At 59.5% G+C, this 57,033-nt stretch carries 52 protein-coding genes and 1 pseudogene (2 of these 53 only partly in view); 26 read left to right on the plus strand and 27 right to left on the minus strand.

Annotation, left to right across the window (positions count from 1 at the left end; translation table 11 throughout):
• From murG to lpxC, 7 genes are all read left to right on the plus strand, one after another.
• A protein-coding gene (murG, locus tag ABH912_RS25760) for an undecaprenyldiphospho-muramoylpentapeptide beta-N-acetylglucosaminyltransferase (RefSeq protein WP_429511926.1) crosses the window boundary here: on the plus strand, window positions 1–1,010 show its 3' portion. Its footprint begins 61 nt before the window's first position; only the last 1,010 of its 1,071 coding nucleotides appear in the window; the start codon falls outside the window, past its left edge; the stop codon is at window positions 1,008–1,010.
• Entirely contained in the window at window positions 1,003–2,463 is a 1,461-nt protein-coding gene (gene murC / locus ABH912_RS25765) for a UDP-N-acetylmuramate--L-alanine ligase (protein ID WP_046053394.1), read from the plus strand. Before murG ends, murC begins: the two co-directional genes overlap by 8 nt.
• Window positions 2,460–3,416: a D-alanine--D-alanine ligase gene (locus ABH912_RS25770; RefSeq protein WP_429511927.1), complete on the plus strand. Its 957-nt coding sequence runs from the start codon at window positions 2,460–2,462 to the stop codon at window positions 3,414–3,416. Before murC ends, ABH912_RS25770 begins: the two co-directional genes overlap by 4 nt.
• Window positions 3,417–3,420: 4 nt before the next feature.
• Entirely contained in the window at window positions 3,421–4,290 is an 870-nt protein-coding gene (locus tag ABH912_RS25775; protein ID WP_046053392.1) for a cell division protein FtsQ/DivIB, read from the plus strand.
• 14 nt (window positions 4,291–4,304) lie between these two features.
• Window positions 4,305–5,564, plus strand: coding sequence for a cell division protein FtsA (gene ftsA / locus ABH912_RS25780; RefSeq protein ID WP_128873758.1), 1,260 nt, complete (start codon window positions 4,305–4,307; stop codon window positions 5,562–5,564).
• Window positions 5,565–5,635: 71 nt separating this feature from the next.
• On the plus strand, window positions 5,636–6,829 hold the full coding sequence (gene ftsZ, locus ABH912_RS25785; protein ID WP_033061342.1) for a cell division protein FtsZ: 1,194 nt from the start codon (window positions 5,636–5,638) through the stop codon (window positions 6,827–6,829).
• Between the two features lie 112 nt (window positions 6,830–6,941).
• Window positions 6,942–7,853: a UDP-3-O-acyl-N-acetylglucosamine deacetylase gene (lpxC, locus tag ABH912_RS25790; RefSeq protein ID WP_008147525.1), complete on the plus strand. Its 912-nt coding sequence runs from the start codon at window positions 6,942–6,944 to the stop codon at window positions 7,851–7,853.
• Between the two features lie 69 nt (window positions 7,854–7,922).
• Here lpxC and ABH912_RS25795 read toward each other — a convergent pair whose 3' ends face one another.
• The 8 genes from ABH912_RS25795 to ABH912_RS25830 form a co-directional block, all read right to left on the minus strand.
• A complete protein-coding gene (locus tag ABH912_RS25795; protein ID WP_033061344.1) occupies window positions 7,923–9,419 on the minus strand; it encodes a sensor domain-containing diguanylate cyclase in 1,497 nt (498 codons plus the stop codon).
• Between the two features lie 147 nt (window positions 9,420–9,566).
• Window positions 9,567–10,886, minus strand: coding sequence for an OprD family porin (locus ABH912_RS25800; RefSeq protein ID WP_429511928.1), 1,320 nt, complete (start codon window positions 10,884–10,886; stop codon window positions 9,567–9,569).
• A gap of 195 nt (window positions 10,887–11,081) precedes the next feature.
• Entirely contained in the window at window positions 11,082–11,306 is a 225-nt protein-coding gene (locus tag ABH912_RS25805; protein WP_033061346.1) for a hypothetical protein, read from the minus strand.
• Between the two features lie 513 nt (window positions 11,307–11,819).
• Window positions 11,820–12,920, minus strand: coding sequence for an IS110 family transposase (locus ABH912_RS25810; protein ID WP_429513162.1), 1,101 nt, complete (start codon window positions 12,918–12,920; stop codon window positions 11,820–11,822).
• A 117-nt stretch (window positions 12,921–13,037) separates the two neighbouring features.
• Window positions 13,038–14,402: a heavy metal sensor histidine kinase gene (locus tag ABH912_RS25815; RefSeq protein WP_429511929.1), complete on the minus strand. Its 1,365-nt coding sequence runs from the start codon at window positions 14,400–14,402 to the stop codon at window positions 13,038–13,040.
• Window positions 14,392–15,069, minus strand: a complete 678-nt coding sequence (locus tag ABH912_RS25820; protein WP_033056445.1) for a heavy metal response regulator transcription factor — start codon at window positions 15,067–15,069, stop codon at window positions 14,392–14,394. Before ABH912_RS25820 ends, ABH912_RS25815 begins: the two co-directional genes overlap by 11 nt.
• Window positions 15,070–15,078: 9 nt before the next feature.
• Window positions 15,079–18,180, minus strand: a complete 3,102-nt coding sequence (locus ABH912_RS25825; RefSeq protein ID WP_429511930.1) for a multidrug efflux RND transporter permease subunit — start codon at window positions 18,178–18,180, stop codon at window positions 15,079–15,081.
• Window positions 18,177–19,337, minus strand: coding sequence for an efflux RND transporter periplasmic adaptor subunit (locus ABH912_RS25830; protein ID WP_429511931.1), 1,161 nt, complete (start codon window positions 19,335–19,337; stop codon window positions 18,177–18,179). The genes ABH912_RS25825 and ABH912_RS25830 overlap by 4 nt, the downstream gene beginning before the upstream one ends.
• Window positions 19,338–19,671: 334 nt before the next feature.
• On the opposite strand from ABH912_RS25830, the gene ABH912_RS25835 reads away from it, so the two are divergent.
• On the plus strand, window positions 19,672–19,929 hold the full coding sequence (locus ABH912_RS25835) for a hypothetical protein (RefSeq protein ID WP_033056441.1): 258 nt from the start codon (window positions 19,672–19,674) through the stop codon (window positions 19,927–19,929).
• Window positions 19,930–20,011: 82 nt separating this feature from the next.
• On the opposite strand, the gene ABH912_RS25840 is transcribed toward ABH912_RS25835, so the two are convergent.
• The 5 genes from ABH912_RS25840 to norR form a co-directional block, all read right to left on the minus strand.
• A complete protein-coding gene (locus ABH912_RS25840; protein WP_429511932.1) occupies window positions 20,012–20,761 on the minus strand; it encodes a YkgJ family cysteine cluster protein in 750 nt (249 codons plus the stop codon).
• 83 nt (window positions 20,762–20,844) lie between these two features.
• On the minus strand, window positions 20,845–21,171 hold the full coding sequence (locus tag ABH912_RS25845) for a hypothetical protein (protein ID WP_429511933.1): 327 nt from the start codon (window positions 21,169–21,171) through the stop codon (window positions 20,845–20,847).
• A gap of 42 nt (window positions 21,172–21,213) precedes the next feature.
• Window positions 21,214–21,672, minus strand: coding sequence for a GNAT family N-acetyltransferase (locus ABH912_RS25850; protein ID WP_429513164.1), 459 nt, complete (start codon window positions 21,670–21,672; stop codon window positions 21,214–21,216).
• Window positions 21,673–21,699: 27 nt separating this feature from the next.
• On the minus strand, window positions 21,700–22,602 hold the full coding sequence (locus ABH912_RS25855) for a chemotaxis protein CheV (RefSeq protein ID WP_033056437.1): 903 nt from the start codon (window positions 22,600–22,602) through the stop codon (window positions 21,700–21,702).
• Between the two features lie 256 nt (window positions 22,603–22,858).
• Window positions 22,859–24,409 carry a nitric oxide reductase transcriptional regulator NorR gene (gene norR / locus ABH912_RS25860; RefSeq protein ID WP_429511934.1) on the minus strand — a complete coding sequence of 517 codons (1,551 nt, stop codon included), beginning with the start codon at window positions 24,407–24,409 and terminating at the stop codon, window positions 22,859–22,861.
• Window positions 24,410–24,565: 156 nt separating this feature from the next.
• Between norR and hmpA the strand changes: the two genes are divergently transcribed.
• A complete protein-coding gene (gene hmpA / locus ABH912_RS25865; protein WP_429511935.1) occupies window positions 24,566–25,747 on the plus strand; it encodes an NO-inducible flavohemoprotein in 1,182 nt (393 codons plus the stop codon).
• Between the two features lie 87 nt (window positions 25,748–25,834).
• Here hmpA and ABH912_RS25870 read toward each other — a convergent pair whose 3' ends face one another.
• The 5 genes from ABH912_RS25870 to ABH912_RS25890 form a co-directional block, all read right to left on the minus strand.
• Entirely contained in the window at window positions 25,835–26,491 is a 657-nt protein-coding gene (locus ABH912_RS25870; protein WP_050482800.1) for a helix-turn-helix transcriptional regulator, read from the minus strand.
• Between the two features lie 92 nt (window positions 26,492–26,583).
• Entirely contained in the window at window positions 26,584–27,711 is a 1,128-nt protein-coding gene (locus tag ABH912_RS25875; RefSeq protein ID WP_429511936.1) for an NAD(P)/FAD-dependent oxidoreductase, read from the minus strand.
• 41 nt (window positions 27,712–27,752) lie between these two features.
• On the minus strand, window positions 27,753–28,700 hold the full coding sequence (locus ABH912_RS25880; RefSeq protein WP_429511937.1) for an ornithine cyclodeaminase family protein: 948 nt from the start codon (window positions 28,698–28,700) through the stop codon (window positions 27,753–27,755).
• Window positions 28,701–28,826: 126 nt separating this feature from the next.
• Entirely contained in the window at window positions 28,827–30,314 is a 1,488-nt protein-coding gene (gene rhlB, locus ABH912_RS25885; RefSeq protein ID WP_429511938.1) for an ATP-dependent RNA helicase RhlB, read from the minus strand.
• Window positions 30,315–30,412: 98 nt separating this feature from the next.
• Window positions 30,413–31,069, minus strand: a complete 657-nt coding sequence (locus tag ABH912_RS25890) for an alpha/beta hydrolase (RefSeq protein WP_033056431.1) — start codon at window positions 31,067–31,069, stop codon at window positions 30,413–30,415.
• Between the two features lie 467 nt (window positions 31,070–31,536).
• On the opposite strand from ABH912_RS25890, the gene ABH912_RS25895 reads away from it, so the two are divergent.
• The 4 genes from ABH912_RS25895 (at window position 31,537) to ABH912_RS25910 (ending at window position 35,695) form a co-directional block, all read left to right on the plus strand.
• Window positions 31,537–32,565, plus strand: a complete 1,029-nt coding sequence (locus tag ABH912_RS25895) for an amino acid ABC transporter substrate-binding protein (protein WP_033056430.1) — start codon at window positions 31,537–31,539, stop codon at window positions 32,563–32,565.
• 65 nt (window positions 32,566–32,630) lie between these two features.
• On the plus strand, window positions 32,631–33,812 hold the full coding sequence (locus ABH912_RS25900; protein ID WP_033056429.1) for an amino acid ABC transporter permease: 1,182 nt from the start codon (window positions 32,631–32,633) through the stop codon (window positions 33,810–33,812).
• A 10-nt stretch (window positions 33,813–33,822) separates the two neighbouring features.
• Window positions 33,823–34,920: an amino acid ABC transporter permease gene (locus ABH912_RS25905; RefSeq protein WP_033056428.1), complete on the plus strand. Its 1,098-nt coding sequence runs from the start codon at window positions 33,823–33,825 to the stop codon at window positions 34,918–34,920.
• Window positions 34,921–34,930: 10 nt separating this feature from the next.
• A complete protein-coding gene (locus ABH912_RS25910) occupies window positions 34,931–35,695 on the plus strand; it encodes an amino acid ABC transporter ATP-binding protein (RefSeq protein ID WP_008147575.1) in 765 nt (254 codons plus the stop codon).
• A 65-nt stretch (window positions 35,696–35,760) separates the two neighbouring features.
• Here ABH912_RS25910 and ABH912_RS25915 read toward each other — a convergent pair whose 3' ends face one another.
• Window positions 35,761–36,249: a type II toxin-antitoxin system MqsA family antitoxin gene (locus ABH912_RS25915; RefSeq protein ID WP_033056427.1), complete on the minus strand. Its 489-nt coding sequence runs from the start codon at window positions 36,247–36,249 to the stop codon at window positions 35,761–35,763.
• Window positions 36,246–36,557, minus strand: a complete 312-nt coding sequence (locus tag ABH912_RS25920) for a type II toxin-antitoxin system MqsR family toxin (protein ID WP_033056426.1) — start codon at window positions 36,555–36,557, stop codon at window positions 36,246–36,248. Before ABH912_RS25920 ends, ABH912_RS25915 begins: the two co-directional genes overlap by 4 nt.
• 167 nt (window positions 36,558–36,724) lie before the next feature.
• Here ABH912_RS25920 and ABH912_RS25925 point away from each other — a divergent pair, with 167 nt between their 5' ends.
• The 5 genes from ABH912_RS25925 (at window position 36,725) to ABH912_RS25945 (ending at window position 40,636) form a co-directional block, all read left to right on the plus strand.
• On the plus strand, window positions 36,725–37,384 hold the full coding sequence (locus ABH912_RS25925) for a FadR/GntR family transcriptional regulator (protein ID WP_033056425.1): 660 nt from the start codon (window positions 36,725–36,727) through the stop codon (window positions 37,382–37,384).
• On the plus strand, window positions 37,374–38,681 hold the full coding sequence (locus ABH912_RS25930; RefSeq protein ID WP_429511939.1) for a CynX/NimT family MFS transporter: 1,308 nt from the start codon (window positions 37,374–37,376) through the stop codon (window positions 38,679–38,681). The genes ABH912_RS25925 and ABH912_RS25930 overlap by 11 nt, the downstream gene beginning before the upstream one ends.
• A gap of 100 nt (window positions 38,682–38,781) precedes the next feature.
• Window positions 38,782–39,252, plus strand: coding sequence for a nuclear transport factor 2 family protein (locus ABH912_RS25935; protein WP_033056423.1), 471 nt, complete (start codon window positions 38,782–38,784; stop codon window positions 39,250–39,252).
• A gap of 39 nt (window positions 39,253–39,291) precedes the next feature.
• A complete protein-coding gene (locus tag ABH912_RS25940) occupies window positions 39,292–39,612 on the plus strand; it encodes a GIY-YIG nuclease family protein (RefSeq protein WP_429511940.1) in 321 nt (106 codons plus the stop codon).
• Window positions 39,613–39,700: 88 nt separating this feature from the next.
• A complete protein-coding gene (locus ABH912_RS25945) occupies window positions 39,701–40,636 on the plus strand; it encodes a glutathione S-transferase family protein (protein ID WP_429511941.1) in 936 nt (311 codons plus the stop codon).
• A 162-nt stretch (window positions 40,637–40,798) separates the two neighbouring features.
• On the opposite strand, the gene ABH912_RS25950 is transcribed toward ABH912_RS25945, so the two are convergent.
• Window positions 40,799–41,149, minus strand: a complete 351-nt coding sequence (locus tag ABH912_RS25950) for a glutaredoxin family protein (protein ID WP_201185824.1) — start codon at window positions 41,147–41,149, stop codon at window positions 40,799–40,801.
• Entirely contained in the window at window positions 41,149–42,153 is a 1,005-nt protein-coding gene (gene yejK, locus ABH912_RS25955; RefSeq protein ID WP_008147593.1) for a nucleoid-associated protein YejK, read from the minus strand. The genes ABH912_RS25950 and yejK overlap by 1 nt, the downstream gene beginning before the upstream one ends.
• A 394-nt stretch (window positions 42,154–42,547) precedes the next feature.
• On the opposite strand from yejK, the gene ABH912_RS25960 reads away from it, so the two are divergent.
• Complete coding sequence (locus tag ABH912_RS25960; protein ID WP_007905514.1) at window positions 42,548–42,829, plus strand: HU family DNA-binding protein; 282 nt, start codon at window positions 42,548–42,550, stop codon at window positions 42,827–42,829.
• Between the two features lie 103 nt (window positions 42,830–42,932).
• On the opposite strand, the gene rlmF is transcribed toward ABH912_RS25960, so the two are convergent.
• The 5 genes from rlmF to ABH912_RS25985 all read right to left on the minus strand — a co-directional run bounded on the left by rlmF (window position 42,933) and on the right by ABH912_RS25985 (window position 49,687).
• Window positions 42,933–43,955: a 23S rRNA (adenine(1618)-N(6))-methyltransferase RlmF gene (gene rlmF / locus ABH912_RS25965; protein ID WP_033056419.1), complete on the minus strand. Its 1,023-nt coding sequence runs from the start codon at window positions 43,953–43,955 to the stop codon at window positions 42,933–42,935.
• A 232-nt stretch (window positions 43,956–44,187) separates the two neighbouring features.
• On the minus strand, window positions 44,188–47,034 hold the full coding sequence (locus ABH912_RS25970; protein ID WP_429511942.1) for a valine--tRNA ligase: 2,847 nt from the start codon (window positions 47,032–47,034) through the stop codon (window positions 44,188–44,190).
• Window positions 47,035–47,300: 266 nt separating this feature from the next.
• Window positions 47,301–47,699 (minus strand): hypothetical protein, encoded by a 399-nt coding sequence (locus ABH912_RS25975; protein ID WP_033056417.1) that lies wholly within the window; start codon window positions 47,697–47,699, stop codon window positions 47,301–47,303.
• An 8-nt stretch (window positions 47,700–47,707) separates the two neighbouring features.
• Window positions 47,708–48,136, minus strand: a complete 429-nt coding sequence (locus ABH912_RS25980; RefSeq protein WP_429511943.1) for a DNA polymerase III subunit chi — start codon at window positions 48,134–48,136, stop codon at window positions 47,708–47,710.
• A 60-nt stretch (window positions 48,137–48,196) separates the two neighbouring features.
• The gene (locus ABH912_RS25985) at window positions 48,197–49,687 is read right to left on the minus strand and encodes a leucyl aminopeptidase (protein ID WP_429511944.1); all 1,491 of its coding nucleotides are present in this window, start codon (window positions 49,685–49,687) and stop codon (window positions 48,197–48,199) included.
• Between the two features lie 305 nt (window positions 49,688–49,992).
• Between ABH912_RS25985 and lptF the strand changes: the two are divergent.
• From lptF to recO, 7 genes and pseudogenes are all read left to right on the plus strand, one after another.
• A pseudogene (gene lptF, locus ABH912_RS25990) lies at window positions 49,993–51,112 on the plus strand (LPS export ABC transporter permease LptF).
• Window positions 51,105–52,166, plus strand: a complete 1,062-nt coding sequence (lptG, locus tag ABH912_RS25995) for an LPS export ABC transporter permease LptG (protein ID WP_033056413.1) — start codon at window positions 51,105–51,107, stop codon at window positions 52,164–52,166. The pseudogene lptF and the gene lptG overlap by 8 nt, the downstream one beginning before the upstream one ends.
• Before the next feature lie 171 nt (window positions 52,167–52,337).
• The gene (lepA, locus tag ABH912_RS26000) at window positions 52,338–54,137 is read left to right on the plus strand and encodes a translation elongation factor 4 (RefSeq protein WP_008151572.1); all 1,800 of its coding nucleotides are present in this window, start codon (window positions 52,338–52,340) and stop codon (window positions 54,135–54,137) included.
• A gap of 5 nt (window positions 54,138–54,142) precedes the next feature.
• Window positions 54,143–54,997, plus strand: coding sequence for a signal peptidase I (lepB, locus tag ABH912_RS26005; RefSeq protein WP_033056412.1), 855 nt, complete (start codon window positions 54,143–54,145; stop codon window positions 54,995–54,997).
• A 184-nt stretch (window positions 54,998–55,181) separates the two neighbouring features.
• Entirely contained in the window at window positions 55,182–55,871 is a 690-nt protein-coding gene (rnc, locus tag ABH912_RS26010) for a ribonuclease III (RefSeq protein WP_010463056.1), read from the plus strand.
• A complete protein-coding gene (gene era, locus ABH912_RS26015; RefSeq protein WP_008151577.1) occupies window positions 55,864–56,766 on the plus strand; it encodes a GTPase Era in 903 nt (300 codons plus the stop codon). The genes rnc and era overlap by 8 nt, the downstream gene beginning before the upstream one ends.
• Window positions 56,767–56,938: 172 nt before the next feature.
• Window positions 56,939–57,033: the 5' portion of a DNA repair protein RecO gene (recO, locus tag ABH912_RS26020; protein WP_429511945.1), read on the plus strand. It continues 595 nt past the right edge of the window; 95 of the gene's 690 nt are visible here — the first part of the coding sequence; its start codon is at window positions 56,939–56,941; its stop codon lies beyond the right edge, outside the window.

The following is a 57,033-nucleotide window of genomic DNA, read 5'->3' on the forward strand; positions in this document are numbered from 1 at the left end:
CGTGTGCTCGCGAATTCCAGGCCCGCGGTTACACCGTGCATTGGCTCGGAACGCCGCGAGGCATCGAGAACGACCTGGTGCCGATGGCCGGCATTGAACTGCATCGGATCAATGCCAGCGGATTGCGTGGCAAGGGCAAATTGTCCCTGCTCAAGGCGCCGTTCATGTTGCTCAAGTCGATCTGGCAGGCGCGGGCGATCATTCGTCAGCTGCGGCCGGTGTGTGTCGTCGGCTTTGGTGGTTATGTGACCGGTCCTGGTGGCGTTGCAGCCAAACTGGCCGGTGTGCCGGTGATCGTTCACGAACAGAACGCCGTGGCGGGTACCGCCAATCGGTTGCTGGTGCCGTTGGCCGCCCGAGTCTGTGAAGCGTTCCCCGACACCTTTACCCTGTCGGGCAGCCGTCGGACCACCGGTAACCCGGTGCGCACCGAGCTGTTCCTCGAAACACCGCGACAGGCTCTGGCCGGTCGCAAGGCGCGTTTGCTGATCCTGGGTGGAAGCCTGGGCGCAGAACCGTTGAACAAGTTGCTGCCTGAAGCCCTGTCGCAAGTCGCCCCCGACCTGCGCCCGGAAGTGTTTCATCAGGCCGGCAAAAACCACGATGAAGTGACTGCAGAGCGCTATCGCGCGGCTGGCGTCGAGGCGCAAGTGCAGCCTTTCATCAAAGACATGGCCCAAGCCTATGGCTGGGCCGACCTGGTGGTGTGCCGCGCAGGCGCGTTGACCATCAGTGAACTGGCCGCCGCCGGTCTGCCCTCGATGCTGGTGCCTTTGCCCCACGCGATCGACGATCACCAGACCCGCAACGCCGATTATTTGGCCCGTGAAGGCGCTGCCTTCCTGTTGCCGCAAAGAACGACTGGCGCAGCGGATCTTGCCGCACGCCTGACAGAGGTCCTGATGCAACCACAACGACTCACCGACATGGCTACCGCGGCACGCCGCCTGGCCAAACCCGATGCAACCCGTAACGTGGTCGATACCTGCCTGGAGGTGGCCCATGGTTGAGAATCAGAAAGCCATGCCGCAACCGGAAATGCGCCGCATCCGTCGCATCCACTTCGTCGGTATCGGCGGCGTGGGCATGTGCGGTATTGCCGAAGTGTTGTTGAACCTGGGCTATGAAGTGTCCGGTTCCGACCTGAAAGCTTCGCCGGTGACCGAGCGTCTCGAGTCCTTCGGCGCCCAGATCTTTATCGGCCACCGCGCCGAGAACGCCGCGACCGCCGATGTACTGGTCACCTCCAGTGCCGTGAACACGTCCAACCCGGAAGTCGCCACTGCCCTGGAACGCCGAATTCCGGTGGTGCCTCGCGCTGAAATGCTGGCTGAGCTGATGCGCTACCGCCACGGCATTGCCGTCGCCGGTACCCATGGCAAAACCACCACCACCAGCCTGATCGCTTCGGTGTTTGCCGCCGGTGGCCTGGACCCGACATTCGTGATCGGTGGCCGTCTGAATGCCGCGGGCACCAATGCCCAGCTTGGCACCAGCCGTTACCTGATCGCTGAAGCTGACGAAAGCGACGCCAGTTTCCTGCACTTGCAGCCGCTGGTGGCTGTGGTCACCAACATCGACGCCGACCACATGGCGACCTACGACGGTGACTTCAATAAACTGAAGAAAACCTTCGTCGAGTTCCTGCACAACCTGCCGTTCTACGGTCTGGCGGTGGTGTGCCTGGACGATCCGGTAGTGCGTGAAATCCTGCCGCAGGTGAAACGCCCGGCCGTCACTTATGGCTTCGGCGACGACTGCGACGTGCGCGCAATCAATGTGCGTCAGCAGGGCATGCAGACCTTCTTCACCGTGCTGCGTCCTGATCGCGATCCGCTGGATGTTTCGGTGAACATGCCGGGCAATCACAACGTGTTGAACGCGCTGGCCACCATCTGCATCGCCACTGACGAGGGCGTCAGCGATGAAGCCATCGTCCAGGGCCTGTCCGGGTTCCAGGGTGTCGGCCGACGCTTCCAGGTCTACGGCGAACTGCCGGTAGAAGGCGGCAACGTGATGCTGGTCGACGATTACGGTCACCACCCGACCGAAGTCGCCGCGGTGATCAAAGCCGTGCGCGGTGGCTGGCCGGAACGCCGTCTGGTGATGGTCTACCAGCCGCATCGTTACAGCCGCACCCGCGACCTGTACGACGATTTCGTCAATGTATTGGCCGACGCCAACGTCCTGCTGCTGATGGAAGTCTACCCGGCCGGTGAAGAACCGATCCCGGGCGCCGACAGCCGCAAGCTGTGCAACAGCATCCGTCAGCGCGGCCAGCTCGACCCGATCTACATCGAGCGCGGTGTTGACCTCGCGCCCATCGTCAAGCCGCTGCTGCGTGCTGGCGACATCCTGCTGTGCCAGGGCGCCGGTGACATCGGCGGTCTCGCACCGAAACTGTTGAAAAGTCCGTTGTTCGCAGGCGCCGTTGCTGCGCCGAGTGTGGGGAAGTTGAAATGACTGCTGCTTACGCCAACCTCGTCTCCACTATCGCGCCGAAAGATTTCGGCCGCGTCGCCGTGCTCTTCGGCGGCAAGAGTGCCGAGCGTGAGGTTTCCCTGAAGTCGGGTAACGCGGTTCTCGACGCGCTGCTAAGCGCCGGTGTGGACGCGTTTGGTCTCGACGTGGGCGATGATCTTTTGCAGCGTCTGCTGAACGAAAAAATCGATCGCGCCTTCATCATTCTCCACGGTCGTGGCGGTGAAGACGGCAGCATGCAGGGCCTGCTGGAATGCCTGGGTATTCCGTACACCGGCAGCGGCATTCTTGCTTCCGCGCTGGCCATGGACAAGCTGCGAACCAAACAGGTCTGGCACAGCCTCGGTATTCCGACGCCACGCCATGCCGTGCTGAGCTCCGAGGCCGATTGTATTTCGGCGGCGACGGAACTGGGCTTCCCTTTGATCGTCAAACCGGCCCATGAAGGTTCAAGTATCGGGATGGCCAAAGTGACCTCCGCGTCGGAGTTGATCGACGCGTGGAAAGCGGCCAGTACCTACGATTCGCAAGTGTTGGTCGAGCAATGGATTCAAGGTCCGGAGTTCACCATCGCCACCCTGCGTGACCAGGTGTTGCCACCAATCGCCCTGGGCACGACGCACAGTTTCTACGACTACAACGCCAAGTACGTGGCTTCCGACACCCAGTACCGGATTCCGTGTGGCCTGGACAGCAGCAAAGAAAAAGAACTGATGGACCTCACGGCGAAAGCCTGTGAGGCGCTGGGTATCGCCGGTTGGGGCAGGGCTGACGTGATGCAGGACGCCGACGGGCAGTTCTGGTTCCTGGAAGTCAATACCGCACCGGGCATGACCGATCACAGTCTGGTGCCGATGGCAGCTCGTGCTGCCGGTCTGGATTTCCAGCAACTGGTTCTGGCGATTCTGGCCGCAAGTATCGAGCCGCGAGGTTAAGACCATGCAAGGCGCACAGCTGAGACATCAGCCCTCCGCACCACCCGGCCGCAAGCCGGTACCGCGGGGTGCCAGCCGAATGGTGGCCAAAGAGCCGATGTCTGCGCGCCTGCCGAAAGCCAATTTTGGTTTTCTGAAAAGCCTGTTCTGGCCGGTGCTGTTGGTCGCACTGGGTTTCGGTACTTACGAAGGCGCACAGCGTTTGCTGCCGTACGCCGACCGGCCGATCACCAAGATCAACGTGCAGGGCGACTTGAGTTACATCAGCCAGCAAGCGGTGCAGCAGCGGATCGCCCCGTACGTGGCGTCGAGCTTCTTCACCATCGACCTGGAGAGCATGCGCACCGAGCTTGAAACGATGCCATGGATTGCCCACGCCGAAGTGCGTCGGGTGTGGCCGGATCAAGTAGTGATCCGTCTGGAAGAGCAGCTGCCGGTAGCCCGTTGGGGCGATGAGTCGCTGTTGAACAACCAGGGTCAGGCGTTCACCCCGCGAGAGCTGGCGAACTACGAACACTTGCCACAGCTGTTCGGCCCACAACGGGCCCAACAACAAGTGATGCAGCAATACCAGGTGCTGAGCCAGATGCTCAGGCCGTTGGGCTTCTCGATTGCGCGCCTGGAGTTGCGTGAACGAGGCAGCTGGTTCCTGACCACCGGCGCCGGCAGCGCAGGCCCGGGAATCGAACTGTTGCTGGGACGCGGCAACCTGCTGGAAAAGATGCGCCGCTTCATTGCCATCTATGACAAGACGCTTAAAGAACAGATTACGAACATTGCGCGCATCGATCTGCGCTATGCCAACGGCCTCGCTGTTGGCTGGCGGGAACCTGTAGCGCCCACGGCAGCCCAACCCGCTGTCGCGAAGAATTGAGAAGAGGCAGGACCATGGCAAACGTGCAAAGCGGCAAAATGATCGTCGGTCTCGATATCGGCACCTCCAAGGTGGTGGCGCTGGTCGGCGAGGTCTCGGACGACGGCACGCTGGAAATCGTCGGGATCGGTACCCATCCGTCCCGTGGCCTGAAGAAAGGCGTGGTGGTGAACATTGAGTCCACCGTGCAATCGATCCAGCGCGCGATCGAAGAGGCGCAGCTGATGGCTGGTTGCCGCATTCACTCGGCATTCGTCGGCGTGGCTGGCAATCATATCCGCAGCCTGAACTCTCACGGCATCGTGGCGATTCGTGATCGCGAAGTCAGCGCCGCCGACCTCGAGCGTGTGCTCGACGCCGCCCAGGCTGTAGCGATCCCGGCGGACCAGCGCGTGCTGCACACCCTGCCGCAGGATTACGTGATCGATAACCAGGAAGGCGTTCGCGAGCCTCTGGGCATGTCGGGCGTACGTCTGGAAGCCAAGGTTCACGTGGTCACCTGCGCCGTCAACGCCGCACAGAACATTGAAAAATGCGTGCGTCGCTGCGGCCTGGAAATCGACGACATCATTCTCGAGCAACTGGCTTCGGCCTACTCGGTCCTGACCGACGACGAGAAAGAGCTGGGCGTGTGCCTGGTGGACATCGGTGGCGGCACCACCGACATCGCGATCTTCACCGAAGGCGCGATCCGTCACACCGCAGTGATCCCGATTGCGGGCGATCAGGTGACCAACGACATCGCGATGGCGTTGCGCACTCCGACCCAGTACGCCGAAGAAATCAAGATTCGCTATGCCTGCGCCCTGGCCAAACTGGCCGGTGCCGGTGAAACCATCAAGGTCCCAAGCGTTGGCGACCGTCCACCGCGCGAGCTGTCCCGTCAGGCCCTGGCCGAAGTGGTCGAGCCGCGTTACGACGAGCTGTTCACGCTGATCCAGGCCGAACTGCGTCGCAGTGGCTACGAAGACCTGATCCCGGCCGGCATCGTGCTGACCGGTGGTACGTCGAAGATGGAAGGCGCGGTCGAACTGGCTGAAGAAATCTTCCACATGCCGGTCCGCCTGGGCGTGCCGCATGGCGTCAAGGGCCTGGACGACGTGGTCCGTAACCCGATTTATTCCACTGGCGTTGGCCTGTTGATGTACGGCCTGCAAAAGCAGTCCGACGGGATTTCGTTCTCGGGCATCAGCAGCCGCGACAGCTACAGCAATGAAGAACCGAAAGTCGCCTTGCTCGATCGCTTCAAGAGCTGGGTACAAGGCAACTTCTAAAGATTTACCGCAGCACCGTTGTAGATACAGGCAGTAGGCGAAAAAACTAGAGAATGTAAAGGAGAGGGAAAATGTTCGAACTCGTAGACAACATCCCCGCAAGCCCGGTTATTAAAGTTATCGGTGTTGGCGGAGGCGGCGGCAACGCCGTCAACCACATGGTCAAGAGCAACATTGAAGGCGTTGAATTCATCTGCGCCAACACTGATGCCCAAGCGCTGAAAAGCATCGGCGCGCGGACCATCCTGCAACTGGGCACCGGCGTGACCAAAGGTCTCGGCGCTGGCGCCAACCCTGAAGTAGGTCGTCAGGCCGCTCTCGAAGACCGTGAGCGCATTGCCGAAGTCCTGCAGGGCACTAACATGGTGTTCATCACCACTGGCATGGGCGGTGGTACCGGTACCGGTGCTGCGCCGATCATTGCTGAAGTGGCCAAGGAAATGGGGATTCTCACCGTTGCGGTGGTGACTCGTCCGTTCCCGTTCGAAGGCCGCAAGCGCATGCAGATCGCCGACGAAGGTATCCGTCTGCTGTCTGAAAGCGTCGACTCGTTGATCACCATTCCCAACGAGAAGCTGCTGACCATCCTTGGCAAGGACGCAAGCCTGCTGTCCGCATTCGCCAAGGCCGACGATGTACTGGCCGGTGCCGTTCGCGGTATCTCCGACATCATCAAGCGTCCGGGCATGATCAACGTCGACTTTGCCGACGTACGGACCGTGATGAGCGAAATGGGCATGGCGATGATGGGCACTGGCTGCGCCAGCGGTCCGAACCGTGCACGTGAGGCCACCGAAGCGGCCATTCGCAACCCGTTGCTGGAAGACGTGAACCTGCAAGGTGCACGCGGCATCCTGGTGAACATCACCGCCGGTCCTGACCTGTCCCTGGGTGAGTACTCCGACGTGGGTAGCATCATCGAAGCCTTCGCTTCCGAACACGCGATGGTCAAGGTCGGTACCGTTATCGATCCGGACATGCGCGACGAACTGCACGTGACCGTGGTTGCCACCGGTCTGGGCGCGAAAATCGAGAAGCCTGTGAAGGTTATCGACAACACCATGCACACGTCCGTGGCATCGCAGCCGCAGCAACAAGCGCCTTCGCGTCAGGAAGCGCCTGCAGTAAACTACCGTGACCTGGACCGTCCGACCGTCATGCGCAACCAGGCTCAGGCCGGTGCTGCGACTGCCGCGAAGATGAATCCGCAAGATGATCTGGATTACCTGGACATCCCGGCTTTCCTGCGTCGTCAGGCCGATTAATGGAATGTATCAGGGCTATGAAGGTGATTGGTGTTCAGCAAAGGTCTGGTCTGCTATCATCGCCAGCCTTTGTTGATACCAGTTCGCAATTTGCGCTGAAGCGGCCCAAGCCATGATTAAACAACGCACACTGAAAAATATTATCCGTGCTACAGGTGTAGGCCTGCACTCCGGGGAAAAGGTATACCTGACCCTCAAGCCCGCACCTATCGACACCGGCATTGTGTTTGTTCGTGCCGATCTCGACCCTGTGGTGCAGATTCCTGCCCGCGCGGAAAACGTTGGTGAAACCACGATGTCGACCACATTGGTCAGTGGTGACACCAAAGTGGATACGGTGGAGCACTTGCTCTCGGCCATGGCTGGCCTGGGCATCGATAACGCCTACGTCGAGCTCTCCGCGTCTGAAGTTCCGATCATGGATGGTAGCGCTGGACCTTTCGTATTCCTGATTCAATCGGCCGGCCTGGAAGAACAGGACGCACCGAAGAAGTTCATCCGGATCCTGCGGGAAGTGACAGTGGAAGACGGCGACAAGCGCGCCACTTTCGTCCCTTTCGAAGGCTTCAAGGTGAGTTTCGAGATCGATTTCGATCACCCGGTTTTCCGTAACCGCACACAAAGTGCAAGCGTGGATTTTTCCAGCACTTCGTTTGTAAAAGAAGTCAGCCGCGCCCGTACCTTTGGTTTCATGAGTGATATCGAGTACCTGCGCAAGCACAACCTCGCACTCGGCGGCAGCGTTGAAAACGCTATTGTGGTCGACGCGGATGGTGTACTGAACGAAGACGGCCTTCGCTATGAAGACGAATTCGTGAAGCACAAGATCCTCGATGCAATTGGTGACCTCTACCTGCTGGGCAATAGCCTGATTGGTGAGTTCAAGGGCTTCAAGTCCGGACATGCATTGAACAACCAGCTGCTGCGCAAGTTGATTGAGCAGACAGATGCTTGGGAAGTCGTGACTTTCGAAGACGCCAGCACTGCACCGATCTCTTACATGCGTCCAGTTGCGGCCGTGTAAGTAAAAAACCTCTCTAGTTTTTTAAAGGCTACCTTCGGGTGGCCTTTTTTTATGCCTGCGGGAAAGGCCTCAATCCGCAGCGACCACCCGATTACGCCCACTTTCCTTGGCCTGATACAGCGCCTTGTCCGCTGCAAACAATAGCTGTTCCAGACTGATCTCGGCGGAGGTGGTCCAGGTACTGATACCGATACTGACAGTAATCGGCGACTCGGCACCTGCCACCCTCGGCAATTGCTCCACTGTCGCGCGGATGCGTTCGGCAATCTGTTGCGCACCCTGGCTGTCGGTTTCCGCGAGAATCACCGAAAACTCCTCGCCGCCGTAACGGGCGACCAGATCAGCGGGTCGCCTCACATTGTCGGAGATCACCTTGGCCAGCGAGCGCAACGCATCATCGCCAGCCTGATGCCCATGACGATCGTTGAACGCCTTGAAATGGTCGGCATCAATCATCAGCAGCGACAATGGCTGGCCAGAACGTTGAGCGCGGAACCACTCATGACGCAGGACCTGATCCAGCGTTCGGCGGTTGGCCAGGCCGGTCAAGGCATCGGTGGCCGCCAGTTGCGCCAGCTCCTGTTCGGCGTTGTGGCGCAGGCGCAGTTCCCGGCTGAGTAGCCACGTCAGCCAGAGCAAGCCGATACACAGCGCCGTAGTCGCAACGCTAACCACTACCGCCGTGCGCTTCCACGAGGCAAACACTTCATCACTGGACAGTGCAACGATGACGATCAACGGCAAGTTGCCCACCTTGGAGAACGTGTACAGGCGTTTGTCCTTATAGCGGCTTGAAACACCGGTGAAGCTGCCGTTGCCTTCTTTGACGATGCGCTGGAAGTTGGGACGGTCGCTGAAGTCCTTGCCTATCAGCTCTTCGGCCAGGCGGGGTTCCTGAGCCAGAAGAATCCCGTCCGTGCTGATCAGGTTGACCGAGCTGTCACGACCGATGCTCAAGCTGTTGAACAGTTGATCGAAATAACTCAGGCGCATGGCGGCTTCGGCCACGCCGAGGAATTCGCCCTGTGAGCCGCTGACCCGGCGACTGAAGCTGATTCGCCATTCATGTTCAGCCTGTCTGGAGCGGAAGGGACGGCTGATGAGCATGCTCGGATCACGATTGGTCACGTGCGACTGAAAATACTCGCGGTCAGCATAATTGCCCTTTCTGGGCTCTACCGAGGCCGAGTCGGCGATCACGTCGCCCTTGTTGTCCAGCAACAAAATATCGCCCTTGTACGGCGCGGCAGTGGCACGGTCAAACAAGGCCAGATGGCGGATAGTCGGGGAGACGTACTTGAGGTCTTCTCGCTGCGAGGCCGCGATCAAGCCGAGCAGGGAAAGGTCATAGAGCTCGACATTGCGCAGCACGTCGGCGTCGATCAATTGCACGATATTGGTTGCTGCACGAGTGGCAGACTGTTCAGCATTGGCGCGTTCGCGAATGAGCAGGAATGCCACGATGCTCAATATCGCAATCACCAGTACCAAACTGCCGAGAACCAGAAGCCGCTCCGATCGCGTCGACCGGATCGGATGGTGAGATGTCGCGCTGCTCACACTCATGGTTCTGACTTCTGCTAATGAGGCGTTATGAAAGTGTTTTGCAAGACTCAGGCAGAATCCCGGAAGCCGTTTGCGTTTGGAGCGCCTGTATAAATCCCGGATAAAAAAAAGGCCAGCAAAACATGCTGGCCTTTTGCTTATTGAAGCTTAGAAGACATTGAGCGGGTAGTCGACGATCACCCGGTATTCATCGGTGTCCTGATCCAGCACGCCGTAGCCGTTGCCGCCACGGTTGGTCGCCCATTGCAGACGCAGCGCCAGGTCTTTGGCCTTGCCGCCCTGAACCACATACTTGAGATCAATGTCGCGTTCCCAGTGCTTGGCGTTTTTGCCGTCAGCGCTGAACCACGAGGCATAACCGGGGCTTTCCGGATCGACTTTGGTCAGGTCCAGCTCACCTCGGGAGTAAGACACCGCCGAAGTCAGGCCGGGCAGGCCGAGCCCGACAAAATCGTAGGCGTACTTGAGTTTCCATGAGCGTTCGTTCGGGCCGTTGAAGTCCGAATACTGCTGTGAATTGTCGAGGTAGACGCTGTCGCCCTGGCTGATGTAGTCGAACGGCGTGTTGCCATTGACCCGCTGATAGGCGGCGGTAACGCTGTGATTACCCACGCCGACGGTGAAATGCAGGCTGTAGGTGTTGTTGTCGATGTTGCCCAGCAGCGCATTGCCGGTGTCTTGCGTGTGATAGAAGTGCAGCCCCGGGTTGAAGCTGACCAGGTCGTTCAGCGCGTAGGTGTAGTCCAGATCGTAGTAATACTGGTTCCAGATGTCCTTGAGCTCGGAAGCATAGAGGCTGCTGGTCAGCCCCGGCAGACCGCTCCAGGCGACACCGGCCCAGTTCAGGTGCCGGCTTTCGTCACCGTCGGCCAGGCTGCCGTAGGATGTGCCGATTCGGGTGTGTCCGCTCTGGTTGTAAGGCTTGGTGAAACTCGCCTGGCCACCTTCAATCATCCAGCCGTCGAAACTGTGGTTGGTCAGGCTGACGCCGCGAAAGGTCTGGGGCAGCATGCGTGTTTCACCGCCGGCGATCACCGGGTTGGCGAGAAACAAGTCACCGGCCTTCAGTTCGGTATCGAAGACACGCATTTTCAGCGTACCGCCCGCCGTCGAGAACGAGCCCGGCGCTTTGCCGTTGCCATCGCTGATCGGCAGGATGCTCGACCCGTCGGTACCGCCACCGCCGTCGAGCTTGAGCCCGAGCATGGCGTGGGCATCAACGCCGAAACCGACGATGCCTTGGGTGTAACCCGATTCGAAGAGGCCGAGGAAACCCTGGCCCCATTCAATGTTGTCGTCCGTCTGCTGCAGGCGGTTGCGGTTCATGTAGTAGTTGCGGGCGTTGAAGTTGAGGCTTGAGCCTTCGACAAAACCTTCGGCGTTCGAGGCGTCTGCGGCGTGAGCCGCAGGCGCCACCGTTGCAGTGATTGCAATGAATAACGGGCTGAATCTAAGAGGGAAACGCACTAGCGGTAAAGCTCCTTGGGTCAACTGAGAGCCTCATTGTTTTAAGACTCCGGATGTTTCTTGTTAGGGAAGACGAACTGAAGCTGTTTAAAACCACAACGAAAAAAAGCCGCTGATAGCAGCGGCTTTGAAGACAACTATTCAAAGGGAAGAGCCGATGAAAAGTGTCGAGGGAAACAGAGCGATACTTAATAATCAGCTGTCTTTCTCAACCCGTGGCTGGGCCTGAGTGCTCGACGCTTGAGGGGTTTGCGCAGCTTCCTGAGCCTTGGCCGTCATTTCGCTCTGATACTGTTCGAATGCAGCAGCGCGTGCGGAATTGTGCGCAACGAATGACTGCGACTCTTCAGCGTTGGCGAACGGAGACAGAAACAAAGAAGACAAAACGAAAGCGCTGGCAATACCCATAGTGTTGGACATCTTTAAAACCTTCTTGCTTGGCAAGTGCTGTTTGGTGCGGCAAAGATAAGGGGGATTGGAGAGGGGAAAAAGAGCGGATTCATGAAAGGACTGTTGCGCTTAAGGCAACAGTTGTGAGGCCGGCACCCGAACCTGTAGCAGCTGGCGAAGCCTGCGTCCGGCTGCGAAGCAGTCGCGAGATCAGGCGCTGCGGTCTGTCAGATAGACCGCGTGTGTAGGGTTTACGACTGCTTCGCAGCCGGACGCAGGCTTCGCCAGCTGCTATGTATGGACTCGCCCCCACATTCAACCTGCTTTTGAACACTGCTACCCGGTTGCATCTATGTATGAGGCCTGTTCGAGGAAGTCTTGAGCGGCTTCTGGCCAACATTGGGTAAGCTCGCGGTATGCCGATTACAGTAAGGCCTCGAGGGCCAGTAGCAGCTCAGGCATCAATCCGCGACGGTCTGACCTGGGGTCAATGTTCTTAGCATGGGTTGGAGCGCTTAACGCCCCGGTGGCAGAACTCAGTGATCAGTGACTCATCGCAGCCTCCGGCGCAGCGCCCGGCTGGCGACGATAAGTCTGGTCGTTTTGCAGTAGCACCCAGAGGATGCGCAGGTTGCGGTTGGCCAATCGCACCGCCGCTTCCTTGCGACCCAGACGAGAGATCCAGCGCTGGAGACGTTGGTCGTCCGGCTGCTGTGAATCGGGTCGTAGCTGTTTCAAGACGGCGTGGGCACCCTGGATCGTCAGACTGCGCAAGTAAGCATCGCCATGTTTGCTCATCTTGCCCAGCCGAACCTTCTCGCCAGTGCTGTGCTGGCTGGGCACCAACCCGAAGTAGGCGGCGAACAAGCGGGCGTTGGCAAAGCGTTCAGGCTGGGTCTGCTTGGCCAACAGCGCCGTGGCGATGATCGGACCAACGCCGCGCACCGTCATCAGCCGCTTCGCCGTCTCGTCCTCCTTCGCGGCCGTTTCCAGCCGACCGGTCAGCACGTTGACGCGCTCGCCCAGTTGGCTCCATTCGCCCAACAGTTCGGCGATCAGTTCGCGCAGTAAATCGGGCAACGGTTGGGTGGCATCTTCCAGTATCCGAGGCACGAGCTGGCTGACAGCTGTTTCGCCCTGCGCCAGGGCCACGCCATGTTCCAGCAGTAACCCGCGCATCTGATTGCCGACCGCCGTGCGCCGCCGAACATAGCCCTGCCGAGCCCGATGCAAAGCCTGCATCGCCAGCGCCGCCGCACTCTTGAGCGGCACGGCCGAAATCTTGATATCGCGGCCTGCGCGCAAGATCGCCAATGCATCGTTGCGATCGTTTTTCGGGCCGCTGCGATGATTGGCAACCAGCTGGGCCGGGAGGATGCGGACTGGATTGCCCTGCGTTTGCAGCAATCGTCCCCAGGCCTGAGCGCCTGGCCCGGTTTCCACCAACACCGTCACGCTCGCGGGAAGTTTATGAAGAAATGCCTGGAAGGCCTCGCGTGACTTGATTCGATCCTCGAACAACACCCGGCCGAGGGCATCCTCCCCGGCCAGCTGAAAGACCCTTTTGGCAAGATCCACCGCAACGGTGGTGCATGCCACCACATCGGCTGACAAAGACTGATTGATCGTCGTATGCTTTTTCATGGCCTCGCCCTCGCTGTCGTTGGCTTCTATAAGAATGCCACCGTGGCGCACAGACGCCTCGGCTTGGGCGAGTCCATTCAATTACAGGACCGGTGCGGCCCGGGCATCGCGTTGGGGTTAAACCGGAAGATGAATCCCAAACGTATTCATCCCATGATCACTGCGCACAAACACATCCCCCCCATGCATCAACGCAATCGCCTTGACGATCGCCAACCCCAGCCCATGGTTGTTACCACTGTTGCTGCGCGACGCATCGACCCGATAAAAACGCTCAAACAGCCGCGACAAATGCTCATTGGCAATCGGCGACCCCGGGTTCGCAACCCCGATGCTGACCTGATGTTCCTCAACTTCGATCCGCACCTGAATCACCTGCCCGGGTTCAGTGTGTTGCACTGCGTTACTGAGCAAGTTGATCAACGCCCGGCGCAGATGAGCGATCTCGATCCGCACCTGCGCGTCACCACTGACCTGCACCTGAACCTGCGCGTCTTCAAGGATGAAATCCAGATACTCCAGCGTCGTCGCCACTTCATCCGCCAGTGAGGTGGAGGTCAGTTTGGTCGCTTTGCTGCCCTGATCCGCGCTGGCGAGAAACAGCATGTCGTTGATGATTGAGCGCAGTCGCTCAAGCTCTTCAAGGTTCGATTGCAGCACTTCAAAATAGTGTTCCGCAGAGCGCCCGCGAGTCAGCGCAACTTGGGTCTGGCCGATCAGGTTGGTCAGCGGCGAGCGAAGTTCATGAGCGACGTCAGCGTTGAACGACTCAAGGCGCGAGTAAGCCTGTTCGACCCGCTCCAGTGTCGAGTTAAACGAATTCACGAACTGATTCAGTTCCGGCGGCAGAGGCGACAATTGCAGGCGGCCGGACAACAGCGGCGGGGCCAGTCGCTGGGCTTCCTGGGACAACTTGATCAGCGGTTTGAGGCCGATCCGCGCCACCCAATAACCGAGGGCCGACGCCAACAACACGCCGATGATCGCCAGGCTGATCAGCGCGATCAGCAAATGGTGCTGAGTCTGTAAAAACGTCTCAGTGTCGATGCCGATCATGAATCGCAACGGCGGGCGTTGATCCTTGGCCGGGAACTGGCTGACCAGCACTTTCAGCGGATAAGGGTGATCCGGCAGTTGCAAGTCACGCGTGCCCAGCGGCCCTTCGGCAAAGGCGCGGATCTGCGGCGTCAGGTTGCCGTATTCGTAGTTCGGATCGCCGCTGATGATCCAGAAACTGATGCGCTTGTCTTCTTCACCGAGCAGCTTGAGCTTGTTGTTGATCTTCACCCAATGCTCAGGTGTGCCGTAACGCCCGACCGTGGATTCGAGCACGCTGTAGCGCGCGTCCAGCTCGGCCTCGGGCAGCAAACCCAGGCCTTTGTCGACCTGCTGATACAGCGCCCAGCCGATCAACAAAAACACTAAAAGCGCCACCAGCGTGAACATTCCACTGAGGCGCAGGGCAATCGAGTTACTGGACACCACGGCTCTCCAGCACATAACCCATGCCACGAATCGTGTGCAGCAGTTTCTCTTCGAACGGTCCGTCGAGCTTCGCTCGCAAGCGTTTGATCGCGACTTCGACAACGTTGGCGTCGCTGTCGAAATTGATGTCCCAGACCATTTCGGCGATGGCGGTTTTCGAAAGGATTTCACCTTGCCGGCGGGCCAATACGCTGAGCAGCGAGAACTCCTTGGCGGTCAGGTCCAGGCGCGTGCCGGCTCGGGTGGCTTTGCGGCTGATCAAATCTATCCATAGGTCGGCGATGCTCACTTGCACCGGTTCATGACCGCCGCTGCGCCGGGTCAGCGCTTGCAGGCGCGCCACCAGTTCGAGGAAGGAAAACGGTTTGCCAAGGTAATCGTCGGCACCGTCGCGCAGGCCTTTGATCCGATCCTCCACACGCTCGCGGGCGGTGAGCATGATCACCGGGGTTTGCTTGCGCGCACGTAATGCGCGCAGTACGCCGAAGCCGTCGAGGCCCGGCAGCATGACGTCGAGGACGATCACCGCGTAGTCGCTTTCCAGCGCCAGGTGCAGGCCTTCGACGCCATCGCGCGCCAGGTCCACGGTGTAACCCTGTTCCGTCAGGCCGCGGTGCAGATAATCCGCGGTTTTTTCCTCGTCTTCGATAATCAGAACGCGCATGACCCCGCCTCAGTCTGTGGTTGCCAGCGCCGGCATCGGTGCGGGTTTGGGCTTATGGAAAAGCCGCTCCAGCCACAAGTATATGACCGGAGTGGTGAACAACGTCAGCGCCTGGCTCACCAGCAAGCCGCCGACCACCGCGATCCCCAAGGGCTGGCGCAGTTCGGCGCCGGTGCCGTAGCCGAGCATCAAGGGCAGCGCGCCGAGCAGGGCGGCGAGGGTGGTCATGATGATGGGCCGGAATCGCGTGATACAGGCCTGGTAGATCGCTTCTTCCGGCGGCAGTCCGCCCTTGCGTTGGGCTTCGAGGGCGAAGTCGATCATCAGGATGCCGTTCTTCTTCACGATCCCGATCAGCAGCACCAGCCCGATCAGCGCCATGATCGAAAAGTCCTGCCCGCAAATCCACAGCATGATCACCGCGCCGAGCCCCGCCGACGGCAGCGTCGAGATGATCGTCAGCGGATGCACGAAGCTCTCGTACAGCACGCCAAGAATGATGTACACCGCCACCAGCGCCGCCAGGATCAGCCATGGCTGGCTGGCCAGCGAACTCTGGAACGCCTGGGCCGCGCCCTGGAAGTTGCCGCTCATGGCGGCCGGCATGCCGATTTCGGCCTTGGCCTGGTTGAGCATGATCACCGCATCGCCCAGCGCCACACCGGGCGCGAGGTTGAACGACAGGTTGGCCGCCGGGAACATGCCGTCATGGGCGATGGACAGCGGACCGACCGTTGGCGCGTCGAATTTCGCCAGGGCCGACAGCGGCACCATTTCCCCGCTCAGCGGCGAGCGCAGGTAGAAATAGTTGAGGCTTTCGGCCTTGCCGCGCTGCTTGGTGTCCAGTTCCAGAATCACGTTGTACTGGTTGATCTGCGTCTGGAATTCGTTGATTTGCCGCTGACCGAAGGCGTCGTACAACGCTTCATCGACATCACTGGCGGTCAGGCCAAAACGCGCGGCGGCGCTGCGGTCGATGCTGATGTGGGTGATGCTGCCGCCCAGTTGCAGGTCGTTGGAAATGTCGCGGAACGCCGGGTTGGCGCGCAGTTTTTCCGTGAGGCGCTGGGTCCAGGTGCTGAGGGTCGCGCCGTCGTTGCTCTTGAGCACGTATTGGTACTGCGCGCGGCTCGGGCCGGAGCTGAGGTTGATGTCCTGCCCGGCGCGCAGGTACAGCACAATGCCCGGGACTTTCATCAGTTGCGGACGAATCCGGTCGATGAACTGGCTGGCAGAGACGTCGCGGTCGCCGCGTTTTTTCAGGGAGATCCAGAAGCGACCGTTGGCGATGGTCTGGTTACTGCCGGAGACGCCCACGGAGTGGGAAAACGCTTGAACCGCCGGATCCGCCGCGACGATTTCGGCCATCGCCAGGTGTTTTTTCACCATGTCGCCGTAGGAAATATCAGCGGCGGCTTCAGTGGTGCCGAGGACAAAACCGGTGTCTTGCACCGGGAAGAAGCCTTTGGGGATAAAGATGTAACCGGCGATGGCCAGACCGAGGGACAGGCCGAACACGCCGATCATCAGCTTCTGGTGGGCGAGGGCCCGGCGCAGAAGTTTTTCATAGCCTGCCAGCAAGCGTTCGCCAAAGGTTTTTTTGCCGTGGGCGTGATGCACTGGCGCACGCATGAACAGCGCGGCGAGCGTCGGCGCCAAGGTTAGCGAGACCACCACCGAAATCATGATGGTCGAAGTGGCGGTCAGGGCGAATTCCTTGAACAGCCGTCCGACCACACCGCCCATGAACAGCAGCGGAATGAACGCCGCCACCAGCGAGAAACTGATCGAGACCACGGTAAAACCAATCTCGCCGGCACCTTTGATCGCCGCCTCGCGCATGCCGTCGCCAGCCTCCAGATGACGGTGAATGTTCTCCACCACCACAATCGCATCATCGACCACAAACCCCACGGCCACCACGATCGCCACCAGTGTCAGGTTGTTCAGGCTGAAACCCATGATGTACATCAGGGCGAAACTGGCGATCAGCGAAACACCCAACACGGAGGACACGATCAGGGTCGCCGACCACTGGCGCAGGAACAGCGCCATCACCGCCACCACCAGCATGATCGCGATCAGCAGGGTGACTTCCACTTCGTGCAGGGAGGCGCGGATGGTTTGGGTGCGATCGACCAGCACCTTGACCTGCACCGAGGCGGGTAGCATGGCTTCGAGACCGGGCAAGGCGGCCTGGATGCGATCCACGGTTTCGACGATGTTGGCGCCCGGTTGCCGGGAAATGACCAGGTTCACCCCAGGCTTATCACCGGCCCAGGCTTGCACGTAGGCATCTTCCGAACCGTTGACGACTTTCGCCACATCCTTGAGATGAACCGGGGCGCCGTCCTTGTAGGAAACGATGAGTTGGCTGTATTCCTCGGGGTGGAACAACTGGTCGTTGGTCGACAGCGTCGAAATGCTCGACTCGCCATACAGCGCACCTTTGGCCAGGTTGAGGCTGGTGTTTTGGATTGCCAGACGAATGTCTGCCAGGGTCAGGCCGATGGCCGCAAGTTTGTCCGCCGAGGCCTGTACGCGGATCGCCGGACGTTGCTGACCGGTAATGTTGATTTGGCCTACACCGTCGATCTGGCTGATCTGACGCGAGAGTAGGGTTTCGACCAGGTCGCTGAGTTCGGTACCGGGCATTTGCGTCGAGTTGACGCTGAGGATCAGCACCGGGCTGTCGGCCGGGTTGACCTTGCGCCACGTCGGCAGTGTCGGCATGTCTTTGGGCAGCTTGCCGGCGGCGGTGTTGATCGCGGCCTGGACCTCCTGAGCGGCGGTGTCGATGCTTTTGTCGAGGGTGAATTGCAGGGTCAGGTTGGTCGAGCCCAGCGCGCTGCTCGAGGTCATCTGGGTCACGCCCGGGATGGCGCTGAATTGCACTTCAAGCGGCGTGGCCACCGACGAAGCCATGGTCTCCGGGCTGGCGCCGGGCAATTGTGCGGCGACCTGGATGGTCGGGAATTCGGCTTCCGGCAACGGCGCGATGGGCAGGCGCGGGAAGGCGATGACACCGAGCAGCACCAGCGCAAAGGTCAGCAGAATGGTCGCAACCGGATGGTCGATGCACCAGGCAGAGACCGAGCCATGGCCCTTCATGGTTTCGGCTCCGATTGCACCACTTGCGGTGGATCACTCAGGACCTGGACCGTCGAACCGGGCTTGAGCCGCGACTGGCCGTCGCTGACCAGTACGTCGCCCGGTTTGACGCCTTTGATGATGTCCTGGCCGCTGCCTTGGTGGACCATCTGCACTTGCACGGTTTCGACCTTGTCACCGTTGACCCGGTAGACAAAATGTTGATCGAGGCCGCGTTGTACGACAGTGGGTGGCACCACCAGCGCATCTTTATCCAGCGCTGTCTGAATTTTTACCGTCACCAGCAAGCCCGGCCAGAGTTTCTGCCCGGCATTGTTGAATTCAGCCTTGGCGCGGATGGTCCCGGTGTTGGCGTTGATCTGGTTGTCGATCAGGGTCAAATGACCCTCGCCCAGCAGATTGCCGGTTTCGCCGTCGGTGTCGGCGCCGATGTAGGCCTTCACCTGAGCATGTTCCGGATCGTTGATCAGACCCTGCAGGGTCGGCAGCATTTGCTGTGGCAGGGAGAACTCCACGGCGATCGGGTCGATCTGGGTCACCGTGAACAGGCCTTGAGCGTCGGTCATGCGCAGGAAGTTGCCTTCATCTACCGTGCGAATACCGACGCGACCGGTCACCGGGGAGCGAATCTGTGTGTAGGAGAGCTGCACTTGAGCGGCGTCGATCGAGGCCTGGTTACCTTGGGCGGTGGCTTTGAGTTGGTTGACCAACGCCTGTTGCTGGTCATAAGTCTGTTTGGATACGCCGTCGTCCACGCTCAGTAGCTTGTAGCGTTTGAGGTTGACCAGCGCGACTTGCAGTTGCGCCTGGCTTTCGCCGAGTTGCGCCCGGGCCTGATCGAGGCTGGCGCGGATCGAGCGGTCGTCGATGGTGGCGAGCAGGTCACCTTTGTTCACCAGTTGGCCTTCCTTGACCAGGATTTTGGTGAGGATGCCGTCGATTTGCGGGCGCACTACAACGCTGTGCAGGGACAGCACCGAGCCGATGCCGCTGACGTAGCGGGGGACGTCTTTTTCGACGACGTTCACTACCCGAACGGGGATCGCAGAGGGCGCGGTCAGTTTGGTGGTAGCGGGCTTGATGGCGTACCACAGCCCCAGCGCTGCCAGAACGATCAGAAGGGCGGCGAGCAGGGCGGGTTTTTTCTGAATTCGCATGCGAGTGGGGCGCCGGGGCTGGGTGGTCGGAGTTTTTTCCGGTTTATACCTCCCTTTATAAACCTGTTCGCCCGTCAGGAAGGTGACTGCTAACTGACGGCGCTGTCAGTTTGGACCTCTGCGGGTCGACGCCGATCCCCCCGAGCGTCCGGCCCCTCGCTTAGGCTTGGCGTTCCTTCCTTCCGGTATCCATTCGCGAAGACGTCAGCGCCGTCAACGCAAAACCCGACGGACTCGCTCGCTGCTTGAAGCTTGCGGCTCCCGAGACAGGTATACTGCCGCCTTTCGCGGCTCGCTGACCGGGCCCGACTCTATTGCATCACCCGGAGCTTTCATGACTTCCCCGACACAACCGCCGGTTGCCGACGCTTTGAGCGACGACCAGGCAGACCTGCCAGACAGCGTCGACTCCAGCGCAGACAGCGAAACCAAAGCCGGGATCCCGGCGTTCAAGTTCCCGTTCAAGCCGGGCGACCTGGCCGCAGCGAAGAACGCCAGCCAGCCCTGGTACAAGAACGGCGCCAAGAACGGCCATACCAAGACCCCGGGCGCAGCGCCTCCCGGTACTCGTCGTTCGATGGGTAAGCGCTGAGTTTTAAACGCTGCGGTGCCTGATCTACCGTCTTCGCGAGCTTGCTCGCGAAGAAGCCATCAAAGGCAATACACCTTCTGGATCAAGCCGCCCGCAACGAAATAAACGCATAGTTCACTGGCGTATCCGTCGCCACTTGCGCGCCCGTCGCCTGCACTTGCCCGGCAATGTCCTCACCCGACACATGAAACAGCCAGTCAGCGCCTGACTCAGCCAATGGCTGCGCCGCAACCTGATCGATGGCCATCGCAAACGCCGTCATGTCCGGCAGATAAGCAGTAAAGCCATCGCCCTTCAGCGCTGTAGTCCGAATCCCCAGCAGCGCGCAAATCGCCTCCTTGGTCTGAATGTCATCGCGATCCGCCTGACGGGAACGCTGGATTAATCCGGCCAGTTCCTGATCCACCAATTCGCCTCCCACAATCAGATCCGGTCCCTTTTCCCACGACTCGGGCGGACATTCCTTAACGGCAGTGTTCAGGGGAATGTGCGGATTGATTTCCATCGGATAGATGCGGCACACCAGCGGCCGGCGTTCGTAGATGCGGCAGAGGTTGTCTTCGTCAAGATTCCGGCAAGGGCCGACGTTGTACGCGGCAAAGGTGATCGCTATGAACGCCTCGGATGCGCCGCTTCGAACCCTCACCGAACGGCGTTCGGCGTGATCGCGTTGTTGCATGGGCAGGCCCAGGCCATTGCCCAGGAAACCTTCCACCAGCACGATCACTTGACCGCCATCGGCCGCCCACATCCGGGCTTCGGGCAGAGTCAGCGGCACGTGGTGGTCGTTGCAGCATTTGCCACAACCTACGCAGGAAAACGTCGTATTCATTGAACGGCCAGTCGCATAAAAGGACATGAAACGGCGACAGATTGCCGCCGCAAAGGCCACTGTCGAAGCAAGTTATGCGCCAGTTACTGCGCCTTGGCGGTGGGGCGGATGGAGTCCCATTCGGTGACGTAAGCGGATTTGCTTTTCTTGTTGTAGAGACACAGTTCGGTGCCTTGCTGGCCTTTCATGTGTTTTTGCGGGTATTGGCCTTGCAACAGAAGAGCGGTGTAGCCAACCCGGTCATCGAACTGCGCGGCGTTGCCGACGGGTTTGGCATTTTTCAAGCCACTGGCCTTGGTGCAACTGGCGAGCACCGCTTTGTCGTAAGCGGCCCAGGCGTCGGGGCTGGAAGCGTTGGCCTGGGTGGCGAGGGCGGCCAGGCAGAGGAGGGTAAGGGTCCAGACTTTCATGTTCGGCATCCTTGGGCGGGTATTGACCAAGGTCTGAGTATGTCAGGTGGGGACCGGTTCCCGGCGGATCACAAGCATTCCGGCGTTTTCATACAAACGCTGCGCCCGAAGGTTGTCTTCCAGCACCTTCAAATCCACAAAACCTTCGCGTCGTTGCTGAAATATGTTGAAAGCATGTAGCAGCAGCGCGCGTCCTAATCCTTGCCCCTGAGCCCGTGGATGCACCACCAGGTTCTTGATATAGGCGCTGGTCCAGCACTGGCACACGCCGACAATACCTTCAGCATCCAGAGCAATAAAGCACAGGCTCGGATCATATTCAGGATCGGTTTCAAAACGCTGTTGCCAGACGTCGAGTGCCGGCACGCGACCGCCACCTTGCTGATAACCCAGTTCCATCAAACGATGAACGGCTTCTGCCAGTTCGGGGCGGTATTCGTTGAGGACAATTCCCTGAGGCCAAGTGATCGTAGGCACAACTTCAGCGAGGTTGCGCCGCATCAGAAAGCAGAAGTCCTTGCTCAAGCCTCAATGACCTTGTTCAGCGACAGCCTTGGCTGCTTCGATCAGGCACTTGGTCAGTTCTGGCGAGGAGAACTTGGTCAGCACCGCGTTCGCGCCGGCAAGACGGGCCTTTTCGCTGTTCATCGCGCTGTCCAAAGAGGTGTGCAGCAGCACATAGAGGTGCGAGAAGTCCGGGGTTTCGCGCAGGGTTCGGGTAAATGCATAACCGTCCATCTCCGACATTTCGATGTCCGAGACGATCAGGTTGATCTGCTGGTCCGTGCCTTGCAGGTCCAACAGGCAGTCGATGGCTTCCTTGGCACTGCGGGCGGTGTGGCATTGAAGGCCGAGGTTGCGCAGGGTGTGCACCGATTGCTGCAACGCCACCTGGCTGTCATCGACCACCAGAATCCGCGCGTTACCGAGTACTTCGGCGTCTTCCATGCTCAGTTCGGTCGGGGCCGTTTCGATTTGTGCCGGGGCGATGCCATGGATCACTTTCTCGATGTCCAGCACCTGTACCAATGTGCCATCGACCGAGGTCACGCCAGTGATGTACGAACGCACGCCGCCAGAGCCAAAGGGCGGTGGACGGATGTCGGTGGTCAGGCAGTGGACGATCTTACTCACCGCTTGAACGTGCAAACCCTGCTTGGAGCGGCTGACATCGGTGACGATCAGGCAGCCACCGTTCGGGTCTTCCAGCGGTCGTTCGCCGATGGCACGGCTGAGGTCGATCACCGACAACGAGGCACCGCGCAGGGTGGCGATGCCTTTGACGTGGGGATGCGACTCCGGCAGCTTGGTCAGCGGCGGGCAGGGAATGATTTCACTGACTTTCAGCAGGTTGATCGCCATCAGCTTGCCGCTGCGCAAGGTAAACAGCAGAAGCGAAAGTGAATCTGCGCGGGCTTTGTTTGAGGACATAAAAACCTTCTGTGGAAAAAGGTGATAAGCGACCGCGAGGATCGCCAACAGCTATCGATGCCGGGTTATCGACTTGTTGCGGGCAGGCTTTAGGCCAAATGCCCAAACGGTAACCCCCAGTGGCGAGGGAGCTTGCTCCCGCTCGGCTGCGCAGCAGTCGCAAAATCGGACGGCCTGATACAGGGCGGAGCCTGATTTGGGAGCGCTTCGCGCTCCAGCGGGAGCAAGCTCCCTCGCCACAAGGGTTAGGCGGCGCTCATTTCATGCCCAATCGTTTGGCCATTCTTCCAAGATTCGCCCGATCCAAGCCTAGCTCACGCGCCGCACTCGCCCAATTGTTATGGTGCCGTTCCAGACAGGCGTCGATCAGTCGACGCTGATAATCCTCGGTCGCCGCCCGCAAGTCTCCCGAGACCAAAGCAGCAGGGTTGACAGGGACTGGCTCGGTTGCAAGCTCAACGCTGCCATTGGGCAAATCCAGATCCGCCGCGCTCAAACTGAGAATCTTCGGCCGCTCCTTGCAGTTACCCAGCGCCTTCAAGGCGCTACGGCCAATCAAGTGCTCCAGCTCCCGCACATTGCCCGGCCATGCATACGCCAGCAATGCAGCCTGTGCATCGTTGGTCAGGCGCAGGCTGTTGAGGCCCATGCGTGAACGGTTCTGCTCGAGGAAATAGCCGCTGAGCAGCAGCACATCCCGCCCACGATCGCGCAGTGCGGGCACCAGCAACGGATAAACGCTCAGACGGTGATAGAAGTCGGCACGGTAGCGGCCACTGCGCACTTCCTCGGCCAGATCGCGGTTGGTCGCGGCGATCAGACGTACGTCCACCTGATGTTCTTTATCCGACCCTAATCGCTGCAATTGACCGCTTTGCAGGACTCGCAGCAATTTGGCCTGGACGGTCAGGGACAGCTCACCGACTTCATCGAGAAACAGCGTGCCGCCATTGGCCAGTTCAAACTTGCCGCGCCGATCGTTCATCGCGCCGGTGAAGGCGCCGCGGACGTGGCCGAACAATTCGCTCTCCACCAGCGTCTCCGGCAGCGCGGCGCAATTGAGGCTGATGATCGGCTTGTCGGCCCGGGGCGATGCGGCGTGGATGGCTTGGGCGACCAGTTCTTTGCCGACCCCGGTTTCGCCGGTGATCAGCACGGTCAGATCGCTGCCGCCCACCAGATTGATTTCTTCCACCAGCCGTTTGTGGGCCTTGCTCTGGCCCATCATCTCGCGGTTCTGCTGGCCGCTGGCTTGTCGGTAAACCTCGGCACGCTGATGTTCGTCTTCGACACGATTGGCCAGGCGTTCGATACGCTCGGCGGCATTGACCGTGGCGGCGGCGAGGCTGGCGAAGGCTTCCAGGGCGTCCAGTTCGATCGGTTCGAAGCGCTCCGGATCGAGTGCGTCGAGGGTCAGCAAACCCCATGGGCGCTCGTCGATAAACAGCGGGCAACCCATGCAGTCGTGGACTTCCAGATGATCATCGAGGCCATCGATCAGGCCGTCGTAAGGGTCGGGCAAGTCGCTGTCGGCGGCGAAACGGGTCGGGCCGTGGCTGCTGAGCAGCGCTTCGAAGCGCGGGTGTTCGCTGACTTTGAAGCGTCGGCCGAGGGTGTCGGTGCTCAACCCGTCGACGGCCAGTGGCACCAGCCATTCGCCATCAAGGCGCAGCAGGGCAGCAGCATCACACGGGAGCAACGCGCGCATGGCTTCAAGCAAGCGCCGATAACGCTCGCCTTCGGGGAGTTCGCGGGACAGGTCGGCGACCAGTGGCAGCAAAGTGGTTAGCAAGGCTTTTGCAGTCATAGTGACTCCATGTAGTCGGTATGACTATAAGTCAGTGTGTGTCGATATGACTATAAAGAATTTAATTTGTTGATTTATAACGTTTTAATTATTGGCACGGAAACTGATAAGTACAAGGCAGTCAGTTAGCAATCCAAGTAGATCAGGAGTCGCCTTATGCTTAGCGTTCAAGACCGTGCAATCGTCAAATCCACCGTGCCCTTGCTGGAAAGCGGTGGCGAAGCATTGATCACTCATTTCTACCGCATGATGCTGTCCGAGTACCCGGAAGTCCGCCCGCTGTTTAACCAGGCCCACCAGGCCAGCGGTGATCAGCCGCGCGCCCTTGCGAACGGTGTCTTGATGTATGCGCGGCACATCGACCAGCTCGACCAGTTGGGCGACCTGGTGGCCAAGATCATCAACAAGCACGTGGCCCTGCAAATCCTCCCGGAACATTACCCGATTGTCGGTTCCTGCCTGCTGCGAGCCATCTCTGAAGTGCTGGGCGACGAGATCGCCACACCTGAAGTGATGGCCGCCTGGGGGGCTGCTTACGGTCAATTGGCCGACATCCTGATCGGCGCCGAAACCAGCATCTACGACCAGAAGGAACAGGCACCCGGCGGCTGGCGCGGGGCGCGGGAGTTCATCGTGGCGGCCAAGGTGGAGGAGAGCGCGGAAATCATCTCGTTCTACTTCGAACCGGCCGACAAAGGCCCGATTCTGGCAGCAGAGCCAGGCCAGTACATCGGCATGAAACTGATCCTTGATGGCGAAGAGATTCGTCGTAACTATTCGCTGTCGGCCTTGGCCAACAAGGGCCAGTACCGGATCAGCGTCAAGCGTGAAACCGGTGGCCGCGCCTCCAACTATCTGCACGATCAACTGCATGTTGGCGCAAAAATTCAGCTGTTCCCGCCATCGGGCGAGTTCACCCTGACCGACAGCGACAAACCGTTGGTGCTGATCAGCGGCGGCGTCGGCATCACTCCCACCCTGGCGATGCTCGAAGCGGCGCTGGCGACCGAACGACCGGTGCACTTTATCCACTGCGCGCGTAACGGTAGCGTTCACGCCTTCCGCGACTGGATCGATGGCTTGGCCGAGCGTCACCCGCAACTCAAACGCTTCTATTGCTACGACGAAGATGATGGCGTGAGCCCGGCGGCGAACAAGGTTGGCCTGTTGAGCCAGGAGCAACTGGGCGAGTGGTTGCCGCAGCAGCGCGATCTGGATGCTTACTTCCTCGGACCTAAAGGCTTCATGTCGGCGGTCAAGCGTCACCTCAAAGCGCTGGGTGTGCCGGAGAAGCAGAGCCGTTACGAATTCTTCGGGCCGGCTTCGGCACTGGAATAGTACGCAAAACCTGTAGGAGCCAGGCTTGCCGGCGAAGGCGTATTCAAGATCGCCTTCGCCGGCAAGCCTGGCTCCTACAAATACGTATCAGCCCTTCAGTTCTTTCAAATGTTTGTACACAGTCGCCCGACCCATGTTCAGCACGTTCGCCACATAGTTGGAGGCGCTTTTGCCTTTGAAGGCGCCCTCGGCGTGCAGTGCCAGCACCAGTTCGCGTTTATGGTCACGGGTCAGCAGGTTCAGGCTCAGCTGACGTTCGCGAAGCCAGGCGTGGAGGAAGGTGTTGATCCGCTCCTGCCAGTCATCGCGAAACAGTGAGTCCGGTTGCGGAATCAACTTGCTCGGCGACAGGAACAGGTCTAGCGCGGCCTTGGCATTTTCGAATAACGAAATATTCAGATTGATGCACAGCACCGCCAGCGGATGACCTTCACTGTCGCGCAGCACGCTGCTCAGGCTGCGAATCTTCTGACCATCCCAATTGAGCTTTTCGTACGGTCCGATGTTTCGTTCGCTGATCTCTTCGCTGAGCATGTCCCCCAGCGCCGAGTCATCACCAATTTCCCGTTTGGACAGGTTGTTGGCGATGTAATCGACTTTCTGGGTGCGCAGATCGTGCAGCACCACCTCGGCGTGAGGAAAGAACAACGTGGCGATGGCATCGGCGATCGCGCGGAAGTTATCCAGCGGCGAGCTCTTCAGTGCAGAGTCATCACCGGCCGGTTCTTGTTCTTGGGCGTTCATAAAGTGCAGCTCCAGACAGCATCAGCGCCCCATCAAAAAAGGGCGCTGGAAGTTTGCCGCAATCGTGTCGGCACGTCACCTGCGTCCGAAACTCAACCCAGTCGCGAAGGGGAGAGCATCTGGGTGTTCAGACCGAAGCGAGTCAGTTGCTCGGGCAAAGCTTCGCCGCGTACCAGTGCAGCGCTGGCCTGGCCCATGGCCGGCGAGGTCTGGATGCCATAACCGCCTTGTGCCGCTACCCAGAATAACCCCGGCACCTGCGGATCGAAACCGGACAGCAAATCACCGTCGCTCACGAAACTGCGCAAGCCGGCCCAGGTGCGGGTCGGACGGCGGATGGTCAGGGTGGTGGCTTCTTCGATCTGGTAGATGCCCATTGCGATGTCCAGCTCTTCAGGCTGCACGTCGTGTGGTTCCACCGGGTCGGCGTTGGCTGGCGAGCCGAGGAACATTCCGGCGTCGGGCTTCATGTAGAAGGATTCGTCGAGGCTGACCAGCATTGGCCAATGGTGGATGTCCACGCCCTCGGGGCCGGCGAAGATGAACGCCGCACGGCGCTTGGGTTGCAGGCCCAGTGGTTTGGCACCGGCGAGCTCACCGATTTTGTCGGCCCAGGCACCTGCCGCGTTGATGATGATCGGAGCGCTGAAGGTTTGACCGTTGGTTTGTACGTGCCATACACCTTCGGCGTCACGGGTCAGGCTCAGGACTTCGCTGTCAGTATGAACTTCGCCCTTGTTGCGTCGGATACCGCGCAGGTAACCCTGGTGCAAGGCATCGGTGTCGATGTCGCTGGCGGTCGGGTCGTAAATCGCACCATGGACCTTTTCCCGACGCAGGATCGGCAGGCGCACGCAGGCTTCGTCGGCGCTGAGCATCTGCATTTCCGGCACCGTGGCTTTGGCGCTCAGGTATTGATTGTTCAGTTCGTCCGGGTCGCCGGTGAAGTCCACGGTCATCTCGCCACGCGGGGTCAGCAGCGGGTGTTCGCAGAAACCGGCCGGCGGCGCGTCGAAGAAATCACGGCTGGCCTGGGTCAGCGCCCGAACCTGCGGTGTGCCGTAGGCGGCGGTGAACAGCGCCGCTGAACGTCCGGTGGAGTGGTAAGCCGGATGGGACTCGCGTTCGAGCACGATCACTCGGGCGTGCTGCGACAACCAAAAACCGGTGGAAGCACCGGCAATCCCGCCGCCGATGATGATGAAATCTGCCTGGCTCATGAACGTCTCCTGATGGGGCGTAAATGCCGAAATTTGTGGTGTTAGTGCTGTAGGCGGTAGATGGCATTGGCCAGTGCAATGTCTTCCAGGCCCAGGCCGATGGAGCGGAAGAACACATGGCGGTCATAACCAGGGCGCTGGACTTTTTCGCTGAGCAAATCGGGCAGGTCGCCGATGATCGCGTTTTTGTCCCAGCCATGTTGTTCACCGGCAATCAGCATCTCGCCAGCCGAGCCCGGGGTGGTCAGACGATAGTCACAGAACACTTGCATGTCATTGAGGCTCTGCGGCGGTACTTCATGGGCGCGCGGTGCGTTGGTGCTGATCGAGGTGATCAGCGCCGGTTTGCTCAAGCTTGACGGGTCGATCACCGGGCCTGCGGACGAGGTGCAGAGCATGATCACGTCGGCGTCTTGCACGGCCGCTTCACGACTGTCGACGATGGTCAGCCGAGGATCGAGGCTTTTGAGTTGCGCCAATACTTCGGGATTCTTGTCACTCAGGCTCGGCGAGTAGAGGCTGATGCTCTGCCAGTCGCGCAGGTCTTTGACGTAGTGCAAGTGCGCCTGGGCGACTTTGCCGCTGCCAATGATCGCCAGGCGTTTGGCTTTGAGCGGGGCGAGGGCGTCGACCGCCACGGCGGTTGTGGCAGCGGTGCGCGCCGTGGTCAGTTCGCCTGCATCGCAGAGCAGCAACGGCTGGCCGGTCTGCATCGACATCAGCAGCGTCCAGGCGGTCACGAGCGGGCCTTGTTCACGCACGATGTACGGCGAGGTCTTGACCCCGTACACGCCGTCTTCGGCCAATACGCCCAGGTAGTTGATGAAGTCGCCAGCGCCCTGCGGGAATTCCACCAGTTGCTGCGCCGGTTGCACGGCTTGCCCGGCGGCCAGGTCGCGGAACAGCTTGCGCAGGATCTGCGGCACGTCGACCTGCGCCAGCAGCTCGCGGGCCTGAGGTTGGGTGATCACGTAAGGCGTACTGGACATGGTCGGCTCCGGGAGCTGGAAGTAAACTAATTTGTCCATTATGGACTTTTAGTTGTCTCGATCAATCTCCGGACGAAAAAAAAACGCAGTCCGTTTCCGGCTGCGCCTCTTTTAGTGCGACCCGTGTTACGGGCGCTTGCGCTCAACCGCCCGCAGCAGATGCGTCGGTGGCGTTTCGCAACTGATCTTGCGACCCAGCAGCGCCTCGATGGACGGTAGCTGGTAGGAGTCGTCTTCACCGGCAAAGCTGATGGACACGCCATCGGCGCCGGCACGACCGGTACGACCGATGCGATGCACGTAGTCGTCCGGGACTTCTGGAAGGGTGAAGTTGATCACGTGGCTGATGCCGTCGATGTGGATGCCGCGACCGGCCACATCGGTGGCGACCAGGACGCGGATCTTGCCTTCGCGGAAACCTTCCAGGGTCTTGATGCGCTTGTGCTGCGGCACGTCGCCGGACAGTTGCGCGGCGTTGACGCCATCACGCACCAGGCGTTCTTCGATGCGCCGCACTTCATCCTTGCGGTTGGCGAACACCATCACCCGCTCCCAACCATTGTCGTTGACCAGGTTGTAGAGCAGTTTGTATTTGTCGGCACCGGCCACGGCGTAGATGTGTTGCTCGACGTTTTCGCTGGCCACGTTCTGCGACTCGATCTCGACGATCGACGGGTCGGTGGTCCATTGCTTGGCCAGGTTCATCACATCTTCGGTGAAGGTCGCGGAAAACAGCAGCGTCTGACGCTCGTTTTTCGGCGGAGTCTGGCGAATGATCTGACGCACTTGTGGGATGAAACCCATGTCGAGCATCCGGTCGGCTTCGTCCAGGACCATGACTTCGACCATGTCCAGGTGCACGTCGCCGCGCTGGTTGAAGTCGAGCAGGCGGCCCGGGGTGGACACGAGAATGTCGCAATGACGGGCTTCGAGGTGCTTGAGCTGCTTGTCGAAGTCCATGCCGCCAACAAACGTCATGACGTTGAGGCCGGTGTATTTGGTCAGGTCGGCTGCGTCCTTGGCGATCTGCACCACCAGTTCACGGGTCGGCGCGATGATCAGCGCCCGCGGCTCGCCCATGTAACGCTCTTTCGGCGGCGGGGTTTCCAGCAACTGGGTGATGATCGAAATCAGGAACGCTGCGGTTTTGCCGGTGCCGGTCTGGGCGCGGCCAATGGCATCTTTGCCGGCCAGGGTAAAGCCGAGGACTTGTGCCTGGATCGGCGTGCAATACGGGAAGCCCAGGTCCTGGATGGCGTGCATCAGTTCGGGGGCAAGTTTGAAATCGTGGAAACGGGTTTTGCCTTCCTGGGGTTCGACGGCGAAGTCTTTGAGTTTCCAGGGGATAACCGGTGCTTTCGGCTTCGGTTCGCGACGCGGTCGGGCAGGTTTCGCAGCTTCGCTGCTCGGTTCTTCAGAGGCCTGAGCCTCAACGGGTTGGACGGCCGGTGTGGCCATCGGCTCGTGCTTCGGTACCGCTACGGTTGCGGTCCGGCCAGACTGATTACCGTCGGTGCGGTGGCTGGGATGGTGAGAAGGAGCGCTGGAGACTGGCGCGAGCTGCTCAGTCTCGCTTTTACCGAACATTTTCTTGAGTGCTTTGAGCACGGTCATCTCATCAATTGATTAAGGAATATACGCCGGCCAGTGTAATGCAAGAATCGGGCGCGGCGTAGTGGGATGGATCAATGGGCTGCTTTTCACATAAACAGTTAACGCAAGCGCTCGGCGAGCCAGACACCAATGTCGCGAATCTCCTCGGGTAACACTTCGTGGCCCATTGGGTATTCCTGCCATGTCACGGTGACACCATGCTGCTTTAAATACTCGTAGGCGGTGCGGCCCATGGCGTTTTGAACGACGTCATCGTACTGGCCGTGTAAAGACAGCACGGGAATGCGCTGCTGGCTGGCGGAAAGCTCCAGTTCATCACTGAAGGTCGGTGCATAAGTCGAGAGGGCAAGTACGCCACCCAGCGGTCCCTGCCATTTCAAAAACGCGGCGTGTAACGCCACCGCACCACCTTGGGAGAAACCTGCCAAAAATATCCGCGAAGCGTCTATTCCGCTGGCGCGCTGCACGTCGATCAATTTAATGACCCTGTCTGCCGACTCTTCCAGCTGCTCGCGGTTGATCGCGCGCGCCGGGCTCATGGCCAATATGTCGTACCAGCTTGGCATCTCGTAACCACCATTGATGGTCACGGCGCAGGTCGGTGCCTGAGGCAGAACGAAGCGGGTGGTCAGCAGGCTTTCCTGTAACGCCTCGGCCACCGGCAGGAAGTCGTAGCGATCGGCGCCCAGGCCGTGCAGCCAGATAACGCAGGCATCTGCGGGCTTCACGGGCTGAAGAATCAAGGGCTCGGTCATGGTTGCTCCAATATTGTGCAGGCGCTCTCATTGAGTGCGAGGTCTGAGGGCATGCCTGGTTGATCAGTTAATAAGATGTCGCAAGGCTACAAGTTTTGCTATTGACCTGTCGCACAATCGCTTCGGCGAGCGGTCTGGTACGGGCTTTGCTATGGGGAAACGGTGCAACCCATCTCGCGCCTTGCGGTAACACTATCAGTGTACTGCTGGCGGTGGGATAGCAAAGAATCCGGTGATGGATGTTCGCCAGTGGCCGCTACGGGCTTCGCGAACGTGAAAGGGCTACAGCCCGTTCGGCCGATTGGTGAGAAGTGAGTTGTCCATGATGTGGATTTTCTCCTACTAGACTCATAGCGCAGGTCTTACGTCGGTTGACCCCAAAAAAAGCCAACACGGGTCAACAACGCCTCATAAGGGTGCGACTGGACTCAAGCTCCGACACAACAAGAGCAAAACTGGAGGTTTGAATGAAGATGTTGAAATCCACCCTGGCGATCGTGACTGCAGCCGCAGTACTCGGTGTCAGTGGGTTCGCTCAGGCGGGTGCAACCCTGGATGCAGTGCAGAAGAAAGGTTTCGTACAGTGCGGCGTCAGTGACGGTCTGCCTGGCTTCTCGGTTCCGGACTCCACTGGCAAGATCATCGGCATCGATGCTGACGTCTGCCGCGCTGTGGCCGCTGCCGTATTCGGCGACGCGACCAAGGTCAAATTCAGCCAGTTGAACGCCAAAGAGCGCTTCACCGCGCTGCAGTCCGGCGAAATCGACGTGCTGTCGCGTAACACCACCTGGACCAGCTCCCGCGATTCGGGCATGGGCCTGGTGTTTGCTGGCGTGACGTACTACGACGGCATCGGCTTCCTGGTGAACAACAAGCTGGGCGTGAAGAGCGCGAAAGAGCTCGACGGCGCCACCATCTGCATTCAAGCCGGTACCACCACCGAGCTGAACGTTTCCGACTACTTCCGCGGTAACGGTCTGAAATACACCCCGATCACCTTCGACACCTCCGATGAAAGCGCCAAATCGCTGGAATCCGGTCGTTGCGACGTGCTGACTTCCGACAAATCCCAGCTCTACGCACAACGCAGCAAGCTGGCGACCCCGACCGACTACGTCGTTCTGCCGGAAACCATCTCCAAGGAGCCTCTGGGCCCGGTCGTGCGTAAAGGCGACGAAGAGTGGTTCAGCATCGTCAAGTGGACCCTGTTCGCGATGCTCAACGCTGAAGAAATGGGCATCACCCAGAAAAACGTTGAAGCTGAAGCCAAAGCCACCAAGAACCCGGACGTTGCTCGTCTGCTGGGCACTGACGGTGAATACGGCAAAGACCTGAAAGTGAAGAAAGACTGGGTCGTGCAGATCGTCAAGCAAGTGGGTAACTACGGTGAAGTGTTCGAGAAAAACCTCGGCAAAGGCACTCCACTGGCCATCGACCGCGGGCTGAACGCTCTGTGGAACAACGGCGGCATTCAATACGCACCACCAGTGCGCTGATGGTTCTATCACCCGGTGGGCCAACCACCGGGTGATGTTCTGTTCCATTATTTGCGGGGCACTTCATGCAAAATTCAATCGGCGCACCAAAGCAGAGGCTCAGCCTCAGCGATCCAAAAGTGCGTGCGTGGCTATTTCAGATCATCACCATTGTGGCGGTGGTCTCGATGGGCTGGTATCTGTTCGATAACACACAGACCAACCTTCAACACCGGGGCATTACCTCCGGCTTCAGCTTTTTGGAGCGCAGTGCCGGTTTCGGCATCGCTCAACACCTGATCGACTACACCGAATCGGACTCGTATGCCCGGGTGTTTGTCATCGGCCTGCTCAACACGCTGCTGGTGACCTTCATCGGCGTGATCCTGGCGACGATCCTCGGGTTCATCGTTGGTGTGTCACGGCTGTCGAAGAACTGGATCATTGCCAAGCTGGCGACGGTGTATGTGGAGGTGTTCCGTAACATTCCGCCGCTGCTGCAAATCCTGTTCTGGTACTTCGCGGTGTTCCTGACCATGCCGGGGCCACGCAACAGCCATAACTTCGGCGACACCTTCTTTGTCAGCAGCCGTGGCCTGAACATGCCGGCCGCATTGACGGCGGATGGTTTCTGGCCGTTTGTGGTCAGCATCGTCGTGGCCATTGTCGCCATCGTGCTGATGAGCCGCTGGGCGACCAAGCGCTTCGAAGAAACCGGCGTACCGTTCCACAAGTTCTGGGTGGGCCTGGCGCTGTTCTTTGCGATCCCTGCGCTGTGCGCATTGATCTTCGGCGCGCCATTGCACTGGGAAATGCCGAAGCTGCAAGGCTTCAACTTCGTCGGTGGCTGGGTGCTGATCCCGGAACTGCTGGCGCTGACCCTGGCCCTGACGGTGTACACCGCGGCGTTCATCGCCGAGATCGTGCGTTCGGGCATCAAGTCGGTCAGCCACGGCCAGACGGAAGCAGCGCACTCGTTGGGGTTGCGCAACGGTCCGACCCTGCGCAAGGTGATCATCCCGCAAGCCCTGCGCGTGATCATTCCACCGCTGACCAGCCAATACCTGAACCTGGCGAAGAACTCCTCGCTGGCGGCCGGTATCGGTTATCCGGAAATGGTTTCGTTGTTTGCCGGTACGGTGCTGAACCAGACCGGGCAGGCAATCGAGGTGATTGCCATCACCATGAGCGTGTACCTGGCGATCAGTATCAGCATTTCCCTGCTGATGAACTGGTACAACAAGCGCATTGCGCTGATCGAGCGGTAAGGAAAAGCGCATGACGACTCATACTTTCAAACCTGACATGCCGCCACCGATCAAAGTCTTCGGGCCGGTGGCGTGGATGCGCGCCAACATGTTTTCCAGCTGGCTCAACACCTTGCTGACCCTGTTTGCGTTCTACCTGATCTACCTGGTGGTGCCGCCGATCCTGCATTGGGCGATCCTCGATGCCAACTGGGTCGGCACCAGCCAGGCCGACTGCACCAAGGAGGGCGCCTGCTGGGTGTTCATCCAGCAGCGCTTCGGTCAGTTCATGTACGGCTACTACCCGGTGGACTTGCGCTGGCGCGTGGACCTGACCGTGTGGCTGGCGGTCATCGGCGTGGCACCGTTGTTTATCGCGCGCGTTCACCATAAAGCGGTATACGGGCTGAGCTTCCTGGTGCTGTACCCGATCATTGCCTACTTCCTGCTGCATGGCGGCGTGTTCGGCCTGAGCACCGTGGCGACCAGTCAGTGGGGCGGGTTGATGCTGACCCTGGTGATCGCCACCGTCGGTATTGCCGGTGCATTGCCGCTGGGGATCATCCTGGCGCTGGGCCGTCGTTCGAACATGCCGGCGATTCGCGTGGTCTGCGTGACCTTCATCGAATTCTGGCGCGGCGTGCCGTTGATCACGGTGCTGTTCATGTCCTCGGTAATGCTGCCGTTGTTCCTGCCTGAAGGCATGAACTTCGACAAACTGCTGCGGGCGCTGATTGGCGTGATCCTGTTCCAGTCGGCTTACGTGGCCGAAGTGGTGCGCGGTGGTCTGCAAGCGATTCCAAAAGGTCAGTACGAAGCGGCTGCGGCGATGGGCCTCGGTTACTGGCGCAGCATGGGCCTGGTGATTCTGCCGCAAGCCCTGAAGCTGGTGATCCCTGGCATCGTCAACACCTTCATTGCGCTGTTCAAGGACACGAGCCTGGTGATCATCATCGGCCTGTTCGACTTGCTCAACAGCGTCAAACAAGCCGCCGCCGACCCGAAATGGTTGGGCATGGCCACCGAAGGCTATGTGTTCGCGGCCCTGGTGTTCTGGATTTTCTGTTTTGGTATGTCGCGCTATTCCATGCATCTGGAACGCAAGCTCGACACTGGCCACAAGCGTTAGGAGTTCTGTAATGAGCGAAGCAATCAAAAAGCCTGTGAGCCCTGAAGGCATTATTCAGATGCAGGGCGTGAACAAGTGGTACGGCCAGTTCCACGTGTTGAAAGACATCAACCTGAACGTTAAACAGGGCGAGCGTATCGTTCTGTGCGGCCCGTCGGGTTCCGGCAAATCCACCACCATCCGTTGCCTCAACCGTCTGGAAGAACACCAGCAGGGCCGCATCGTGGTCGATGGCGTGGAACTGACCAACGACCTCAAGCAGATCGAATCGGTCCGTCGTGAAGTCGGCATGGTGTTCCAGCACTTCAACCTGTTCCCGCACCTGACCATCCTGCAGAACTGCACGCTGGCGCCGATGTGGGTGCGCAAGATGCCCAAGCGCAAGGCCGAAGAAATCGCCATGCATTACCTGGAACGCGTCCGCATTCCAGAGCAGGCGCATAAATTCCCGGGGCAACTGTCCGGCGGTCAGCAACAGCGTGTGGCGATTGCCCGCGCCCTGTGCATGAAACCGAAAATCATGCTGTTCGACGAACCGACCTCGGCTCTCGACCCGGAAATGGTGAAAGAGGTGCTGGACACCATGATCGGCCTGGCCGAAGACGGCATGACCATGCTCTGCGTGACCCACGAAATGGGCTTCGCCCGCACCGTGGCCAACCGCGTGATCTTCATGGACAAGGGCGAAATCGTCGAACAGGCCGCGCCGAACGACTTCTTCGATAATCCGCAGAATGAACGGACCAAGCTGTTCCTGAGCCAGATTCTGCATTGATTGGCGCTTGGTAAAGCAATAAACCCGGACAGTGTTCCGGGTTTATTTTTGCCCGTTATTCAGGGTCAGGATGCCAGCACCGTCTCCTGTTCAGGGAAGCGTGCGGCCAGCAGCCGCTTCAACTCGGAGCCTTCGTTCATCGCTTGTATTTCAGCAAGCAGGTGAGGATGGCGATCCAGTAGACGCATCAGCGTGAACAATGCTTGAGGAGGTGGGAGCTCGCCGCGCTCGTATCGTGAAAACGCGTTGTGGCCAGCGCCGGAAAGCAGCTTCACCGCGACCTTCTGAGTGAGGTGCAGTTTGCGGCGGATACGCTTCATCTCGCTGCCCATGATTTGAAAGCAGTCTTCGAGCAGTTTATCGCCAGCGTCGGAGTAGCGCTCGGCGCTGTCAGTATCATTATCGAAAATGATTTCACCGCAGACCTTGCACTCCCAGCCGGCAATATCGTGCACCCAGCGTGAAACGTTCTTGTAGTCGACACTGAGGCTGCGACCTTCGAAATGTTGCATGGCATGTTGGGTGCCGCAACTCATGCATTGCCGCGTATTCATATGTTCTTCTCCTTGAAAGAGATCACCGGAGGGCCGCCGTTGGAGCAATAGGTCACTTTGATGTAGAGCTCCAAGTCATGAAATGTAGTGTGGTAAACGTCTTGCCAGTTTCGGTGATCGGTGTAGCAAGTCATCGACTTGTAGAGCATCCGGCGTTCCAGCGAGCAAATGATTGACTCCATACCTCGCAGGGACAATCCCATTCGCTTGCCGGAACTCAATGCAACTTGAGTAAATGCTTTGGCTCCTTGCCTCCTGACTTCATCCTTGATGACTAACAAGGCGTAGTGGGGTGTGTTCTTTTCCATAAGAAGCCGTGAACCCTATCCCTGAAATTACCCTTAAAGGGTAATTTTGACTAATCGAAAATCCCGCTCCATTTCCCTCTCCCTGACCGTAGGCGGTTGCCGTCCTACACGTAGCTGACTAACATGTCAGAAAATTCATCCTATGATTGGATGAAAGGGCGAATCCTATGTCAGACATTTCTCCGCTAGTTAAACGGTCCCTGGTCGACCAGGCACTGGACCAGTTACGCCTGCGCATCACTGAAGGCGTCTGGACGGTGGGCCAACGCTTGCCCACCGAACCTGAGCTGTCCGCCGAGCTGGGCATCAGTCGCAATACCGTGCGTGAAGCCATGCGCGTATTGGCGTTTTCCGGGTTGATCGAAATCCGTCAGGGCGACGGCAGCTATTTGCGGGCGGTGGTCGATCCACTGGACACCCTGAAGGCGTTGTCCCGCTGCTCCCATGAACAGGCCCGTGAAACCCGGCACATTCTGGAAGTCGAGGCCATCGGCCTGGCCGCATTACGGCGTACCGACGAAGACCTGGTGGCATTGCGCGAGGCGTTGGGCGTCAGTGGCAGCCACTATCACGGCGATCTCGACACGTATATCGCCTGCGATCTGGTGTTCCACCGACGTTTGGTGGATGCCGCGCATAACCCGACCCTCAGCGAGCTGTACCGCTATTTCTCCAGCGTTGTCGGCGCGCAATTACGCGAAACCCTGAACATTTCCCCCCGACGCCAAGAGGTGTTCGACCTGCATATCGAACTGCTTGATGCCGTCGAGCAACGCGACCCGGAACGGGCCAAAGCCCTGTCGAGGCAGTTGATCAATGAACCTTGAAACCGAGAACCCCATGTCCAGCCGCAACAGCCACATCACGCAGCCCAAGCGCACCGCAGAGCTCGAAGAGCTGTTGATCGACGCCGAGGCGGATGACGAACAGGTCCAGCAAAGTCACCCGATTCTGCGGCGGCCGTGGCTGTTATTGCTGGGCCTGATTCTGGTGGCGCTGAACCTGCGCCCGGCGCTGTCGAGCATGGCGCCGATGCTCAGCGAGGTGTCGAAAACCCTCGGTTTGTCGGCAGCCCAGGCCGGTTTGCTGACGACGTTGCCGGTGTTGTGCCTCGGTTTGTTTGCACCGCTGGCGCCCGTGCTGGCACGACGTTTCGGCGCCGAGCGCGTGGTGCTGGGCATTCTCTTGATGTTGGCCGGCGGGATCATCCTGCGCAGTTCGTTCGGCGAGATCGGCCTGTTTGCCGGCAGCGTGCTGGCGGGCGCGAGCATCGGTGTGATCGGTGTATTGCTGCCCGGCATTGTTAAACGCGACTTTGCAAAACACGCGGGCACCATGACCGGCGTCTACACCATGGCCCTGTGCCTGGGTGCGGCGATGGCCGCAGGCGCGACCGTGCCGTTGAGCGAGCATTTCGACAAGAGCTGGGCCTTGGGCCTCGGCTTCTGGGTGGTTCCGGCATTGGTCGCGGCGATTTTCTGGTTGCCACAAGTCGGGCAGAAACACGGTGCGCACAACGTCGCGTATCGGGTCCGCGGCCTGTTGCGTGATCCACTGGCCTGGCAAGTGACGCTCTATATGGGCCTGCAATCTTCTCTGGCCTACATCGTGTTCGGCTGGTTGCCGTCGATCCTGATCGGTCGCGGCCTGACGCCGACCCAGGCGGGTCTGGTGCTGTCAGGCTCGGTCATCGTTCAGTTGGCGAGTTCACTGGCGGCACCATGGCTGGCGACGCGTGGCAAGGATCAGCGTCTGGCGATCGTCATCGTCATGCTACTGACCCTTAGCGGCCTGTTCGGTTGTCTTTACGCACCGATCGAAGGCCTGTGGGGCTGGGCGATCCTGCTGGGTCTGGGGCAGGGCGGTACGTTCAGTCTGGCGTTGACCCTGATCGTGCTGCGTTCACGGGACGCCCATGTCGCAGCGAATCTGTCGAGCATGGCCCAAGGCTTCGGTTACACCCTGGCGTCCATGGGGCCGTTCGCGGTCGGCATCGTGCATGACTGGACCGGCGGCTGGAACGCCTTGGGCTGGATTTTCGGCATCATCGGCCTCGGGGCGATCATCGCCGGCCTCGGCGCCGGACGTTCGCTGTACGTCCAGGTCGTAAGCGAAAAGGTCTGATACCCGCACACTGTCGGTATTCGGCTCACGAATGCCGATAGTGTTTCGCGCCTTTGTTGACTATCGTGCAGGCAATCTTGCAAACGTTCGGAGCCTGTCCATGAGTGATGCCCACAACGCATTGATCACCCAGTTCTACCAAGCCTTCCAGCGGCTGGATGCCGAGGCCATGAGCGCCTGCTATACCGACGACGTGGTGTTCAGTGATCCGGCGTTCGGCGAACTGCGCGGCCGCAATGCCGGCGACATGTGGCGCATGCTCACTACCCGGGCCAAGGATTTTTCCCTGACGTTCGATAACGTGCGCAGCGATGAGCGCACGGGCGGCGCCCATTGGGTGGCGACGTACCTGTTCAGTCAGACCGGCAACATCGTGGTCAACGACATTCAGGCACGTTTTGTTTTTCGCGACGGCAAGATTTGCGAGCATCACGACAGCTTCGACATGTGGGGCTGGTCCCGACAGGCGCTGGGTTTCAAAGGGTTGTTGTTGGGCTGGACGCCAGCGGTGAGGAACGCGGTTCGCGCGCAGGCCTTGAAGGGGCTGAAGGCATTCCAAGCCAGTCGCTGATAAGATCGCGGCTTGTTTCCTACAAGCCTTGATCGTCACGTGAACACCGCCAGCGAATCTTCTGTCATTGCCGCCGAACCAACACTGCCCGTCAGCAAACCCTGGTTCGTCTACCTCGTTCGCGCGGCCAATGGTTCGCTTTACTGCGGGATCAGCGATGATCCCGTGCGCCGCTTCGCCACCCACCAGAGCGGCAAGGGCGCGCGCTTTTTTCTCTCCAGCCCTGCTGTGGCATTGGTTTACACCGAAGCCTGCCGCGACAAAAGCGAAGCGCTGCGTCAGGAACGGCTGATCAAAAAACTCAAGAAAAGCGCCAAGGAATGCCTGGTGGCGAGTGCTGCTGCGGGCTTATCAATCTGACTGATAAGTGTCCATCAGGCAGATGGGTGGGCTGCACGTGGAATGCGCGCTAAGCTGCGGATTCATTATCCGTGCGGCGGAGCCGAGCATGTCAGAGTTGATTCTTCATCATTACCCGACGTCCCTTTTTGCCGAAAAGGCTCGCCTGCTGCTGGGTTTCAAAGGCTTGTCCTGGCGCTCGGTGAAGATCCCGCCGATCATGCCGAAACCTGATCTGACTGCCCTGACCGGCGGCTACCGCAAGACGCCGGTGTTGCAGATTGGCGCGGATATCTATTGCGACACGTCGCTGATCGCCCGTCGTCTGGAACAGGAAAAAGCCTTGCCGGCGTTCTTCCCGGACGGTCAGGAAATGATCACCGCCACGTTCGCCGATTGGGCGGATTCGGTGGTGTTCCAGCACGCGGTCAGCCTGGTGTTTCAACCGGAATCGATCGCCGTGCGCTTCGCAAAGTTACCGCCGGAAGCGATCAAGGCGTTCATTGCCGATCGCGCGGAGTTGTTCAGCGGTGGCAGTGCCGCACGGTTGTCGGCCGAACAAGCCCGGCATCAGTGGCCGACTATCATGGCGCGTCTGGAGCAACAGCTTCAGCGCGAGCAGGGAGACTTCCTGTTCGGCGGGCCGTCGATTGCCGACTTTGCCCTGGCCCATCCGTTGTGGTTCCTCAAGGCCACGCCCGTTACGTCACCGTTGGTCGATGCATATCCAGCGGTTTCGGCGTGGCTGGGGCGCGTGTTCGGCTTCGGTCATGGCGCGTTCAGCGAGATGAGCTCGGAGGAGGCGCTGGAGGTTGCGCGCAATGCCACACCGGCCGCATTGCCGGATGAGCAATTCGACGAGCCGAATGGTTTTAAGGTTGGCCAGCAGGTGGCCATTGCCGCCGTCGATTACGGCGTTGACCCGGTGGTGGGTGAGTTGCTGTTTGCGGGCAGTGAAGAATTAATTCTGCGTCGTGAAGACGAGCGGGGCGGTGTGGTGCATGTGCACTTTCCGCGCTTTGGCTTCCGCATCGAAGCAAAGTAGGTTATTTCGCGAATGGTTGGACGGGTTCTGTGGCGAGGGAGCTTGCTCCCGCTTGAGTGCGCAGCACTCATGAAATAGGCATTCATTGCGGAGAGTTTGGGTCTGCTGCGCAGCCCAGCGGGAGCAAGCTCCCTCGCCACAGGGGGTTGAGTGAGGCTCGGGTTACTTCAACGCTGCAAGAATCGCATCCGGGTCATACCCGCGAATCAACGTCCCATTCACATCAATGATCGGAATCCCGCCGCCACCCAGCGCCTCGTAGGCTTTGCGCGCCTCGGCATCTTTCTCGATATCGAACTCCTTGTACGGAATGCCCTTCTGATCGAGAAAACGCCGGGTCAGTTTGCAGTAGCCACACCATTCAGTGGCGTAGAGCACGACGTTGGCCTTGGCTTGAGTCTGCTCCGACACCACCTGCGCCGGATGGAACACCCGCTCGATCTTGCCCCAGTTCTGGTAGACCACGACCACCAGCAGGATCAGCAGGAATTTCTTCAGTACGCCGCCGAGCATCAGTTACGTCGCTTGAGCTGATCGGTGAGTTGGGTCGGCAGACCTTTGATGATCAGCGTGCCGGCTTCTTCGTCGTATTCGATCTTCGAGCCCAGCAGGTGCGCTTCGAAGCTGATGGACAGGCCTTCGGCGCGACCGGTGAAGCGGCGGAACTGGTTGAGGGTACGTTTATCTGCGGGAATCTCCGGCGACAGGCCGTAGTCCTTGTTGCGGATGTGATCGTAGAAGGCCTTCGGACGTTCTTCGTCGATCAGCTCCGAGAGCTCTTCCAGGCCCATGGGTTCGCCCAGTTTTGCCTGGCTGCTGGCGTAATCCACCAGGGTTTTGGTTTTCTCGCGGGCGGATTCTTCCGGCAGGTCTTCGCTTTCGACGAAGTCACTGAAGGCCTTGAGCAGGGTGCGGGTCTCGCCGGGGCCGTCGACGCCTTCCTGGCAGCCGATGAAGTCGCGGAAATACTCTGAAACCTTTTTGCCGTTCTTGCCTTTGATGAACGAAATGTACTGCTTGGACTGCTTGTTGTTCTGCCACTCGGAAACGTTGATCCGTGCCGCCAGGTGAAGTTGGCCCAGGTCCAGGTGCCGGGACGGGGTCACGTCCAGCTGATCGGTCACTGCAACGCCTTCACTGTGGTGTAGCAGCGCGATCGCCAGGTAATCGGTCATGCCTTGCTGATAATGCGCAAACAGCACGTGGCCGCCCACAGAGAGGTTCGACTCTTCCATCAGCTTTTGCAGGTGTTCCACCGCCACACGGCTGAACGCTGTGAAATCCTTGCCGCCATCGAGGTATTCCTTCAGCCAGCCGCTGAACGGATGCGCCCCGGACTCGGCATGGAAGAAACCCCAGGCCTTGCCTTGTTTGGCGTTGTAGCTCTCATTGAGGTCGGCAAGCATGTACTCGATGGCACTCGACTCGGCCAGTTCGGAGTCGCGGGCGTGGAGAACTGCGGGTGTGCCGTCGGGTTTTTTGTCGATCAGGTGGACGATGCAATGGCGGATCGGCATGGGCTTCTCGGCTGATTGAAGAGAGGAGGGCGTGCTCCCCCAAAAAGTGCCAAGTGTACCGCAACCACTGGTTTTGGCGCGGCACGAAGGGCAATTCGCAGGTGTCTGATGGCGCTTATGCTGTTTTTTACAGTTTTAGAGCAATAAAGCTGACCAAATGGGTAGCTAGAGGCGGATATTTCCCCGTCTCTGTGCTAGTTTTGCCCGGTCTTACGCGAAGTCACTGCGTTAAGCGTGCATTCAGCATTTGTCAGGTCGAACCAAACCCTGATTTCGGTATCTATAACCCCGATCCCGTGGTTATTGGCCGAGGGTGCCAGATCCAGAAGATCGGGCTCGATGGCTGACACTGCACTCTGCAATCCATATGAATTTGATAGGGAAGGAACACTACATGGCTCTTACTAAAGACCAACTGATCGCCGACATCGCTGAAGCTATCGACGCGCCAAAAACCACCGCGCGTAACGCTCTGGACCAACTGGGCCAAATCGTTGCCGATCAGCTGGAAAACGGCGGCGAAATCACTCTGCCAGGTATCGGCAAGCTGAAAGTGACTGAGCGTCCTGCCCGTACCGGCCGCAACCCTTCGACTGGCGCTGCCATCGAAATCGCTGCCAAGAAAGTTATCAAGCTGGTTGTGGCCAAAGGCCTGACCGACGCTGTTAACAAGTAAGACGCAGTAAAAAAAAGCCGTGCTCCGGAGTGATCCGGGCACGGCTTTTTTGTGTCTGCGATTCAGCGACTGACTAAGGGCCAATCGCTGTTTCAGCTGCTACTCAGCTTTTTTTAACCCAACGTTCGCGCCAGACCTGCTGCTCGGATTTGGTCTGGAAGGTCCAGGCGACGAAGCGGCTTTGCTTCTGCCCCTGGGACATTTCCACGACCTGGCTTTCCAGTACGCCGGCCTTTTTCAGCGCCGTCTGGATCGCCGGCAGATTGGAGGCTTTCGAGACCAGGGTGCTGAACCAAAGCACTTTGTGCTGGAAATGCGCGCTCTCGGCGATCAGTTGCGTCACAAACCGTGCTTCGCCACCTTCGCACCACAATTCTGCCGATTGACCGCCAAAGTTCAGCACAGGCAGTTTGCGTTTTGGATCGGCGCGGCCCAGCGCGCGCCATTTACGCTCGCTGCCCTTGGTCGCTTCGTCCATCGAGGCGTGGAACGGCGGGTTGCACATGGTCAGGTCAAAGCGTTCGCCGGGTTCGAGCAGGCCCAGCAGAATGTGCTTGGGATTGCTTTGCTGGCGCAACTGAATGGCCTTGTTCAGCCCGTTGGACTGGACGATGGCTTTGGCGGCGGCCACGGCCGTCGGGTCGATTTCCGAGCCGAGGAAGTGCCAGCGGTAGTCGCTGTAGCCGATCAGCGGATAAACGCAGTTGGCGCCCATGCCGATATCGAGCACCTTGACCGGCGCACCGCGCGGGATCTCACCGTCGTTGACGCTGGCCAGCAGGTCGGCCAGGAAGTGCACGTAATCGGCACGGCCCGGAACCGGTGGGCAGAGGTAATCGGCCGGGATGTCCCAATGGGCGACGCCGTAGAACGACTTGAGCAACGCCCGGTTGAACACCCGCACCGCGTCCGGGCTGGCGAAGTCGATGCTTTCCTTGCCGTACGGGTTGATGATCACGAACTTCGCCAGTTCCGGCGTGGTTTTGATCAGCGCCGGGAAGTCGTAACGACCCTGGTGGCGGTTGCGCGGGTGCAGGCTGGCCTTCTCACGGGGCTCCACGGCTTTGGCCGGGGTCGCGGAATCAGGCTTTTTGCGCGCAGGTCTTGGTGTGCGGGGGGCGTTCATGGGCGTTGTCGATTCGGGTATGGCTAAAAGTGGCGGGTATTGTCCCACATCTATGAGGCAACACCGACCAATTGTAGGAGTGAGCCTGCTCGCGATTGCGGTGAAACAGTCACCGATGATGGTGTCTGGCACACCGCAATCGCGAGCAGGCTCACTCCTACAGGAGATTTGTGGTGATTTGAAATAAAAAAGGGAGGCCATTGTGGCCTCCCGTTTTCATTGCGATTTGCCGTTACAGGCTGGCAATCCGCGCATGCTGCTCGGCCAACTTGCCCAAAGCCTGTTCAGCTTCAGCCAGTTTGGCGCGTTCCTTGTCGATGACTTCGGCCGGGGCCTTGTCGACGAAACCGGCGTTGGACAGCTTGCCGCCAACCCGCTGAACTTCGCCCTGCAGACGCAGGATTTCCTTGTCCAGACGCGCCAGTTCAGCATCTTTGTCGATCAGACCGGCCATCGGCACCAGCACTTCCATCTCGCCGACCAATGCGGTGGCGGACAGCGGTGCTTCTTCGCCAGCAGCCAACACGGTGATCGATTCGAGGCGAGCCAGCTTCTTCAGCAGGGCTTCGTTCTCGGTGAGACGACGCTGATCTTCGGCGCTGACGTTTTTCAGGAACAGGTTCAGCGGCTTGCCTGGACCGATGTTCATTTCACCACGGATGTTGCGCGTGCCGAGCATCAGGCCCTTGAGCCATTCGATGTCGTTCTCGGCGGCCGGATCGATGCGCTCTTCATTGGCCACTGGCCACGGTTGCAGCATGATCGTCTTGCCTTCGATACCGGCCAGCGGCGCGATGCGCTGCCAGATTTCTTCGGTGATGAACGGCATGAACGGATGCGCCAGACGCAGCGCAACTTCCAGCACCCGAACCAGCGTGCGGCGGGTGCCGCGCTGACGTTCGACCGGCGCGTTTTCGTCCCACAGCACAGGCTTGGACAGTTCCAGGTACCAGTCGCAATACTGGTTCCAGATGAACTCGTACAAGGCTTGTGCGGCCAGGTCGAAGCGGAACTGGTCGAGTTGACGGGTCACTTCGGCTTCGGTGCGTTGCAGCTGCGAAATGATCCAGCGATCCGCCAGCGACAGCTCGTAAGCTTCGCCGTTCTGGCCGCAGTCTTCGCCCTTGTCCAGCACGTAGCGCGCGGCGTTCCAGATCTTGTTGCAGAAGTTGCGATAGCCTTCGACGCGGCCCATGTCGAACTTGATGTCGCGACCGGTGGACGCCAGCGAGCAGAAGGTGAAGCGCAGGGCGTCGGTGCCGTAGCTGGCGATGCCGTCGGCGAACTCGTCGCGGGTCTGCTTCTCGATCTTCTTCGCCAGTTTCGGCTGCATCATGCCCGAGGTGCGTTTTTGCACCAGGTCTTCCAGCTCGATGCCGTCGATGATGTCCAGCGGGTCCAGGACGTTGCCCTTGGACTTGGACATCTTCTGGCCTTGGCCATCACGCACCAGACCGTGAACGTAAACGGTCTTGAACGGAACCTGCGGCGTGCCGTCTTCGTTCTTCACCAAGTGCATGGTGAGCATGATCATCCGGGCAACCCAGAAGAAAATGATGTCGAAGCCGGTCACCAGCACGTCGGTGGAGTGGAATTTCTTCAGGAATTCGGTCTGCTCAGGCCAGCCGAGCGTGGAGAACGTCCACAGACCCGAACTGAACCAGGTGTCGAGAACGTCGTTGTCCTGTTGCAGCGCCACGTCCGGGCCGAGGTTGTGCTTGGCACGTACTTCGGCTTCGTCGCGACCGACATAGACCTTGCCCGACTCGTCGTACCAGGCCGGAATCCGGTGGCCCCACCACAGCTGACGGCTGATGCACCAGTCCTGGATGTCGCGCATCCACGAAAAGTACATGTTTTCGTACTGTTTCGGCACGAAGGCGATGCGGCCGTCTTCAACAGCCGCGATGGCTGGCTCAGCCAAAGGCTTGGTCGACACGTACCACTGGTCGGTCAGCCACGGCTCGATGATGGTCCCGGAGCGGTCGCCTTTCGGCACTTTCAGCGCGTGGTCGTTGACGCTGACCAAGAGGCCGGCAGCATCAAACGCAGCAACGATCTGCTTGCGCGCTTCGAAGCGGTCCAGGCCGGCGTAGTCGGCCGGAATCTTGCCGTCGATGCTTTCGTTCAGCGTGCCGTCGAGGTTGAACACCTGACAGGCCGGCAGTACGGCGGCGTTCTTGTCGAAGATGTTCAGCAGCGGCAGGTTGTGGCGCTTGCCGACTTCGTAGTCGTTGAAATCGTGGGCCGGGGTGATTTTCACGCAGCCGGTGCCGAATTCTGGGTCGCAGTAATCGTCGGCGATGATCGGAATGCGGCGGCCGACCAGCGGCAGCTCGACGAATTTGCCGATCAGGGCTTGGTAGCGTTCATCGTTCGGGTTAACCGCTACGGCGGCGTCGCCGAGCATGGTTTCCGGGCGAGTGGTCGCGACGATCAGGTAATCCTGGCCTTCAGCGGTCTTGGCGCCATCGGCCAGTGGGTATTTCAGGTTCCACAGGAAGCCTTTCTCGTCGTGGTTTTCCACTTCGAGGTCGGAAATGGCCGTGTGCAACTTGGTGTCCCAGTTGACCAGGCGCTTGCCGCGGTAGATCAGGCCGTCTTCGTGCAGGCGCACAAAGGCTTCTTTAACGGCTTCCGAGAGGCCGTCGTCCATGGTGAAGCGCTCGCGGCCCCAGTCCACGGACGAGCCGAGACGGCGGATCTGACGGCTGATGTTGCCGCCGGACTGATCCTTCCATTCCCAGACTTTCTCGAGGAATTTCTCACGGCCCAGATCGTGACGATTCTGGCCCTGGGCTTCGAGTTGACGCTCCACCAGCATTTGCGTGGCGATACCGGCGTGGTCGGTACCCGGCTGCCACAGGGTGTTACGACCCTGCATGCGGCGGAAACGGATCAGGGCGTCCATGATCGCGTTGTTGAAGCCGTGACCCATGTGCAGGCTGCCGGTGACGTTCGGCGGCGGGATCATGATGGTGTAGGACTCGCCCGCGCCTTGCGGGGCGAAGTAATTCTCTGACTCCCAGGTGTTGTACCAGGAAGTTTCAATGGCGTGCGGCTGGTAGGTCTTATCCATGCGCGGCGGGACCCTATTGGCATTTATTCAGGAAAAGCCGGCAAGTATAGCGGGGCATGGGGCGTAGGGCGAGCAGGGGCAGACCGGGCGCAGATCAAACTGTGGAATGAACCTGTGGCGAGGGTGCTTGCTCCCGCCGGGTCGCGAAGCGGCCCCGACATCAGCAAGCTCGGTGTGTCAGGTACACCGCGTATTCTGGCTTTGCGGCTGCTGCGCAACCGAGCGGGAGCAAGCTCCCTCGCCACAGAAGCCCGCTGGGCCCCAGGTTATTCGTATTGACTGAGCAACCGTTCCATCCGCGCACTGAGGCGGCGTTTGATTTCGGTTTCAATGTGCGGGGCGAAGTCGTCGATCACGTCTTGCATGATCAATTGCGCGGCGGCGCGCAGTTCGCCATCCAGGTGCAGAAGGTCGTCGGGGCCTTTGCTGGCGGCGGGCGCCGGTTGAGCGGCGGCAGGGGTAACAGGGGCGGGTGGCGCCGGTTCGAGAATTGGCGGGCTGGCGCCGACTGTATCGAACAGCATCGGAATCTGTTCCTGATCGCCTTCCTCGACCGTGTCGGTGAGCAAGGGCGGTTGCAGGTTGTCATCGCCGAGCAATTGACGGATCGACTCGAGGTCATCCAGCAAGTGCGCGGACTGTTGCTGCGGTTTTGGAGTGTCCATCGGAATGCTCAGAGTCGCTGTAAACGGTGATCTTGCAGAGGATAGCCCTGTTCGCGGTAGAAACGGAAACTCTCCCGCGCAGCCGCACGTATCGTCGGATCTTCCACCACCACTTCCGCCACACGGGCGAACTTGTTGGCGAAGGCCGGGACTTTCAGGGCGAGATTGACCAACAGGTCCTGATGCGGACCGCAGTCATCGCCAAGACCCAGAACAATCAAACTGTCGGGCTCGCTTTCGGCGGGGCCGTGGGGCACGAAGCTTTCGCCCTTGAAGGCCCACAAACGCGCATCGAGATCATCACGCTGGGCAGCATCGCTGCAATGCAGATAGATGCGGTGGCCCATGCGCCAGGCTTTTTCGGTGAGCTTGCAGGCAAAATCCAGCCGCGCCGAAGGATCGGCGCTGGGCAGGATATAGAAGTCGACTTTGGTCATTGCGGTTCCTGAGCCAAGGGCGGCGTCACCCGAAAGTGACGCTGCCCAGGGTCATCGGTTTCAGGCTTTGGCGCGGTCCAGCAGGTATTGGGTCAGCAATGGAACCGGACGGCCAGTGGCGCCCTTGTCCTTGCCACCGCTGGTCCAGGCTGTGCCGGCGATGTCCAGGTGCGCCCAGTTGAGGTTCTTGGTGAAGCGCGACAGGAAGCAGGCAGCGGTGATGGTGCCGGCTTTTGGGCCACCGATGTTGGCGATGTCGGCGAACGGGCTGTCCAGCTGTTCCTGGTACTCATCGAACAGCGGCAGTTGCCAGGCGCGATCGTCAGCCGATTGGCCGGCGCTCAGCAGTTGGCCGATCAGCTCGTCGTTGTTGCCCAGCAGGCCCGACGTGTGGGAACCCAGCGCAACGACGCAAGCGCCGGTCAGGGTCGCGATATCGATCACCGCTTGTGGCTTGAAGCGCTCGGAGTAGGTCAGGGCATCGCACAGCACCAGACGGCCTTCGGCGTCGGTGTTGAGGATTTCCACGGTCTGGCCGCTCATGGTGGTGACGATGTCGCCAGGACGCGAAGCGTTGCCGCTCGGCATGTTCTCGGCGCAGGCCAGGATGCACACCAGGTTGATCGGCAGTTTCAGTTCGAGCACGGCACGCAGGGTGCCGAATACGCTGGCAGCGCCGCCCATGTCGTATTTCATTTCATCCATGCCGGCGCCCGGTTTCAGGCTGATACCGCCGGTGTCAAAGGTAATGCCTTTGCCGACCAGTGCGTACGGCTTCTCGGATTTCTTGCCGCCGTTGTATTGCATGACGATCAGGCGCGGTGGTTGGGCGCTGCCCTGGCCCACGGCGTAGAACGAGCCCATGCCCAGGTCCTTGATCTTCTTCTCATCAAGGACTTCGACTTTCAGGCTTTTGAATTCTTTGCCCAGGTTCTTCGCTTGCTCACCGAGGAACGTCGGGTGGCAGATGTTCGGCGGCAGGTTGCCCAGGTCGCGGGTGAACGCCATGCCGTTGGCGATAGCGGTGGCGTGGGCCACGGCGCGCTCGACTTCAGCCTGTGCAGCCTTGATGGTCACCAAAGTGACTTTCTTCAGGCTGCGAGGCTCGGCTTTCTGGCTTTTGAACTGGTCGAACGTGTATTCGCCGTCCACCAGGGTTTCGGCCAGCAGACGAGTCTTGCCGTAGCTGTCGCGGCCTTTGACCACGACTTCGTCCAGGGCCAGCACTGCATCGCTGCCGCCCAGGCCTTTAATAGTGTTGAGGATGCCGGCAATGATCTTGCGGAACGGGCGGTCGCCCAGCTCTTCGTCTTTGCCCACGCCGACCAGCAGCACGCGCTCGGCCTTGAGGTTCGGCAGGCTGTGCAGCAACAGGCTCTGGCCGACTTTGCCGGCCAGGTCGCCGCGCTTGAGCACAGCGCTGATGGCACCACCGCTCAGTTCGTCGAGTTGTTTGGCGACGGCACCGAGCTTGCGGCCTTCGCCGACGGCGACCACCAGAGTGGCGGTTTTCAACGTTTCTGGGCTAACGCTTTTTACAACCAGTTCCATGTCCGGGTCCCTGAATTAATGGTCAACACGCAGGAGCTCGACGGCATGCGTTCGAGCTTGCTTATAAATAGAAAGACGCAGGTCACGGCCCGCGACAAAGGCCGCAGTTTGAACCTCGCTACCGGCGCCTGACAACCCTCGGTTGTACGATCTTCAACGCTTTAACCGCCTGCTTGAGCGTGCGCAGTGACAGGCGCACCCAATCACAGGATAATGCGCATCTTTTTCGGCGGCTCTGCCCTGCGAGCCGGCTGATGCGTTTGCTTGTTTGGCCGCCTTAGCCTGACAACCCTGGAGTGTCTGGTTTGATCGTCTTCCGTTATCTATCCCGCGAAGTCCTGTTGACCTTGAGCGCCGTCAGCGCTGTGCTGCTGGTCATCATCATGAGCGGTCGCTTCATCAAGTACCTCGCCCAGGCGGCCTCTGGCCTCCTGGATCCGGGCTCGCTGTTCCTGATCATGGGCTTTCGTCTGCCGGGCTTCCTGCAGTTGATTTTGCCTTTGGGCCTGTTTTCTCGGAATCCTGCTGGCCTACGGTCGCCTGTACCTTGAAAGCGAAATGACGGTGCTGTCTGCCACCGGCATGAGCCAGCAGCGTCTGTTTGCCATGACCCTTTTTCCAGCCACTCTGGTCGCACTGGTGGTGGCATGGCTGAGCCTGAGCCTGGCGCCACAAGGCGCCAACCAGTTCCAGTTGCTCTTGAACAAGCAGGATGCCCTGACCGAGTTCGACACCCTCGAGCCGGGTCGCTTCCAGGCGTTGCGTGACGGGACACGGGTGACCTACACCGAAACGCTGTCGGATGACCGCATCAACCTCGGTGGCGTATTCATTTCGCAAAAAAACGTCTCGTCCGACACGAAGGATCGCGGGATTTCCGTGCTGGTGGCCGAGAAGGGTCGCCAGGAAATTCGCCCCGACGGTAATCGTTACCTGATTCTCGACAACGGCTATCGCTATGACGGCAATCCGGGTCAGGCCGACTACCGGGCGATCAAGTACGACGAATATGGCGTGTTGCTGCCCAAGCCGGACGTCAGCGACGAAGTGACCGACCGTGACGCAATGACCACCAGTTTCCTGATGGGCAGCGACGACATTCGCTCCCGCACCGAACTGCAATGGCGTCTATCCCTGCCGTTGCTGGTCTTCATCGTGACCCTGATGGCGGTGCCGCTTTCGCGGGTCAATCCGCGTCAGGGCCGTTTCCTCAAGCTGTTGCCGGCGATTCTTCTATATATGGCTTACCTGTCCATCCTGATTGCCGCCCGCGGTGCCCTTGAAAAAGGCAAGATTCCGCCTGTTCTGGGGTTGTGGTGGGTGCATGCAATCTTCCTGGCCATCGGCCTGGGCTTGCTCTATTGGGAAACCTTGCAGTTGAAGCTGGCGAGTCGCCGCAGCGCGCTGGAGGTGGCTCGTGGATAAGCTCGATCGCTACATTGGTAGCAGCGTATTCGTGGCAATTCTGGCGGTCCTGGGGATCATTCTCGGTCTGGCGACACTGTTCGCGTTCATCGATGAAATGAGTGAGGTCAGCGATACCTACACCCTGGTCGACGTGTTGAGTTATGTCCTGCTGACCGCGCCGCGCCGTCTTTACGACATGTTGCCGATGGCGGCATTGATCGGTTGCCTGATAGGCCTCGGCAGCCTGGCCAGTCACAGCGAGCTGACCATCATGCGCGCTGCTGGCGTGTCGATCGGGCGAATCGTCTGGGCGGTCATGAAGCCGATGCTGGTCCTGATGGTGGTGGGTGTGCTGATCGGCGAATACGTCGCGCCAGCCACCGAAGTCACCGCTCAGGCCAATCGCTCCCTGGCTCAGGGTGGCGGCGATGCGCAAAGCGCCAAGCATGGTTTGTGGCATCGCCAGGGTGATGAGTTTATTCACGTCAACTCGGTGCAACCCGACGGTCTGCTGTACGGCGTCACCCGTTATCGTTTCGATAATGAGCGTCACATGCTGTCTTCCAGCTTCGCCAAACGCGCGAAGTTCGATCAGGATCACTGGCAGTTGAGCGAAGTCACCACCACGCTGTTCCATGAAAAGAGCACTGAAGTGGTCACCACCCCGGTCGAGCGCTGGGACGTCGCCTTGAGTCCACAGCTGTTGAACACGGTCATCATGTCGCCTGAAACGCTGTCGATCAGCGGTCTGTGGGGTTACATCCACTACCTGGCTGACCAGGGCCTGAGCAATGGCCGTTACTGGCTGGCATTTTGGGTCAAGGTGTTGCAGCCGCTGGTCACCGCCGCTCTGGTACTGATGGCGATTTCCTTCATCTTCGGTCCATTGCGCTCGGTGACCCTTGGTCAGCGAGTGTTCACCGGCGTGCTGGTGGGTTTCACCTTCCGTATCGTTCAGGACTTGCTCGGTCCTTCGAGCCTGGTCTTCGGTTTCTCGCCACTGTTTGCGGTGCTGGTTCCGGCGGGTGTTTGTGCCTTGGCCGGGGTCTGGTTGTTGCGCCGGGCCGGTTGATCAAGGCTTTCTCCTGACCTTGCAGGTCACTCAAAACGCCCCTGTCGCAAGACCGGGGCGTTTTTGTAGGCGCCGTCTGACCTGCGAACGTGACGCTTGCGCCGTGGATCAGGTACAATTCCCGGCTATTTTTCGGCGGGCTATGCCTGCAGCCTTTTTGAGTGTTGATCCGTGAGTGATTTGAGTCATATCCGCAATTTCTCCATCATCGCCCACATTGACCATGGCAAGTCGACGCTGGCCGATCGCTTCATCCAGATGTGTGGCGGCCTTGCCGAGCGCGAAATGGAAGCCCAGGTTCTGGACTCCATGGACCTGGAACGTGAACGCGGGATCACCATCAAGGCCCACAGCGTCACCCTGTATTACACCGCTCGCGATGGCATCAAGTACCAGCTGAACTTCATTGACACCCCGGGCCACGTTGACTTCACCTATGAAGTCAGCCGGTCGCTGGCGGCCTGTGAAGGCGCGTTGCTGGTGGTCGATGCCGGTCAGGGCGTTGAAGCGCAGTCGGTAGCCAACTGCTACACCGCGATTGAGCAGGGCCTGGAAGTGATGCCGGTCCTGAACAAGATCGACCTGCCTCAGGCCGATCCGGACCGCGTGAAAGAAGAAATCGAAAAAATCATCGGCATCGATGCCACCGACGCGGTCGAGTGCAGTGCCAAGACCGGTCTGGGCGTCGACGAAGTGCTGGAGCGTCTGGTCAAGACCATTCCTGCGCCGACCGGCAACTATGAAGATCCGCTGCAAGCGTTGATCATCGACTCCTGGTTCGACAACTACCTGGGCGTTGTTTCCCTGGTTCGCGTGCGCCACGGTCGTGTGAAGAAGGGCGACAAGATCCTGGTCAAGTCCACCGGCAAGATCCACCTGGTGGACAGCGTCGGTGTCTTCAACCCGAAACACACCGCCACCGTTGACCTGAAGGCCGGCGAAGTGGGCTTCATCATCGCCGGCATCAAGGACATTCACGGTGCACCGGTCGGTGACACCCTGACCTTGAGCTCCACGCCGGACGTCGACGTGCTGCCAGGCTTCAAACGCATTCAGCCGCAGGTATACGCCGGTCTGTTCCCGGTCAGCTCTGACGACTTCGAAGATTTCCGTGAAGCCCTGCAAAAGCTCACGCTCAACGACTCGTCCCTGCAATACACCCCGGAAAGCTCCGACGCACTGGGCTTCGGCTTCCGTTGCGGGTTCCTCGGCATGCTGCACATGGAAATCATCCAGGAGCGTCTGGAGCGCGAGTACGACCTGGACCTGATCACCACGGCGCCGACGGTAATTTTCGAGTTGCTGCTGAAAACCGGTGAAACGATTTACGTCGACAACCCATCGAAGCTGCCAGACCTGTCCTCGATCGAAGACATGCGCGAACCGATCGTGCGGGCCAATATTCTTGTGCCGCAAGAGCACCTGGGCAACGTCATTACCCTGTGCATCGAGAAGCGTGGCGTACAGCACGACATGCTGTTCCTCGGCACCCAGGTTCAAGTGACCTACGATTTGCCGATGAACGAAGTGGTCCTGGACTTCTTCGACCGTCTGAAATCCACCAGCCGTGGCTATGCTTCGCTGGATTACCATTTCGATCGTTATCAATCGGCTAATCTGGTGAAACTGGATGTGCTGATCAACGGTGACAAGGTCGACGCCCTGGCGTTGATCGTGCACAAAGATAACGCGCACTACAAAGGTCGCCAGTTGACCGAGAAGATGAAAGAACTGATTCCGCGCCAGATGTTCGACGTCGCGATCCAGGCCGCCATTGGCGGGCAGATCATTGCGCGAACCTCCGTCAAGGCACTCAGAAAGAACGTATTGGCCAAATGCTACGGCGGTGACGTTAGCCGTAAGAAGAAACTGCTTGAAAAGCAGAAGGCCGGTAAGAAACGCATGAAGCAAGTCGGCAACGTGGAAATTCCACAAGAAGCCTTCCTTGCAGTGCTCAGGTTGGATAGTTAGGTCCTATGTCACTAAATTTCCCGCTGTTGCTGGTCATCGCCGTGTTCGTCTGCGGCCTGTTGGCGTTGCTCGATCTGGTTTTCCTGGCGCCGCGTCGGCGTGCCGCCATTGCCTCCTATCAGGGCAGCGTCAGCCAGCCTGACGGGATGGTGGTCGAGAAACTGAACAAAGAGCCGCTGCTGGTCGAATACGGCAAGTCGTTCTTCCCGGTGTTGTTCATCGTGCTGGTACTGCGTTCGTTCCTGGTGGAACCGTTCCAGATTCCTTCCGGCTCGATGAAACCGACCCTGGACGTTGGCGACTTCATTCTGGTGAACAAGTTTTCTTACGGGATCCGCTTGCCGGTGATCGACAAGAAAGTCATCGAAGTCGGTGATCCACAGCGCGGCGATGTGATGGTGTTCCGCTACCCGAGCGATCCTAACGTCAACTACATTAAACGTGTGGTGGGCCTGCCGGGTGACCAGATTCGTTACACCGCTGACAAGCGTCTGTTCGTCAACGGTGAGTCGATTGCCGAACAACTGGTCGGCTCCGAGCCGGGCACGTTGGGCAGCGCTGAGCTCTACAAGGAAAAACTCGGCGTCGCCGAGCACTTGATCCGCAAGGAAATGAGCCGCTACCGCGCAACGCCAGACCATTCGTGGACCGTGCCTGCCGGGCACTACTTCATGATGGGCGACAACCGCGACAACTCGAACGACAGTCGCTACTGGGATGATCCGAGCATTCCAAAGGATCTGCTGGGCATGGTTCCCGACAAGAATATCGTCGGCAAGGCCTTCGCAGTCTGGATGAGCTGGCCGGAACCTAAACTCAGTCACCTGCCGAATTTCTCGCGGGTTGGCCTGATCAAGTAATCACACACGGCGCTGTTGAACACAGCGCCGAATGCATTTTTGGAGTCGGCATAATCGACGACAGAAGCATGAAAACAACGATATTCAGGACGTTATTTTTGAACACAGCGTTAATTGTCCCAAGCCTGCGCCGTATCACGGCGATGGCGGTGGAATCCAACCACGAACTCAGCGTGGGTAAACCGTGAGCGTCTCCTTAAGCCGTCTCGAGCGTCAGCTCGGCTACACCTTCAAGGATCAGGAACTGATGGTCCTGGCCCTGACTCACCGCAGCTTTGCCGGGCGTAACAACGAACGCCTGGAATTCCTCGGTGATGCCATCCTCAACTTCGTTGCTGGCGAGGCGCTGTTCGATCGCTTCCCGCTGGCCCGCGAAGGTCAGTTGTCGCGTTTGCGCGCACGCCTGGTGAAAGGCGAGACCCTGGCCGTACTGGCTCGCGGTTTCGATCTGGGCGAATACCTGCGCCTGGGTTCCGGTGAATTGAAAAGCGGCGGGTTCCGTCGCGAGTCGATTCTGGCCGATGCCCTGGAAGCGCTGATTGGTGCGATCTACCTGGATGCCGGCATGGACATGGCGCGCGAGCGTGTGTTGGCCTGGCTGGCCGGTGAGTTCGAAGGCCTGACACTGGTCGACACCAACAAAGATCCAAAGACCCGCCTGCAGGAATTCCTGCAGTCGCGGGGCTGTGAGCTGCCACGTTACGAAGTGGTGGATATCCAGGGTGAGCCACATTGCCGGACGTTCTTCGTCGAATGTGAAATCACCTTACTGAATGAAAAAAGCCGAGGTCAGGGTGTGAGTCGTCGTATTGCCGAACAGGTAGCGGCCGCCGCAGCACTGATTGCCCTGGGTGTGGAGAATGGCAATGACTGATTCAACTGCAACTCGCTGTGGCTATGTTGCCATCGTCGGCCGTCCCAACGTGGGCAAGTCCACGCTGCTGAACCACATCCTGGGTCAGAAGCTGGCGATCACCTCGCGCAAGCCTCAGACCACTCGCCACAACATGCTCGGTATCAAGACTGAAGGCGCCGTGCAGGCGATCTACGTCGACACCCCCGGCATGCACAAAGGTGGCGAGAAAGCCCTGAACCGCTACATGAACAAGACCGCTTCGGCGGCGTTGAAAGACGTCGACGTGGTGATCTTCGTGGTTGACCGCACCAAGTGGACCGACGAAGACCAGATGGTCCTCGAGCGCGTTCAATACGTGACGGGCCCGCTGATCGTGGCCCTGAACAAGACTGACCGCATCGAAGATAAAGCCGAGCTGATGCCGCACCTGACCTGGTTGCAGGAACAGTTGCCGAACGCGCAGATCATGCCGATCTCGGCCCAGCACGGGCACAACCTCGAAACGCTGGAGCGCGTGATTGCCGGTTACCTGCCGGAAAACGATCACTTCTTCCCGGAAGACCAGATCACCGACCGCAGCAGCCGCTTCCTCGCCGCTGAACTGGTACGTGAGAAAATCATGCGCCAGATGGGCGCCGAGCTGCCGTACCAGATCACCGTCGAAATCGAAGAGTTCAAGCAGCAGGGCAAAACCCTGCACATCCATGCCTTGATCCTCGTCGAGCGCGACGGCCAGAAGAAAATCATCATTGGCGACAAGGGTGAGCGGATCAAACGCATCGGCACCGAGGCGCGCAAGGACATGGAGTTGCTGTTCGACTCCAAGATCATGCTCAACCTCTGGGTGAAAGTGAAAGGCGGCTGGTCCGATGACGAGCGCGCTCTGCGTTCGCTGGGTTACGGCGACCTGTAACACCCGGTTCCAGATACACCGAGAAACCTGTGGGAGCGAGCTTGCTCGCGATGAGGGCCTGAAATTCAACATCCATGTTGACTGACAGACTGCAATCGCGAGCAAGCTCGCTCCCGCATTGGTTTTGGGTGGTTTATAAATCTCTGCTGACTCATTGAGAACGCTGACTTCCATGTCCCAAACCCCGCCCCCCGGCCAACCCGCCTTCGTGCTCCACAGTCGCGCCTACCGCGAAAACAGCGCGCTGGTGGATTTCCTCACGCCGCA

It is taken from the genome of Pseudomonas sp. BT76 TE3572, assembly GCF_050435365.1.
GTDB classification, from domain to species: domain Bacteria; phylum Pseudomonadota; class Gammaproteobacteria; order Pseudomonadales; family Pseudomonadaceae; genus Aquipseudomonas; species Aquipseudomonas fluorescens_W.

Excerpts from the sequence above, each read along its gene's own strand:
- lpxC (WP_008147525.1), top strand. The coding sequence starts at position 6,942 with ATGATTAAACAACGCACACTGAAAAATATTATCCGTGCTACAGGTGTA.
- ABH912_RS25775 (WP_046053392.1), top strand. The coding sequence starts at position 3,421 with ATGCAAGGCGCACAGCTGAGACATCAGCCCTCCGCACCACCCGGCCGC.
- ABH912_RS25855 (WP_033056437.1), bottom strand. The coding sequence starts at position 22,602 with ATGTCCTCAAACAAAGCCCGCGCAGATTCACTTTCGCTTCTGCTGTTT.
- ABH912_RS25895 (WP_033056430.1), top strand. The coding sequence starts at position 31,537 with ATGAAGATGTTGAAATCCACCCTGGCGATCGTGACTGCAGCCGCAGTA.
- ABH912_RS25980 (WP_429511943.1), bottom strand. The coding sequence starts at position 48,136 with ATGACCAAAGTCGACTTCTATATCCTGCCCAGCGCCGATCCTTCGGCG.
- ftsA (WP_128873758.1), top strand. The coding sequence starts at position 4,305 with ATGGCAAACGTGCAAAGCGGCAAAATGATCGTCGGTCTCGATATCGGC.
- ABH912_RS25770 (WP_429511927.1), top strand. The coding sequence starts at position 2,460 with ATGACTGCTGCTTACGCCAACCTCGTCTCCACTATCGCGCCGAAAGAT.
- ftsZ (WP_033061342.1), top strand. The coding sequence starts at position 5,636 with ATGTTCGAACTCGTAGACAACATCCCCGCAAGCCCGGTTATTAAAGTT.
- ABH912_RS25910 (WP_008147575.1), top strand. The coding sequence starts at position 34,931 with ATGAGCGAAGCAATCAAAAAGCCTGTGAGCCCTGAAGGCATTATTCAG.
- ABH912_RS25835 (WP_033056441.1), top strand. The coding sequence starts at position 19,672 with ATGACTTCCCCGACACAACCGCCGGTTGCCGACGCTTTGAGCGACGAC.
- ABH912_RS25830 (WP_429511931.1), bottom strand. The coding sequence starts at position 19,337 with ATGCGAATTCAGAAAAAACCCGCCCTGCTCGCCGCCCTTCTGATCGTT.
- rhlB (WP_429511938.1), bottom strand. The coding sequence starts at position 30,314 with ATGACCGTGCTCAAAGCACTCAAGAAAATGTTCGGTAAAAGCGAGACT.
- ABH912_RS25845 (WP_429511933.1), bottom strand. The coding sequence starts at position 21,171 with ATGAAAGTCTGGACCCTTACCCTCCTCTGCCTGGCCGCCCTCGCCACC.
- ABH912_RS25810 (WP_429513162.1), bottom strand. The coding sequence starts at position 12,920 with ATGAAAAAGCATACGACGATCAATCAGTCTTTGTCAGCCGATGTGGTG.
- ABH912_RS25850 (WP_429513164.1), bottom strand. The coding sequence starts at position 21,672 with ATGCGGCGCAACCTCGCTGAAGTTGTGCCTACGATCACTTGGCCTCAG.
- ABH912_RS25875 (WP_429511936.1), bottom strand. The coding sequence starts at position 27,711 with ATGAGCCAGGCAGATTTCATCATCATCGGCGGCGGGATTGCCGGTGCT.
- ABH912_RS25795 (WP_033061344.1), bottom strand. The coding sequence starts at position 9,419 with ATGAGTGTGAGCAGCGCGACATCTCACCATCCGATCCGGTCGACGCGA.
- ABH912_RS25950 (WP_201185824.1), bottom strand. The coding sequence starts at position 41,149 with ATGCTCGGCGGCGTACTGAAGAAATTCCTGCTGATCCTGCTGGTGGTC.
- ABH912_RS25925 (WP_033056425.1), top strand. The coding sequence starts at position 36,725 with ATGTCAGACATTTCTCCGCTAGTTAAACGGTCCCTGGTCGACCAGGCA.
- ABH912_RS25900 (WP_033056429.1), top strand. The coding sequence starts at position 32,631 with ATGCAAAATTCAATCGGCGCACCAAAGCAGAGGCTCAGCCTCAGCGAT.
- rlmF (WP_033056419.1), bottom strand. The coding sequence starts at position 43,955 with ATGAACGCCCCCCGCACACCAAGACCTGCGCGCAAAAAGCCTGATTCC.
- hmpA (WP_429511935.1), top strand. The coding sequence starts at position 24,566 with ATGCTTAGCGTTCAAGACCGTGCAATCGTCAAATCCACCGTGCCCTTG.
- ABH912_RS25890 (WP_033056431.1), bottom strand. The coding sequence starts at position 31,069 with ATGACCGAGCCCTTGATTCTTCAGCCCGTGAAGCCCGCAGATGCCTGC.
- ABH912_RS25915 (WP_033056427.1), bottom strand. The coding sequence starts at position 36,249 with ATGAATACGCGGCAATGCATGAGTTGCGGCACCCAACATGCCATGCAA.
- lepB (WP_033056412.1), top strand. The coding sequence starts at position 54,143 with ATGTCACTAAATTTCCCGCTGTTGCTGGTCATCGCCGTGTTCGTCTGC.
- ABH912_RS25805 (WP_033061346.1), bottom strand. The coding sequence starts at position 11,306 with ATGTCCAACACTATGGGTATTGCCAGCGCTTTCGTTTTGTCTTCTTTG.
- era (WP_008151577.1), top strand. The coding sequence starts at position 55,864 with ATGACTGATTCAACTGCAACTCGCTGTGGCTATGTTGCCATCGTCGGC.
- murC (WP_046053394.1), top strand. The coding sequence starts at position 1,003 with ATGGTTGAGAATCAGAAAGCCATGCCGCAACCGGAAATGCGCCGCATC.
- ABH912_RS25985 (WP_429511944.1), bottom strand. The coding sequence starts at position 49,687 with ATGGAACTGGTTGTAAAAAGCGTTAGCCCAGAAACGTTGAAAACCGCC.
- ABH912_RS25930 (WP_429511939.1), top strand. The coding sequence starts at position 37,374 with ATGAACCTTGAAACCGAGAACCCCATGTCCAGCCGCAACAGCCACATC.
- ABH912_RS25920 (WP_033056426.1), bottom strand. The coding sequence starts at position 36,557 with ATGGAAAAGAACACACCCCACTACGCCTTGTTAGTCATCAAGGATGAA.
- ABH912_RS25840 (WP_429511932.1), bottom strand. The coding sequence starts at position 20,761 with ATGAATACGACGTTTTCCTGCGTAGGTTGTGGCAAATGCTGCAACGAC.
- norR (WP_429511934.1), bottom strand. The coding sequence starts at position 24,409 with ATGACTGCAAAAGCCTTGCTAACCACTTTGCTGCCACTGGTCGCCGAC.
- ABH912_RS25945 (WP_429511941.1), top strand. The coding sequence starts at position 39,701 with ATGTCAGAGTTGATTCTTCATCATTACCCGACGTCCCTTTTTGCCGAA.
- ABH912_RS25935 (WP_033056423.1), top strand. The coding sequence starts at position 38,782 with ATGAGTGATGCCCACAACGCATTGATCACCCAGTTCTACCAAGCCTTC.
- ABH912_RS25880 (WP_429511937.1), bottom strand. The coding sequence starts at position 28,700 with ATGTCCAGTACGCCTTACGTGATCACCCAACCTCAGGCCCGCGAGCTG.
- ABH912_RS25905 (WP_033056428.1), top strand. The coding sequence starts at position 33,823 with ATGACGACTCATACTTTCAAACCTGACATGCCGCCACCGATCAAAGTC.
- ABH912_RS25825 (WP_429511930.1), bottom strand. The coding sequence starts at position 18,180 with ATGAAGGGCCATGGCTCGGTCTCTGCCTGGTGCATCGACCATCCGGTT.
- ABH912_RS25820 (WP_033056445.1), bottom strand. The coding sequence starts at position 15,069 with ATGCGCGTTCTGATTATCGAAGACGAGGAAAAAACCGCGGATTATCTG.
- ABH912_RS25960 (WP_007905514.1), top strand. The coding sequence starts at position 42,548 with ATGGCTCTTACTAAAGACCAACTGATCGCCGACATCGCTGAAGCTATC.
- ABH912_RS25975 (WP_033056417.1), bottom strand. The coding sequence starts at position 47,699 with ATGGACACTCCAAAACCGCAGCAACAGTCCGCGCACTTGCTGGATGAC.
- ABH912_RS25970 (WP_429511942.1), bottom strand. The coding sequence starts at position 47,034 with ATGGATAAGACCTACCAGCCGCACGCCATTGAAACTTCCTGGTACAAC.
- yejK (WP_008147593.1), bottom strand. The coding sequence starts at position 42,153 with ATGCCGATCCGCCATTGCATCGTCCACCTGATCGACAAAAAACCCGAC.
- ABH912_RS25870 (WP_050482800.1), bottom strand. The coding sequence starts at position 26,491 with ATGAACGCCCAAGAACAAGAACCGGCCGGTGATGACTCTGCACTGAAG.